Source organism: Bradyrhizobium sp. WYCCWR 12699 (assembly GCF_032144035.1).
Lineage (GTDB): Bacteria > Pseudomonadota > Alphaproteobacteria > Rhizobiales > Xanthobacteraceae > Bradyrhizobium.
Genome location: NZ_JAVTJN010000022.1, coordinates 1 through 43806, shown reverse-complemented (window position 1 = coordinate 43806; position 43806 = coordinate 1). Strand labels below are relative to the sequence as shown.

Genomic DNA, 43806 nt, shown 5'->3' with positions numbered 1-43806 from the left:
GCCGTCGCCTGCGGCCAGCGCTTCGCCGAGCCCGACGGCGTCGCCCTCGCCCGCAGCCAGCGCCTCACCGAGCCCGACGGCCCCGCCACCGGCGGCCGCCGCAACCCCCGCCCCGGTGCAGACCGCCGATCCGTTCGGCCTCGAGACCACGCTCGAGGCCAAGAAGGTCGTGATGGTCAAGGGCACCGCGAACTGGGACTCGGCCTTCGACACGCTGATCGACGCCTTCAAGGCGCTGAACACGCTCCTGGACAAGCAGGGCATCAAGCACGCCGGCAACGCGATGATCGTCTACACCTCGACCGACGATACCGGCTTCACCTTCCTGGCCGAGATCCCGGTCGAGCAGGATCCCAAGAATTTGCCCAAGGACATGAGCGTCGGCAAATCGCCGGAGGGCAAGGTGCTGAAATTCGTCCACCGCGGCTCCTACGACAACATGGACAACACCTACGAGGCGATCACCAATCACCTCGACGACAAGAGGCTGGAAGCCAAGGACACCTTCATCGAGGAATACCTGACCGATCCCCTGAAGACCGCTGAAGACAAGCTCGTGATCAACGTTTTCGTGCCGCTGAAATGAGAGACATGAAGAAGCCTGCCATCCTTGCTGCCTCCCTCGCCGCCGTTCTTGCCGTGACCCTGCCGGCAACGTCAGCGCTCGCCGACGATGTCGTCTCCGCCATTTCGGTGAGCGGCGAAGCCAGCGTGTCCGCGGCGCCGGATCTCGCGCAGATCGACGCCGGCGTCGCCAACGACGCCAAGACGGCGAAGGAAGCCTCCGACGCCAACAACGCCGCGATGGGCAAGGTGCTGCTGGCGCTGAAGGGCGCCGGCATCGCCGAGAAGGATTACCAGACCTCGCGCCTGTCGCTGCAGCCGCAATACGGCCAGAACAAATCCACCGGCGCATCCCCGGTGGTCGGCTTCCGCGCCAGCAATCGCGTCACAGTGAAGATCCGCGACGTGACCAAGGTCGCCGGCATCATCGACACGCTGGTTGCCGCCGGCGCCAACGACATCGGCAACATCTCCTTCGAGGTGACGCAGGCCTCGAAACTGCTCGACGACGCGCGCGAGCAGGCGGTGGCGGACGCCCACCGCAAGGCCGAGATCTACGCCAAGGCAACCGGAGCGACGCTGGGCGCACCGCTCAGCGTGTCCGAGGGCGGCGCGCCTGTGCCGCTGTTCAAGGGCCGCATGGCCGCAGCTCCCCTGGCCGCAGGCGCCGCCGTCGCGCCGGGCGAGGAGACGCTGTCTGTGACGGTGAATGTGAGCTGGGCGATCAAGGCGAAAGAGCAATAGCTCTCGTCATCTAATAAGTGACACATCGCCGCGACATCAACGGTGTCGTCCCCGCGAGCGCGGGGACCCATAACCACAGGGAGTGGTTATGACGCGACGCAGGTAACTCCGAAACTTCGCCACACATCCCCTGTGGTTATGGGTCCCGGATCTGCGCTTCGCTAGTCCGGGACCACAGCAATGTTTGGAGACAGCGGAGCTAAATCTCCACCACCTGCCTAATCAATCATTCGCGCTGATATCAGTAAAAAGGAACCCCGTCGGCGTCTTGGTAAAGACGAAGATGAGCTCGCCGCAGAAGACGAAGTAACTGTCGTTCTTGTAGTCATCGCGATCGTAGACGGCCTTGCCGCGCTGGATACACGCGCGATTTTTCGCCGTGAACGAGGTCCGATAGGTCTTGGCGCCAAATTGCGCGGCGTCGCGAATGGCGTTGTCGTTCATGAACGGCAATCGTGTCATAGCGGCGACGGCGGCGGAATCGTTTGCTTTCAGCGCTGCGCGAAACTTCTCGATGAAGCCATCGAATTCCTTCTGCAAGGCAGGAGAAGCGACGGCGTTCTTCGCCTGGACGACGGCAGGAGCAAGGCTCACGATAGCGGCTGCAAGCACAATTCTCAGCAAAAATCCCACAGGCCGGCTCCATCCATCAATCAAGGTCTTCCGACCGAATCCATGGTGTTTGGTTGCGTCATGGGCTTTCTGGTTCAATGGCGCAGAGCCGCATGAGCTTGTCGCTATGCGAGCAAAGCGGACATTGCTTTCGTCGCATCCCGCCGCCGGGCTTATGGGTACACGACCTAGATCTCCACCACCTGCCCCGGCTTCATCGCCACGAACCGCTCCTGCGGAATCTTCGCGGCATCCAGCGCTTCCACCAGCGCCTTCGCCGGCGCGTCGATCGCTTCATCCGTCAGCTGGAACGTGCCGTGATGGTGCCCGAGCGCGGCCTCGGCGCCGCAATCGGCCAGCGCCTTCACGGCGTCTTCCGGATTCATGTGCTGGTCGCGCATGAACCAGCGCGGCTCGTAGGCGCCGATGGGAAGGATGGCGAGGCGCAGCCTGCCGTGCTTCTCGGCGACGCGGCGGAAATGCCGGCCATCGCCGTAACCGGAATCGCAGACCACATAGATCTTCCCGGCCGGCGTCTCCAGGACAAAGCTCGCCCACAGCGCCTTGTTGCGATCGAACATGCCGCGCGCGCTCCAGTGCCGCGTCGGCACCAGATGCACGGCGATGCCGCCGCCGAGTTCGACGCGGTCGTGCCAGTCGAAGGCTTCCACCTTGATCGTGGAATCCCAGCTGCGCATCGTCACGTCGTTGCCGAGCGGGGTGACCACGCGCGGGGCAAAATTCTTGGTGAGCCGTGACAGCGTCGCGATGTCGAGATGGTCGTAATGGCCATGCGAGACCAGCACGACGTCGATCTTCGGCAGCTTCTCGAACGCGATGCCGGGATCGTTGTGCCGCTTCGGTCCGGCGAAGCTGACCGGCGAGACCCGCTCCGACCAGACCGGGTCAATGAGGATGTTGAGGCCGCCGGTCTGGACCAGCCAGCTGGCATGGCCGACGAAGGAGAGCCGCAACCGATCGCCGTCGACCCGCGCCGGCGGCGTGTCGGCATGGGGGCTGGGCGCCCAGTCGGGCCATTCGGCGCGATTCCGCTTGCCGCCGAGCTGCCAGCGCAGCACCTCGCGCAGCGACTTTGGCGGTGCGCCGTCCGGATCGAAGAAGGTCAGGCCGTCGAAATGATCGGAGACCGGGCCGTCATAGGTTTTCATGTAGGACATCCAGAGCGAGGGCACGCCGACCACCGCGCCGGCCCCGGCAAGCAGTCCGAACAGGCGGCGGCGGGTGATCGGCATGGGAACTTCAAGGGTGGTAACGGAGGCGGGTCATCGCCTCTATATGGGCGGACCCCCGCGAAAAGGAACCGGCCGCCAAAATTGCTCTCTTTTCAGGACCTTGGCCTGGCCGCGGCGCCCCGGCACCCTAACTTTCCTTGACTTTTGAGCGGGAGCGGCGTTTAACCCCGCCACTTTCTTGGAAAGGCTTTCTTTTCGACCCGCCGACCGGCCCTCGGGGCCGGAGGTCAACGCCCGACAGCGCTGTGCGCCCTCGGGCGCAAAGGTGTTTGGAAGATCGTTTGGCCAAGGAAGTGGTCATCCCCCGCGAAGGCGGGGGACAGCAACAGGACAACTTCATTGTTCGACAATCTGTCGGAACGGCTTGGCGGAATTCTCGATCGTCTGACGGGGCGCGGTGCGCTGACCGAAAAGGACGTCGACGCCGCGATGCGCGAGGTGCGCCGCGCGCTGCTGGAGGCCGACGTTGCGCTCGAGGTGGTCCGCAGCTTCACCGAGCGCGTCCGCGAGCAGGCGATCGGCGCCACCGTCGTCAAGTCGGTGACCCCCGGCCAGATGGTGGTCAAGATCGTCCATGACGAGCTGATCAACACGCTCGGCGCCGAAAGCCAGACCATCGACGTCAATTCCGTGCCGCCGGTGCCGATCATGATGGTCGGCCTGCAGGGCTCGGGCAAGACGACCACCACCGCAAAGCTCGCCCGCCGCCTGGTCCAGCGCGACAAGCGCAAGGTGCTGATGGCTTCGCTCGACGTCTATCGTCCGGCGGCGATGGAGCAGCTGGCCGTGCTCGGCCGCGATCTCGACATTCCGACCCTGCCGATCGTGGCGGGACAGCAGCCGCCGCAAATCGCCAAGCGCGCGCTGGAGGCCGGCAAGCTCGGCGGCTACGACATCGTGCTGCTCGACACCGCCGGCCGCACCACGCTCGACGAAGATATGATGGCGGAAGCGGCGGCGATCAAAGCCGCCGCCAATCCGCATGAAGTGCTGCTGGTCGCGGACAGCCTCACCGGCCAGGACGCCGTGAACCTCGCACGCGCCTTCGATCAGCGCGTCGGCCTCACCGGCATCGTGCTGACGCGCGTGGACGGCGACGGCCGCGGCGGTGCCGCGCTGTCGATGCGTGCCGTCACCGGCAAGCCGATCAAGCTGATCGGCACCGGCGAAAAGACCGACGCGCTGGAAGATTTCCACCCCGACCGTATCGCCGGCCGCATCCTCGGCATGGGCGACGTGGTCTCTCTGGTCGAACGCGCCGCCGCCAATATCGACGCCGAGAAGGCCGCGCGCACCGCCGAGCGGATGCGCAAGGGCCAGTTCGACCTCAACGACATGCGCGAGCAGCTGTTGCAGATGGCGAACATGGGCGGCATCAGCGGCCTGATGGGCATGATGCCCGGCATCGCCAAGATGAAGAACCAGATCGCGGCCGCCGGCATCGACGACAAGATTCTGAAGCGCCAGGTGGCGGTGATCGATTCCATGACGCGCGACGAGCGCCGTCATCCCGACCTGCTCAAGGCCAGCCGCAAGAAGCGCATCGCCGCCGGCTCCGGCCAAAGCGTCGAGCAGGTCAACAAGCTGCTCAAGATGCACCGGAACATGGCCGACGTGATGAAGGCCATGGGCTCGGGCAAGCGCGGCCCGCTCGCCGGCATCGCGCAGGCGATGGGCTTTGGCGGCGGCATGAAGATGCCCTCGCCCGAAGAGATGAAGGCGATGCAGGAAAAGATGCAGAGCGGCGGCGGCCAGGGTCTGCCCAGCCTGCCGAAGGATCTGCCGCCCGGTCTTCGCTCGGGCCTGCCGAATTTGCCGGGGCTAACGGGCCTCAGCGGCAAGCCGACGCTGCCGGGCCTCGGCGGTTTCCCCGGCAAGAAGAAATGAGTAATTCGTCGCGATGAGATCGCTTCGGTCTCACGGGACGCGGAATACCAATCAACCGAACAAACCGTATTTTGAAGGAGAACTAGATGTCCGTCGTTATCCGCCTCGCCCGCGCAGGCACCAAGAAGCGTCCCGTCTATCACGTCGTCGTCGCCGATTCGCGCTTTCCGCGCGACGGCCGCTTCATCGAGCGTCTCGGCTATTTCAACCCGCTGCTGCCGAAGGACAACGAGACCCGCCTGAAGCTCGACATGGACAAGGTGAAGGCCTGGCTCGCCAAGGGCGCGCAGCCGTCGGACCGCGTGTCCCGCTTCCTCGATGCCGCCGGCGTCAAGAAGCGCGAAGCGCGCAACAACCCCGAGAAGGCCGTGCCGCGCAAGGAGCGCAAGGCGCAGGCCGAAGCCGCCGCCAAGGGCTAAGGCTAGACCATGTCGGCGCTGGTCTGCGTCGCGCGGATCGGCGCCGCGCATGGTGTGCGCGGTGCGGTCAAGCTTTGGACTTTTACGGAAGATCCGTTTGCCGTCCGCCGCTACGGGCCCCTGCTGTCCAAGGATGGCAGGCGCCAGTTCGAAGTCGCGCAGGCGCGCGAGGCCAAAGATCATCTGGTCGCGACGTTCAAGGGCGTCACGACCCGCGATGAGGCCGAGCGCCTCAACGGCATCGAGCTCTACGTCGCGCGCGAAAAACTGCCCGCGACGGACGAGGACGAATATTACCACACTGATCTGATCGGGCTCGCCGCCGTCACCACGGGCGGCGATGCGCTCGGCCGCGTGCTCGCGATCCATAATTTCGGCGCCGGCGACATCATCGAAATCGCGCCGCCGAAGGGACCGACGATGCTGCTGCCGTTCTCGAATGCGGTGGTGCCGGAGGTCGACCTCAAAGCCGGCCGCGTGGTGATCGCGCTGCCGCAGGAGATCGAGGGCGATCGGGACGACGACAACGATCCCGCCCCGAGTCGTCCCGGCGAACGCGGGGACCCATAACCACAGGCCGTGGTTTTTTGGCTAAGCTGATAGCTCCGATCATCGCAAAATGACGTGCGGTGGTCATGGGTCCCGGGCTGGCGCTTCGCTCGCCCCGGGACGACGAGAACCGAGATCCGATGACCCATCCCTCTCCCTGGCGCGCGACTGTGCTGACGCTGTTTCCGGAGATGTTTCCGGGACCGCTCGGCGTGAGCCTTGCCGGGCGGGCGCTGGCCGCGGGACTCTGGCAGATCGAGGCGCGGGACATCAGGGCCTCCGCCACTGACCGCCACCGCAGCGTCGACGACACCCCCGCCGGCGGCGGACCGGGCATGGTGCTGCGGGCGGATGTGCTGGCGGCCGCGATCGACGCCGCCGAGATCGCACCGGCACGGCCGCGCCTGCTGATGAGCCCGCGCGGTCGGCCATTGACCCAGGCCAGGGTGACGGAGCTTGCCCGGGGCCCCGGTCCCCTGATCGTCTGCGGGCGCTTCGAGGGGATCGACCAGCGGGTGATCGACAAGCGGGGCCTGGAGGAGGTCTCGATCGGCGATTACGTGCTCTCGGGAGGCGAAATCGCAGCCTTAGCCCTGATCGACGCCTGCGTACGGCTGCTGCCGGGGGTGATGGGCAAGGAGGCCTCGGGAACCGAGGAAAGCTTCTCCGATGGCCTGCTGGAATACCCCCAATACACCCGCCCGCAGCTGTTCGAGGGGGTCCCGATCCCTGAGATCCTGAGCTCCGGGGACCACGCCAAGGTGGCGGCCTGGCGGCGGGCGCAATCCGAAGCCCTCACCGAGGCCCGGCGGCCCGATTTATGGGCCAAGATCCCGCCCAAGCCGGCGATTCGGGCTCGTCGCCAAAAAACGCCAAAAAACAAGACAGACGGGTGACAAACGCTCCGGCTTGCCTTATAGCAGCGGCCAAATCCGCAATGGCTGGATAGACGAATTTTGCGCAGCCCCCCGTTTCCAGGGCTGGGCGCGCCGATGGAGATTTACCCATGAACCTGATCAAGCAGCTCGAGCAAGAGCAATTCGACAAGCTGTCCGTCGGCAAGGACATTCCGGAATTCGGTCCCGGCGACACCGTGATCGTCAACGTGAAGGTCGTCGAAGGCGACCGCACCCGCGTGCAGGCCTATGAAGGCGTCTGCATCGGCCGTTCCGGCGGTGGCCTCAACGAGAGCTTCACCGTGCGCAAGATCTCCTACGGCGAAGGCGTCGAGCGCGTGTTCCCGGTGATGTCGCCGATGATCGACTCGATCAAGGTGGTGCGCCGCGGCAAGGTGCGTCGCGCCAAGCTCTATTACCTCCGCAACCTGCGCGGCAAGTCGGCCCGCATCGTCGAGAAGACCGAGCACGCCAAGGCTGCCGTCAACGAGTAAGCCTCGCTTCTCCAGGCACGTTTTCGAAAGCGCGGGGCTCGGCTCCGCGCTTTTTTGTTGCGTCAGCCGTGCGCTTCAAACCACTCGCGATTCCAGTTCGGCCTGCTATATATTCCTGGAATGTTTCCAGATCCGACCAGCCTCGCCCCCGTCCAGCGCATCGTCATCGACGATCGCTCGCGGCTGCCTGGCCGGTTCTTCGGCCGCTTCGCGACCTCGGCAACGTCAGAGCTTAGTCCAGCCTAACAGGCTGCGCTGACGATTTTGTTGCCCGCGCGATGCGCGCTTACCCGCTTCACACATTCTTCGGAGCTGACGCTCATGTCCAAGCCCACCACATTGTACGACAAGATCTGGAACGACCATCTGGTGCACGAAGCCGACGACGGCACCTGCCTGCTCTACATCGACCGCCACCTGGTGCACGAAGTGACCTCGCCCCAGGCGTTCGAAGGCCTGCGCGCGACGGGGCGCAAGGTTCACGCGCCGGAGAAGACGCTGGCCGTCGTCGACCACAACGTGCCGACCACCGATCGCACCAAGCCGAATCCCGATCCGGAGAGCATCGAGCAGATCAAGGCGCTGGCCGAGAACGCCAAGGAATTCGGCATCGAATATTACAACGAGTTCGACAAGCGTCAGGGCGTCGTCCACGTCATCGGCCCCGAGCAGGGCTTTACGCTGCCCGGCACCACCATCGTCTGCGGTGACAGCCACACCTCGACGCATGGCGCCTTCGGCGCGCTCGCGCACGGCATCGGCACCTCCGAGGTCGAGCACGTTCTGGCGACGCAGACGCTGATCCAGAAGAAGGCGAAGAACATGCGCGTCACCGTCGACGGCAAATTGCCTGACGGCGTGACGGGCAAGGACATCATCCTGGCCATCATCGGCGAGATCGGCACCGCCGGCGGCACCGGCTATGTGCTGGAATACGCGGGCGACGCGATCAGTGCGTTGTCGATGGAAGGCCGCATGACGGTCTGCAACATGTCGATCGAAGGCGGCGCCCGCGCCGGCCTCGTCGCGCCCGACCAGAAGGCGTTCGACTTCCTGCGGGGCCGTCCGAAGGCCCCGAAGGGCGCGGACTGGGATGCGGCCATGCGCTACTGGGAGAAGCTGCGCTCCGACGACGGTGCGCATTTCGACAACGAATTGCGCCTCGACGCGGCCAAGCTGCCGCCGATCGTGACCTGGGGCACGAGCCCCGAGGACGTGATCTCGGTGACCGGATTCGTGCCCGATCCTGATCAGATTGCGGACGAGGCCAAGCGCATCTCCAAGCATCGCGCGCTGAAATACATGGGCCTCACCGCGGGAACGAAGATCACCGACATCAAGGTCGACCGCATCTTCATCGGCTCCTGCACCAACGGTCGCATCGAGGATCTGCGCGCCGCCGCCAAGATCGCGGAGGGCAAGACCGTCTCGGCCAACGTCAATGCCATGGTCGTGCCGGGCTCGGGCCTCGTGAAGGAGCAGGCCGAGGCTGAAGGTCTCGACAAGATCTTCATCAAGGCCGGCTTCGAATGGCGCGAGCCGGGCTGCTCGATGTGCCTTGCGATGAACCCGGACAAGCTGGCGCCGGAAGAGCGCTGCGCCTCGACCTCGAACCGCAATTTCGAGGGACGCCAGGGTTTCAAGGGCCGCACCCATCTGGTGTCGCCGGCGATGGCGGCGGCGGCGGCGATCGCCGGTCACTTCGTCGACGTCAGGGACTGGCGCTAAGCCAATCCCAGCAATTGTAGCGATCGCGGCAAACCGCCGTTAAACGATGGCCTGACACTGTCGTCCTCGCGAGGTTTTCGCGAGGACGCGCGCCATGGCCAACAAGCCTGAATATGTCGACCTGATCAGCGAAGCCACGCGCCAGCACCGCCGGCGCGCGACGCCCTTGCGCATCGTCGCCAAGCCGGAGGTCGAGGAAACATCGAAGCTCAGCCGCTGGCCGCCCGCGATGTTCAGGCAGTGGAAGCTCGAGAATTTGATGCGGTGGAAGGCTTCGTCGTGGAAGCTGAAGGATTGGCTGTAGGCCGTCCAACCCCGACGTCATTCCGGGGCGCCCGACGGGCGACCCCGGAATCTCGAGCTGACGTCACCTCGCTCACATCACCAATAGTAGCGGTACGGATGGTGCCAGCGATGCCAGCGGCAGACGCGGCGGGGGCCGTAATAGGTCCAGATGATCCGGCAGCGGCGCGGATGGTGGTAGTAGGGATAATAGCCGCCGACATAATAGCGCCGGTGGAAGTGGCGGTGACCATAGTGCGGCCGATAGATTCCGTAGCGATGAAATCCGCCATAGCGGTGAACGCCGCCATAGCGATAGCCGCCGCCGTGGAAGGCCGGCGCGGCGCGGATGCCGCCGATATGAGCGCCGTGGAATCCACCGCCGCGGAAGCCGCCGATATGTCCGCCGCCACCGCGGAATCCACCGCCGCCGTGAAAATGTCCGCCCCCGCCATGTCCGCCGCCGCCATGGCGAACCTGCGTGACGAGATCGTCGCCCGCCGTCTTGGTCGCGGGTGACGTCGCCGGATTGATCAAGTTCAGCGCTTCAGCCCGACGCGCGGTCCCGGCCGTCAGCATCAGCGTCGCCGCAGCCGCAATCCCGAGCAGGCGCATCGGGCTTGCCTTGAGACCCATTATCCTCAGCATGGAAATCCTCCCTGAATCTAGACAGCGGAGTTGCGATGCTCGTTCCGGGCCCGCGTCATCCCTGTTCAATTGCAGTCGCTCCCGGGATTAAATTGCGGACAGCGATGTGAACGCGCCATGAATGAACGAAGCTGGCTGCGCGCTGCGGCGCTGTGCCGCGATGGGAGGAAGTCGTGAGATGACGGTCTACGCGATTGCACAATTGAAGATGACGGACCGCGCGGCCTATGACCGCTACCAGGCGCGGTTCTTCGACGTGTTCAGGAAGTACAATGGCCGGCTGCTCGCCGCCGACGAGCGCCCGCGCGTGCTCGAAGGAACCTGGCCGCACGACAAGCTCGTCATGATGTCGTTTCCCGACGAAGCGGCCTTCCTCGCCTTCTCGAACTCGCCCGACTACGAGGAGATCTCACGCGACCGCAAGGCGGGCGCAGAGGCCACCGTGCTGCTCGTCAAGGGTTTCGCGCCCGCCGGCTAGCGCGTCACCAGAACGGGCCGTAGCCGAACACGAAGGGTGCAGGCACGCCGTAGGGATAGGGACGGTAGTGCGCGGGCCGCGCGTAGTAGCGGGGATCACGACGCACGAGGGGCGGCACAACGTATTGCGGTCGCGCCGGACGCCGCACATCGAAAACCGCGATCCCGGCCGAGGCCTCCGGGATCGCCACCCGATGCGCCGCTGACGCGTAAGGCAGGCCGGTGGCAAGCGCGACGGCAACGGCCCATGCAAACCATCTCGCCATGATCACCCCACCGGGCTCCAACGCCGCGCGCCGCCCTAACCCGGGCGCCAGTAGCAGCTCACGCGCGGCACGATCACCGTGCCGCTCGGCCGGAATTCCTGCACATAGGTCGCGTTGCATTCGCGGACCGCATTGGGACCGGGATTGTAGCGCGGATAGACGCCGTCAGGGCTGTAATAGGGCGTGACGCGCAGGCGCGCCGGGTGGCGTTTGCGCGGCGGCGGGATCTCGTCCGGTGAGGCGGCCTGGGCCAGGCTGACGCCGGGGGCCGCCGTCTGCGCCTCCGCGCCAACGCAAAATTGCGAAAACAACCCCATGCACAGTAGCGTCAGCGCTGTTTTTGCTCGCATTTTTTCGCCCACCTGAAACGTCTCGTCGAGCGGCCACGCTCCCCGTTTTGGCGCCGCCCGTCAACCTTGCCGCATCTATAAAGCGGGATGCATCGCCAAGGAACCCGCGCTAAGAGGGACACATGTGGACGGAATTGAAAGCGCCCTCGCTGGCCGAGATGGAAGCGACGGCGCATGAGATCTTCGAAGGCCTGCCGGCGGAATTCCGCAAGCTCTGCGAGGGCGTGATCATCCGCGTCGACGACTTCCCGACCGAGGAGGTCCTGGACGAGATGGAGTGCGAGAGCGAGTTCGACCTGCTCGGCCTGTTCCAGGGCGTCGGCCTGCCGCAGCAGAGCCTGGGCGACGTGGCGCGGCTGCCCAACATGGTCTGGCTCTACCGCCGGCCGATCCTGGATTACTGGGCCGAGCACGACGAAAGCCTCGGCCACATCGTCCGCCACGTCCTGATCCACGAGATCGGCCACCATTTCGGTCTTTCGGACGACGACATGGAAGCGATCGAGGCTCAGGCGGAGCAGGACGCGGACTGACCAAGGCGCGGCGCAGAGAGAAGCATCGTCAGTCGATAATCGGACCACCCCGCGAGAGACAGCGACACCTGCTGATAGTGCAGGTAGCCCATGGTCGGATGATTGAACGCACGCTCGCCGCCTTCGCGAGCCAAGACCCCCTGCATGTCCCAGCAGCGCTCGAAATCGGGACTTTCTCGTCTCAGTTGCTCCACCAGCCAGCGAATCTCGGGATCATCCGAGTAGGCTGTCACCGCGGCACGGAACTCTGCAACGACGCGGCGCGCTCGGGAAGTCCAGTCGAGGATCAGGGTTCGAGCCTCAGGCCTCAGAAAGATGTAGCGCAGGAGATTCTTTTCGCCGTCTGCATCGAGCCATCCTGCAAACAGGAGGGACGCTTGTGCATTCCAGCGACGCGCACGCCATGTGCGATCGAGGACATAGGCCGGTCCATCGATCGCATCGACACAGGCCAGGATTTCTTCAGGCGGATCATCCCTTGTGCTGGGACGTTCGGGATCGCGCTTGCCCGCAACCTCGAACAGGTAGCTGCGCTCGGCGCGTGACAGACGCAATCCGTGCGCGAGGCGCGAAAGTGCCGCCGCGGAGACGGACACGTCACGCCCCTGCTCGATCCACGTGTACCAAGTGACGCTCAATCCGCAGAGCTGCGCGACCTCTTCTCGCCGAAGTCCGGGCGTGCGCCGTCGCGATCCACCGGCGAGGCCGAATTCTGCGGGTGACTGGCGCTCCCGGAGCGCCCGCAAGAACGCGCTGAGCGAGAGAGCGGGGGCGGCTGGATCCTGTCCTTTCATAGTGGTAATTATACTAGCATAATATAGGTTCTCAAACTGGTATTAGCCGCGTGCTAGCTTTCCGTCGTTATTTCGTCGCTGCGCAGAGGACGCACGGGCATGGGCAAGCAATTCACGCGGATCGAGCCGGAGCACAGGACTTTCATCGAGGGGCAGAAGATCTTCTTCGTTGCCAGCGCCCCGCCCAAGGGACGGATCAATGTGTCCCCCAAGGGCCTGTCCTCATTCCGGGTGCTCGGAGACAATGATGTCGCCTATCTCGACGTCACTGGCAGCGGCAGCGAGACCCGCGCGCACCTGATGGCTTCTGACGACAAGCGGCTGACCATCATGTTTTGCGCCTTCGATGGCGCCCCGATGATCCTGCGCCTTTATGGCCAAGGCCGGTCGCTCATGCGAGGCACGCCTGATTACGCCGACCTTGCCCCTCGGTTCGAGGACGTCGCCGGGGCACGTCAGATCATACGCCTCTCGATCGACCTCGTGCAGACGTCGTGCGGCATGGGCGTGCCACTGTTCGACTACAAGCAAGAGCGTGGCAGCCTCGTGCGCTACTGGACCAAGCAGGGCCTCGACAATTTGCGAAAGTACTGGGGCCTGAAGAACATGAAGAGCATCGACGGTCTGCCGACCGGCTTTGCGCCTGACCGGATGGCCCCTCAGGGCTGACAGACCAAGGTTGCCGATTCCGGCCTAGGATTTGTGTGCCAACCGGGCTAAACAGCCCTCCCCTGACGACAAACCGGGAAGCCCAAGATGGACAAGTTCACCACGCTGGAAGGCGTCGCGGCGCCGCTGAAGATCATCAATGTCGACACCGACATGATCATTCCGAAGCAGTACCTGAAGACCATCAAGCGCACCGGCCTTGGCAAGGGGCTGTTTTCCGAGCAGCGCTACAAGGACGACGGCAGCGAGAACCCGGATTTCGTGCTGAACCAACCCGCCTATCGCAACGCGAAGGTGCTGGTCGCCGGCGACAATTTCGGCTGCGGCTCGAGCCGCGAGCACGCCCCCTGGGCGCTGCTCGACTTCGGCATCCGCTGCGTGATCTCGACCTCGTTCGGCGACATTTTCTACAACAACTGCTTCAAGAACGGCATCCTGCCGATCCGCGTCTCCCAGGAAGACCTCGACAAGCTGTTCGACGACGCCGAGCGCGGCGCCAACGCGACGCTGACGATAGACCTGCCGAACCAGGAGATCCGCGGCCCCGACGGCGGCAAGGTCAAGTTCGAGATCGACCCGTTCCGCAAGCATTGCCTGATCAACGGCCTCGACGACATCGGCCTGACGATGGAGAAGAAGGCCTCGATCGACTCTTACGAGGACAAGCTCAAGCGCGAACGCGCCTGGGCCTGAGACCGCTCTTTGCTTCGAGCCCCGGTGCCGTCAGCGCCGGGGCTTTTTCTTTGCCTTGGTTATCCCGTATAGCTTCGCCGCATGCTCCCCGAGATCGTCACCTTCTGGCATGGCCCGATGGACGCGCTGCGCCAGACCTGTCTGCGCTCGCAGTTGGCGGCCGGCCACAAGGTCACCGTCTACAGCTTCGACACCATTCCCGGCCTTCCCGCCGGCGTCGCCAACGCGGATGCCGAGGCGATCCTGCCGCATGCGTTCTCCGAACGGCTGCGGCCGCCGCAGCCGGACGGCAGCTGGCGCGACTGGACCATTCTGCAATTCAGCGACTTCTTCCGCATGAAGCTGATGGCGAAGGGCCTCGGCCTCTGGCTCGATGCCGACGTGCTGCTCTTGAAGCCCGTCGAGATCGATCCGGCAAAACCCTATTTCGCCTGGGAGCGACCGCGCCAGCTCGGCAATTCCGTGATCTATCTGCCGCCCGCGCACGGCATCGTCGCCGCCTTCGAAGAGCTGATGGAGCAGGAGGAGCTGACGCCGAACTGGCTGTCGATCCGCCATCGCGTCACCTTCATGATGCGTCGCCTGCGCGGCGGCTCGAACCGCCTCTCGGACATTCGTGTCGCGATCTACGGACCCGCAGCCCTGACCGCGCTGGCGCGCCGCACCGGCGAATTGCAATACGCGCTGCCGAAGCAGTCGTTCTATGCCGTGCATGCCGAGCCGAAATTGTTCTTCGATCCCTCGAGCTATCTCGGCCTCGTCACCAGCCCCGAGATCATCGGCCTGCACATCTCGCCGAAGGGCCGCGGCGGCGAAAAGCCGATTCCGGGCAGCCTATATGCCTGGGCGACGGAGCGGTTTGGCTAGGGATATGATCCACCGATGAGCAATCGGATTTTCCTTCACGGCGTACCGAATACCCCCGCAATTTGGCAGCCGCTGATCGACCAGCTAGGGCAACCTGTGACCACGCCCTGCTTGCCCAATTTCTGCGGGCCCGCGCCCGATGGCTTCGACTGCACCAAGGATGCCTATGCGCAGTGGCTCGTTGGATTCCTGGAAAGCCGATACAACAGCGAGGGTCCGATCGACTTGGTCGGCCACGATTGGGGAGCACTGCTTACGCTGCGGGCAGCATCGCTGCGTCCCGACTTGATCCGCTCATGGACGATCTGCGGTGCGGCGATCGATCCTGCCTATCGCGGCCACCTGCTCGCTCGACTTTGGAATACGCCCGTGGTCGGCGAAGTCATCATGGCGATGCCCTCACGTTCGACGATGGAACGTGGCTTCCGCCGCGGCGGAGTACCGGCCGAGCTGGCGCAGCATGAGGCATCGGCTTGGAGCCCGCTCATGCGTCGGGCGATCCTTGCGCTGTATCGCTCCGCGAACGGTCTACGCTTCGCAGGCGACTGGGTCGATCGCCTGCGCAACCTCCCGAAACGGGGCTTGGTGGTATGGGGCGGCCGTGACCCATACGTTTCCGTCTCCGTCGCAGAACGCTTTGCCGAGAAGCAAAGGTGCAAGGTTCACATCGAAGCGGATGCAGGCCATTGGCAGATCGTCGAGAAGGCTGAGACCATTGCCGGGGTTCTCCTGACGCACTGGCGCTCATGACTGCACCGCTCCACGGAGATCGCAGAGAGATTGGCCCTCCCTCGGGGTTCATACCAGTTTGATCCAGCGCAACGCGCCCCTGCATCATTGTGCTTAATTCGCTCCAGTTCCGCTGTCCGAAGGGAGCTTTCCATGAGCACCGCAAGCAGGCCATATCCGATCGTCCAGGACCTCATCGAGTCCTTTGCGAGCTGGCTGAAGCACCGCCGCGAGATGAACGAGATGCGGCAGCTCGACCGCGCCGATTTCGACCGGATCGCGAGCGATTTGCGGATCGCGCCCGACGATCTGGAAGAGCTGGTCCGTCACGGCAGGCATTCCGCCGACGAGCTGCCGATGATGCTGCAGCAGCTCGGCATCAGCGCCGAAGGGCTCGGCCGCGCGCAGCCGCTGCTGCTCCGCGACATGGAGCGGGTCTGCACGCTGTGCAATCACAAGGGACAATGCGACCGCGATCTCGCCGACGGCACCGCCGCGGAGAATTATCGCGGCTATTGCGCCAATGCCTCGACGCTGGAATCGCTCGACCGCGCCGACGTCGCACCGCGCTGAGGCGGCGCAACGGATTTTCCGACCGGAGACGTCTGTCTCCATTTGCGTAGCGGAACGCGCGCGGACGCATCAGGCCGCCTGATCAAGCCCGATCGGCCATCGCAGCGGCCTCGGCCGCAGCGCGCTGCATGCTGGTCGACATCTCATTCGTCACCGTGCTCTGCTCCTCGATCGCCGCGGCGGTCGACGTCACGTATTCGCTGACATTGTTGATCGCCTGCTTGATCGCACTCAGGGCACTGACGACATCACCCGAGATCTGGTTGAGGCTGCCGATTTCCTGGGCGATCTTGTCGGTCGCCTGCTTGGCCTGGTTGGCGAGGCCCTTCACTTCGGAGGCGACCACTGCAAAGCCGCGGCCGGCTTCACCGGCACGCGCCGATTCGATCGTCGCGTTGAGCGCGAGCAGGTTGATCTGGCCGGTGATGTTGTTGATCATCTCGACGATCCCGCTCATTGCCTGCGCGGCGTCGGTGAGGCGCTGGGCCTGCGCGTCGGCCGAAGAGACACGGTCCACCGCGCCCACCGCAGTTTCGCGCGACTTGGTCATGGCTTCGGAAATTTCCCGCACCGAGGCGTTGAGCTCTTCCGAACCGGCTGCGACCGATTCCATCATGGCGCGGACGCGCTCGTTGCCCATGCGGACCAGCACCTGCTTGGTGGTGTCGGTGGCGTATTTCACGACCTTGAACGGCTTGCCGTTGAGGTCGAGGATCGGATTGTAGGAGGCCTGGATGTAGACCTCCTTGCCGCCCTTGCCGATGCGCTTGTATTCGGCCGCCTGGTATTCGCCGCGATTCAGCGCGGCCCAGAACTCGCGATAGGGCCCGCTCTCGCGCTCATTGGGCTCGACGAACATGCTGTGATGCTGGCCCTTGATCTCGGCCAGGGAATAGCCGACTGCGCCCAGGAAATTGGCATTCGCCGTGATGATCGTGCCGTCCATGTTGAACTCGATCACGGCCTGGGCCTTGTCGATCGCCGCGATCTGACCGGCGAGATCGGCGTTCTGCAGCTTCTGCGCCGTGACGTCGGTTGCGAACTTGACGACGCCGAAGGGCTTGCCCGTGTCGTCCATCACCGGGTTATAGCTCGCCAGGATCCACACCTCGCGGCCGCCTTTGCCGATGCGCTTGAACTCGCCGGCCTGGTACTCACCGCGGTTGAGCTTCTCCCAGAACTCGCGATAGGCCGCGCTATCGCGGTCTGCCTGCGGCATGAACAGGCTGTGGTGCTTGCCCTCGATCTCGGCCAGCGAATAGCCGAGAGCCTTGCAGAAATTCTCGTTGGCGGTGACGACGGTGCCGTCGAGCTTGAACTCGATCACGGCCTGGGCCCGATCGATGGAGGCGAGCTTGGACGCATCGGCCATGCTGCGCAGCTTCTTCGCCGTGATCTCGGTTGCGATCTTGACCACCTTGACCGGCCTGCCGGCACCATCGAGCACCGGGTTGTACGACGCCTCGATCCAGATCTCATGGCCACCATTGGCGAGGCGCTTGAATTCGCCCGCCTGGAATTCGCCACGCCGCAGCGCCGCCCAGAACGCCTGATAATCCGCGCCCTCACGTTGGTCGACCGGCACGAACATGGAATGGTGCTTGCCCTGGATCTGATCGAGACCATAACCGAACGCGGTCAGGAAGTTCTTGTTCGCCGTGACGATCGTACCGTCCATGGCGAACTCGATCATGGCCTGCGAGCGACCGACCGCATCAATCTGCGCCTGCGCATCGCCGTGGGACTTGCGACCAAACATTCTTTTGCTCCGAAATTGTCGTTGCGTCCGCAACGCATGCGCGAACCGGACTTCAGCACGCATTGTCTCGCCGCGGAGCGCGCTCGGTTGGAGCGTCGCTCGACGGGCAAGCCGTGCGAATGAAGCAGGTATCTGAATCGAATTATCAGAGTATTTGTCCGATCGCAGACACAATGGCCGCATTTTGCCAGGCCGATTAACCTGACTGCGACACACGACCACCTCGGCCGCGTCGCTGGTGCTGAACTGCGAAGCTCACGCTAAATTCGTTATCGGTATTCGGCAAAACGTCGATCGCCAGACATCGAATGCGCAGCTCGAAAGCCCGCACATGGCTGGTCTGCGAGCGAAACGAAGCGATCTTCGTCGCACGAAAATCTCCGGCAATTTGTCGCAGGAGCAAGCAAGTGGCCGCATTTCGCTTGGCAACGGATCATTCCGCTCGCTAGCTATTCCCTGCAATCTCCAATTGGTAGCGCTCGGATTCCGATTGGGTAGTTTGAGCGTTCGGGGAACTGATTTGGGCGCCGTCTCATACCTTGACCGCTATCCCTTGCTTCGATCGCGTGACAGCGAGTTCGCGCGCGATCGCCTGTTCTCGGCGTATGGTGCCGATCGGTTTGGCAAGCAGGGGCATGAATTCGGCATCCAGGCCAATTTTGCCCGCCTGAATTCCATCGGCCTCGCGTTCTGCGCCTATGACGGCGCGGCATCCTTGTCATTTCCTGAATCGGAGATCCTCCGCCAGTTCTTCTCCATCCAGGGAGCTGCGGGCTTCAAGACCAAGGGGAATAGCCGGCCTCTCGAGGCCTGGAGTCCGATCATCTCCGGAGACGCCAGGCTCGATCTCGACTTCGCACCGGGCTACCGCCAATTGGTGCTGAGGATCGATGTCCCGGCTATCTCGCGCCTGTTGAACAGCCTGCTCGGCGACGATTGCGGCATGACCTTGCGTTTCGCCTCGGGCGACGCCGACCCGGCGGTCATGACGCAGATGCGCCATGACGTTTTCAGATTTGCCGAGGAGCTGGAAAGGTTCGGGCAGGATTACTCGCCCATCGCCATCGCCGAACTCGAGCGGGCGCTGATGGTCCGGATTCTCCTGGCGCATCGACACAATTTCTCCGATCGGCTGCAGCGCTCCGCGCCGAGAACCAACCGGTCCGTGGTCGACATCGTGGAGTCCTATATCGAGGCCCATTGGGACGAACCTCTCGATCTCCAGGTGATCGCCGAGGTCGCCAATGTGAGCTTGCGGACGGTGTTCCGGGAGTTCGCCGAGTCCGGACGGGGATCACCAGGCCAGTTCGCGCGACGCGTCCGGCTTCATCGCGCGGCAGAGCTGTTGCGACGGCCTGATGCGCAGACCAGCGTGCTGGCCGTGGCGTTCAAATGCGGCTTTCGAAATCTCGGACGCTTCGCATCCGAATATCGTCAGGCCATCGGCGAGCTGCCATCCGAGACGCTGAAGAATTCACGACGACGGCAATAGGGACGCAGGCAGGCGACAGCGGCGCCTCGCTGCGCGTGAGCGGCGCCTGGTCGCGAATGGCGCGGCGACGCGATAGGCCTTCAACCCTTCCCCATCGCCGCGATCGCGTCCGCGATGGCGATCGTGCGGCGGGCCATGTCGGCGTGCAGGCGTTCCACCATTGCACCATCGAGGCGGATCGCGCCGCGCGAGACATTCTCCGGCAGCTCGAATGCCGCGATGATTTTTCGCGCGCGCGCGACTTCCTCCTCCGGGGGCGTGAAGATCGCGTTGCAGGCGTCGATCTGCGAGGGGTGGATCAGCGTCTTGCCGTCGAAGCCGAGATCGCGGCCCTGTGCGCATTCGGTGGCGAAGCCGTCGGGGTTGGCGATATCGCTGTAGGGGCCGTCGAGGATTTCGAGGCCATGAGCGCGGCTCGCCAGGATGCAATGGGTGATCATCGGGATCATCGCGGCGCGGCCGGGCAGCATCCTGATCCGCGTCTCGCGCGAGATGTCGTTGGGGCCGAACACGAAGCCTTCGAGCCGCCGCGACTTATCGCGCCCGGCCTCGGCGAGCTCCTCCGCATGCAGCACGGCGCGCGCCGTCTCGATCATGGCCCAGACCTTCACCGTCGGCGCCGCGCCGAGCTCGGTGAGACGCAGGCCGATGGTGTCGAGATCTTCGATGCTTGAAACTTTCGGAATCAGGATGCCGTCAGGCGAGGCCTTGGCGGCCATCGCGACGTCATCAGCCCACCAGGGCGTGTCGAGGCCGTTGGTCCGGATCAGAATCTCGCGCTTGCCAAAGCCCTTGGCTGCGATCGCGGCGGCGATGCCGTCGCGCGCCGCCGCTTTGGCATCGGGGGCGACGGAATCCTCGAGATCCAGGATGAGGCCGTCGGCGGCCAGATTGCGCGCCTTTTCCAGCGCGCGGGGATTGGAGCCTGGCATGAACAGATGGCTGCGGCGCGGGCGGGTCATGCGGGCGTTCCTTCCGGTTGTCTTGGCGGTTTCCTAGCGGCGTCCTGGCGGAGCGGATAGCACTTGGCCTGCCTCTTCGAAAGGCTTGTTCACCCCAGCGGTATATGATTAGGCATAGGCCATGATGACATTCCCGAAGCATTTGCTGGAAGGCTACCAGGCCTTCGCCACCCAGCGGCTGCCGACCGAGCAGACCCGCTATCGCGAACTGTCGGTGAAGGGACAGTTCCCGGAAGTGATGGTGATCGGCTGCTGCGACAGCCGCGTCTCGCCCGAGGTGATCTTCGACGTCGGCCCGGGCGAATTGTTCGTGGTCCGCAACATCGCCAATCTGGTGCCGGTGTATCAGCCCGACGGCAACGCGCACGGCGTCTCGGCGGCGCTGGAATATGCGGTGACGGTGCTGAAGGTGAAGCACATCGTCATCCTCGGCCACGCTCAATGCGGCGGCATCCGCGCCTTCGTCGACAAGATCGAGCCGCTGACGCCCGGCGACTTCATCGGCAGATGGATGCAGATGTTCATCAAGCCGGGCGAAGTGGTCGAGCAGCGCGACCACGAGACCATGGCGCAGTTCGTCGAGCGCATCGAGAAGGCCGCGGTGTTCCGTAGCCTGGAAAACCTGATGACGTTCCCGTTCGTGCGCAAGGCCGTGGAGAGCGGCCAGATGCAGACCCACGGCGCCTATTTCGGCGTCGCGGAGGGATCGCTGTTCGTGCTGGACAAGACGAGCAAGGAATTCAGGAACGCGCGGGCCGTGGCGTAGGCCACCACTCTCGTAGGGCGGATTAACGAAGCGTAATCCGCCGCTGTTCGTATCCGCAGTGACAGAAGAGGTGGATTACGCCAAGCGGACTGCGCTTCGCGCAGCCGCGGGCTAATCCGCCCTACGGCAGCGTCAGGCCGCCTTCTTCTTCGCGCTGATCAGCTTGCGGTTGATCAGGACTTCGGCGATCTGGATCGCGTTGAGGGCTGCGCCCTTGCGCAGATTGTCCGACACGCACCACAGCGCGAGGCCGTTCTCCACCGTCGCGTCCTCGCGGATGCGGCTGATATAGGTCGCGTCTTCGCCGGCCGCCTCATACGGCGTGGCGTAGCCGCCGGGCTCCTGCTTGTCGATGACGAGACAGCCGGGCGCCTTGCGCAGGATATCGCGGGCTTCGTCGGCGCTGATCGGATTCTCGAACTCGATGTTGACGGCCTCGGAATGGCCGACGAACACCGGCACGCGCACGCAGGTCGCGGAGAGCTTGATCCTGGGATCAAGGATCTTCTTGGTCTCCGCCATCATCTTCCACTCTTCCTTGGTGTAGCCGTCCTCCATGAAGACGTCGATCTGGGGGATGACGTTGAAGGCGATGCGTGCAGGAAACTTCTTATTGACGATCTCGCTGTTGGTGTAGACGGCCTTGGTCTGCGAGAACAATTCGTCCATCGCATCCTTGCCGGCGCCCGACACCGATTGATAGGTCGAGACCACGACGCGCTTGATGACCGCCTTGTCGTGCAACGGCTTCAGCGCGACCACGAGCTGCGCGGTCGAGCAGTTCGGGTTGGCGATGATGTTCTTCTTCTTGAAGCCTTCGGTCGCGGCCGCATTCACCTCGGGCACGATCAGCGGCACGTCCGGGTCCATGCGCCAGGCCGAGGAATTGTCGATCACCACCGCGCCGGCGGCGCCGATCTTCGGCGACCATTCCTTCGACACCGAGCCGCCCGCCGACATCAGGCAGATGTCGACATCGGAGAAATCAAAGTGCTCGAGCGCTTTGACCTTCAGGGTGCGGTCGCCATAGGAGACCTCGACGCCCATGCTGCGGCGAGAGGCGAGGGCCACGACCTCGTCCGCGGGGAATTTGCGCTCATCCAGGATGTTGAGCATTTCCCGTCCGACATTGCCGGTCGCGCCGACGACTGCGACTTTGTAACCCATCGTTCACTCTCCGATGAAAAAGCCCGTTCCTGAAGCTCGCGCTTAAACAGGAAGAGCAGCGCTTCTATGCGAGAACCGGCCTCAAGACAACGTGGGACCATGCCGGAAGGCCGTGGATGCAGTCGCCTGAGGCCAGCACGGCCGCAATCTCGACCCGGACCAGTCTCCATCTGGCATTGGCAGCCTTCGCCGACGAGGTGGTCGGCACGCTGGCGCGGCTGTTCGCCTATGTGGGGACGCTGGCGCTGTTTGCCATCCTCGGCCTCGCGGCGCTCGGCCAGCTGCCCGATTTGCGCGGCGATGAGCCAGCGCCGGGGAAGGGCTGGAGCGTGGCCGACCGCTCGCACCCGGCCTTCGCTCTCAGCCGGCTTGATTCGTCAGAGAAAACAGCCTCTTACACCATCCTTCGGCATCCCGCAGGCGGTCGCAGGGACGTCATGCGCTGGACCGGCGAAGCCGACAAGGTGCTGGCCGAGCTCGAGATTTACCGGGAGGGCGGCGAATTCGACTTGGGCCGTCCGGCAACCATGGACCTCGCCGTCCAGATGGGTCTGAACGCGGCGACCCCGCTCGAGCAGGCCGGCCTGATCGACACCAAATTCGGCCCCGTGGCGCTGTTCCGGCCGATGGGCACGGCGGGGACGCCGGCCTGCCTCGGCTACCTCAAGCGCAGCGAGGAGCCCGCCTTGCAGATCTCCGGCTTCTCCTGCCAGGGCGACACCCTGCCCGCCCAGCGTGCGGCCGTTGCCTGCACGCTGAACCGGCTGACGCTGCTCACCTCCGGCAACGAGCCGAAATTGGCGGACCTGTTCGCCCGCGCCGAGCTGAAACGCCGGGCTTGCGACCTCCAGGGCTCGCCGGACTGGCTGCTCGGCGCCGCGAACGCGCAATTGCGCGGGGCGCTCTAGCCGCACCAAGCTCAAGTGGCTGGTATTGATGCAACTTTCGCCGGCGCGCGCGATTATTTTCGAGCTGGTGTGACCCAATAGACCTAGTTGCGCTCACCCCGGCCGGGCTAGTATGGGGTGACATCGACTGGCGGTGCGCCGCCTGAAGGGGACGTGATGAGCTCGAAATTCTCTGCCAAATTGGCGACCTTGTTTGCTGCGGGCGCCGTGATTGCCATGTCCTCTGTTCTGGCGACGCCGGCTTCGGCCGACAACAAGACCAAGCGCTATGACGAGCGCGGCCGGCACTATTACGGCCCGGCGGGCCCCAACGCCGTCTATCAGCAGGGCCGCACCCGCATCTATGTCAGCAAGCGCTCATGGCTCGACGGCGGCACCGAGGTCAATCCGGGCGACCGCAAGTTCAGCGACTACGCCTTCCCGCCGGCCGTGGGCTATCCGTCCTTCGCCCGCGAGAACCTCAACCGCCCGATCGACCGCCAGCCGCTCTCGCCGCCGCAGGATGTCGGCGGCTATCCGCAGAATTTCCCGCTGTACTGAGCGGACGTCACGACCGAATCAAAAGGCCGGGCTCGCGCCCGGCTTTTTTTGTTTGGAGAGCTGCCTGCGCCTCACGCATTCGCCGCAGGATCATAACGCCGACAGAACTCCTCGATCGCCTCGGAGCGGAAATCGGCGAGACGCTCGAAGATGAGCTCGTCCGGCCAGTCCCACCAGGCAATGCGGCGCAAGCTTTCGGCGACCGCATCGTCGAAGCGCTTGCGGATGGCGCGTGCCGGCACGCCGCCGACGATCGTGTAGGGCGCGACATCACGGCTGACGACTGCGCCTGCCGCGATCACCGCGCCGTCGCCGACGTTCACGCCCGGCAGCAGGATGGCGGCGTGGCCGATCCAGACATCGTTGCCGACGATGACGCGATCGCCGCGACGATCCGCGAAGAAGTCGCGGTCGCGGCTCGCCGACGCCTCGTAATATTCGGGGACATAAGTGAAGCGGTGCTGCGAGGGGCGGCCCATCGGATGATTGGGCGCGCCGATCCGCACCGAATTGGCGATCGCCGTGAACTTGCCGATCACGGCATCGGCGACGTCGCAATTCTCGCCAAGATAGGAATAGTCGCCGAGCGAGGCGTATTCGATGCGGGTGTTGGCGAGAATTTCGCAGCGGCGCCCGATCTGCGCTTCGCGCCGGCGCACCGTGTCATGGATGACGGTTTCCGCGATCTTGGGGCGGAGTGAATCCATGAGGCGGTCTCCAATGAGGCCGTAGCCCGGATGGAGCGAAGCGCAATCCGGGAAGGTCTGTCTACGGGGGTGAGAACCCGGATTTCGCTTCGCTCCATCCGAGCCACGATTCTTCCCGCCTTACCCGTGCAGCTTCTGCAATTCCTTCAAAATCGCTTCACCCATCTGCGTGGTCGACGCAGCGGTCGTCCCCTCCGACTTGATGTCGGCGGTGCGCAGGCCGCTCGCCAGCACCGCGGCGATCGCGGCGTCGACCTTATCGGCGAGATCGCCCATGTCGAAGGAGTAGCGCAGCGCCATGCCGAAGGACGAGATCATCGCGATGGGATTGGCGAGGCCTTGGCCGGCGATGTCGGGCGCCGAGCCGTGCACGGGCTCGTACAGCGCCCGTCGCTTCTTGGTCTTGACGTCGACCTCGCCGAGCGAGGCCGAGGGCAGCATGCCGAGCGAGCCGGTCAGCATCGCCGCGATGTCCGACAGCATGTCGCCGAACAGATTGTCGGTGACGATGACGTCGAACTGCTTCGGCCATTTCACCAGCATCATGCCGCCGGAATCGGCGAGCTGATGCTCGAGCGTGACGTCGGGATATTCGCGCTTATGAACCTGAGTCATGACCTCGTTCCAGAGCACGCCGGACTTCATGACGTTGCGCTTCTCCATCGACGTCACCTTGTTCTTGCGCTTCCTGGCAAGCTCGAAGGCGACGCGGCCGATGCGCTCGATCTCATAGGTGTCGTAGACCTGGGTATCGATGGCGCGCTTCTGGCCATTGCCGAGATCGGTGATGGTCTTGGGCTCGCCGAAATAGACGCCGCCGGTGAGTTCGCGCACGATCATGATGTCGAGGCCCTCGACCGCCTCGCGCTTCAGGCTCGAAGCCTCGGCCAGCGCCGGGTAGCACACGGCGGGACGGAGGTTGGCGAACAGCGCGAGATCCTTGCGCAGGCGCAGCAGGCCGGCTTCCGGGCGCACCTCGTAGGGAACGGCATCCCATTTCGGGCCGCCGACCGCGCCGAAGATGATGGCGTCGGCGGCCAGCGCCTTGGCCATGTCGCCCTCGGAGATCGACACCTTGTGCGCGTCATAGGCGGAGCCGCCGACGAGGCCGGTATCGGTCTCGAACTTGGCGATCCCGGCCGAATTGAGCCAGTCGATCAGCCGCTTCACCTCGCCCATCACCTCGGGGCCGATACCGTCGCCGGGAAGCAGCAGCAGTTTGTGGGTCGCCATGGTCGTTCCTCTCAGGTCGAATTCGGCCGGAGTGCTAGAGCGGCGTTGCGCGCTTGGCAAGACACCATTGCCGGGGTGCGGCTGTGCAAGGCGGACGGGGCCTGCCACACTGCAAGGGCCGGAGATTCCCTTGCACGCCCCTGACCGCCCGCCCTACCCGCATCCCGCGCGGCTGATCCTGACGCTGTCGCTGGCCGCCACCGTCGGGCTCGGCATCGGCCGCTTTGCCTATGCGCTGGTGCTGCCCGACATGCGGGAGACCCTCGGCTGGTCCTACTCGGCGGCCGGATTCATGAACACCATCAACGCCGTCGGCTATCTCGTCGGCGCGCTCTTGGCGTCCCGCCTGATCCAGCGCGTCGGTTGGGCGGCCGCCATCCGAGGCGGAACCCTCGCCTGCGTCGCCGCGCTCGCGACTTGCGCGCTATCGGGGAATTTCGTCGCACTGAGCCTGGCGCGCCTCGTGCTCGGTCTCGGCGCTGCGGCCGGCTTCGTCGCCGGCGGGGCGCTCGCCGCCACCATCGCGCAGTCGCAGCCCACGCGGGCCAATTTCCTGCTCAGCCTGTTCTATGCCGGGCCCGGCATCGGCATTCTCGCCTCGGGGCTGATCGCCCCGTTCACGCTGCAATATTTCGGGCCGGGCTCGTGGTGGATCGTCTGGTGGGCGCTGACGCTGCTCTCGGTCGCGATGACGATCCCGCTGTTCCTGATCCGCATCGAGAGCGATGTCCGCTTCTCGGAAGGCGGTCACGGCTCGTTCGCGATTTGGCCGGTGCTGATTTATCTGGCCGCCTACTTCCTGTTCGGCGCCGGCTACATCGCCTACATGACCTTCATGATCGCCTATGTGCGCGACGGCGGCGGCGGGGCCGCGGCGCAGGCGGGATTCTGGGGACTCATTGGCCTCTCCGCCTTCGTCACGCCCTGGGCCTGGCGCGGCGTGCTGGCGCTCGATCGCGGCGGGCTCGCCACCGCCATCATCCTCGGAACCAACGCGGCGGGCGCGGCCCTGCCGATGCTCGGGCATTCACCGGCATGGCTTGCGGTCTCGGCCGTGGTGTTCGGCGTCGCCTTCTTCGCCGTGGTCGGCTCGACCACCGCCTTCGTGCGCTTCAACTATCCGCCGCAGGTGTGGCCGACCGCGATCGCCGCGATGACGATCTCGTTCGGCGTCGGCCAGACGCTGGGGCCGATCGTGGTCGGCGCGATCACGGACGCGCTGGGGAGCTTGAGCTACGCGCTCAACGTCTCGGCGGCATTGCTGGCGCTGGGTGCGGTGGCGGCGCTGTGTCAGCGGAAAGTGGGGCCGAAGAACTCGGTGCCGTAGCCCGATCAGCTCCCGCTGAACGAATTATACCCCTGGTCTTCCCAATAGCCGCCCTTGTAGTCGTTGGTGACTTCCATCGAGACCACGTATTTCGGGTTCTTGAAGCCGAGCTTCGTGGGCACGCGGATCTTCATGGGGAAGCCGTAGGCGCGCGGCAAAATCTCGCCCGCATATTTGAATGTCATCTGGGTCTGCGGATGCAGCGCGCTGCGCATATCCAAGGGCGAATTGTAGCCCTCCTTGTCGGCGCATTGGAACCAGACATATTTCGCGCGCGTGTCCGCGCCGATCAGTTTCAGGAAATCGCGCAGGGGCGTGCCGGTCCAGCTGCCGATCGCGCTCCAGCCTTCGACGCAGATGTGACGGGTGATCTGAGTCACTTGCGGCAGCTTGTGGAGCTCGTCCAGCGTCCAGGGCTTCTTGTTGTCGACGAGGCCACGGACCTCGAGCTTCCAGTCTGCGGCCGAGACATCAGGCGCGTCGTCGAGATCGTAATAGGCGTTGAACGGAAACGGCTTGGTGATCGCGCTCTCGGGGAAGGTCGGCGCCAGCGCGTCGGGATTGAAGATGAAAGCCTGCACCGCGTCGTTGAATTTCGAAACACTCTTCAGCATCTCCTCGGCCGAGGAGGAATCGACGACGTCGCAGCCGGTGAGCAATGTCAGGGCGCCGAGACTGGCGCCGCCGGCGATGAAGCGGCGGCGGGTGACGTCGGGCATGGTCTTGATGGAGTCCTTGATCAGCAGCCGCTTGTCGACGCCGGGGATCAGGAATGAACGCTTGGCCATGGCTGTGTTCTCCGCTCGGCTTTAGCGACCGATGATCATCGCGCGCAGGCTCTTCGGCACCAGCAGCGCGAGCAGGACGTGAACGACGAGGAAGGCGCAGATCGCCGCCATGCAGAAGAAATGGATGTAGCGCGCGGTCGGGTAGTCGCCGAACAGCGCAACGAGGTAATAGAGCTGCACCGGCTTCCACATGCCGAGGCCCGTGAGCACGATCAGCACGCCGACCAATATGATGCCGGCATAGAGCAGGCGCTGCACGTAATTATAGACGGTGAGATCGTCATGGCCGAGCTTGAAGGTCAGGGCAGCCCTGACGTCGTGGAGCACGCCTGACGGGGTGATTGGAAACAGCTTCTTGGCGAAGCGGCCGGTGGCAAAGCCGGTGACGAGATAGGCGAGGCCATTGAGCATCAACAGCCACATCGCGGCAAAATGCCAGAGCAGGCCGCCGCCGAGCCAGCCGCCCAGCGTGTAGCCGCGCGGAAAGGTGAAGCCGAACAGCGGCGAGGCGTTGTAGATCTGCCAGCCCGACAGGATCATCAGGATCATGGCAAGGGCGTTGATCCAGTGCATGACCCGCACCCAGGCCGGTTGGATCACTTTGGCCTTGATGGCCCTGACCTGCTCATCGGTGACTGTGAGGCTCGCCATGATGGTTCCGTCCTGGAGGATCGTGTGTCGGGAATTATACGCCGGGTCGTTCGTTTTCGTTACGCCCTGCCAGCCATGGAATCGATGCCGTCAGGCTATTGTGGTCACAAAAAAGCGAGCCGGGTATCCCCGGCTCGCGGTTTGAAGCCATTCCTGTTCGGGGATGAAACAGGATCGCGCGGTGTTACGAGGCCGGCATCAGCACGGTGTCGACCACATGGATCACGCCGTTGGACTGGTTGACGTTGGAGATCGTGACCATCGAGGTGCCGCCCTTGGCATCGACGATCCAGACCTTGCCGTCCATCTTCTTGACCGTCAGCTCCTCGCCCTCGGCGGTCTTCAGCTTCTTGCCCTCGGTGAGGTCGGACGCCTCGAGCTTGCCGGGCACGACATGGTAGGTGAGGATCTTGGTCAGCGTGGCCTTGTTCTCGGGCTTGACCAGGTTGTCGACGGTGCCGGCCGGCAGCTTGCCGAAGGCGGCGTTGGTGGGCGCGAACACCGTGAACGGGCCCTTGCCCTCCAGCGTCGGCACGAGGCCAGCCGCCTTCACCGCCGCGACCAGCGTGGTGTGGTCCTTCGAGTTGACCGCGTTCTGCACGATGTTCTTCGAGGGGAACATCGCGGCGCCGCCGACCATGACGGTCTTTTCTTCGGCACTCGCCGGCGCGACGATGGTCGCGGTGATGGCCAGGGCGCTGAAGGCGGCGGCAGCGAGATAGGCAATGCGCTTCGACATGGAGAGTCTCCCGATTGGATTGTGACCGGCGATGGCCGGTGTTGGGTTGGGGCAACAACGGCGACTGCGACAATTTGGGGTGGTGCAGCAGTGCCGTCGTTGGACCGAACTACGGGAGGGTTTGGCGTGCGGTTTCGGAGAAAAATTCTTTGTGATGCGTGAAACTATGGGCGGGGATGTTCGTGTGTTGCGAGCTCGCGCCACACACGCCGCTGTCGTCCCGGACAAGCGAAGCGCCGATCCGGGACCCATTGCCACAGGGAGTGGTTTGGCGGAGACTCGGAGTGACCAGCCGCGCCCTCAATTTCCGCCTGTGGTTATGGATCCCCGCGTTCGCGGGGATGACACCGAATGTGTGGCACGCCGCGCCCCGCTTCAATCCCGATTGTTCGGCGTCTGGATGAATCCGCGATTATGCGTCGGGCTGATCAGCACCTCGTTGATGCAGACGCGGGCCGGCATGCTCGCGATGAACGCGATGGTGCGGCCGAGATCTTCCGGTTGCAGCATCTTCGCCTGCTCCGCTTCGCTCGGCACCACCGGGCGCAGCTTCAGGATCGGCGTCGCGACCTCGCCAGGCATCAGGCAGCAGGCGCGCAGGCCGTTGACGCACTCGTCCATGTTGAAGGAATGGGTCAGCGCCAGCACCGCATGCTTGGTGGTGGTGTAGGCCGGGCCCGGCATCTTCGAGACGTGGCGGCCGGCCCAGGACGAGACGTTGATGATGGCGCCGTCCTGCTGCTTGCGCATCGTCGGCAGCACCGCGCGCATGCAATAGAGCACGCCGTTAAGGTTGACCTGGACCAGCTGGTCCCAGCCCTCCAGCTCCATGTCCTTCCAGCTGCGCTTGGGAATATTGATGCCGGCATTGTTGACCAGCAGATCGATGCGGCCGTGCCTGGCGACGATCTGATCGGCAGCCTTCTGGGCCTCGGTCGCCTTGGAGACATCAAGCGCGAGCGCCTCGGCGGCGCCGCCCGCCTTGATGATCTTCGCCACCACGGTATCCAGGGCCGACTGGCGCCGGCCCGAGACCACCACCATCCAGCCGTCGGCCGCCAATGCCTCCGCGCCGGCCTCCCCGATCCCGCTGCCGCCGCCCGTGACCCAGGCCACGCGTTTCCCAATTTTGGTCATGCAAACTGTCTCCGTTGCTTCATCGGGGCGGTTTTTGCTAATCCAGCCCTCGGTTTGACCGGCCTTGTCAGCCTTGCGGTCGAGGAATTCTTGCATGAACCCAGCAGCCAACGCCAATCTGTTTTCCCGCCTGTTCGATGGCCTGGACGATCCCAGCCGCCTCGCGATCGAGACGCAGGACGGGGTTCGCATCAGCTATGGCGATCTGATCGCGCGGGCCGGGCAGATGGCGAACGTGCTGGTCGCACGCGGCGTGAAGCCCGGCGACCGCGTCGCGGTGCAGGTGGAAAAATCCGTGGCCAATATCGTGCTGTACCTAGCCACGGTGCGGGCCGGCGCGGTCTATCTGCCGCTCAACACCGCCTACACGCTGAACGAGCTCGATTATTTCATCGGCGATGCCGAGCCGTCGCTGGTGGTCTGCGATCCCGCCAAGGCCGAAGCCCTCGCCCCGATCGCCGCCAAGGTGAAGGCCAAGGTCGAGACGCTCGGGCCTGACGGCAAGGGCTCGCTGACGGATGCCGCCGAGAAGGCGAGCCGTGAGTTTACGACGGTGCCGCGCGCAAACGACGATCTGGCCGCGATCCTCTACACCTCGGGCACCACCGGCCGTTCCAAGGGCGCGATGCTCAGCCACGACAATCTCGCGTCGAACTCGCTCTCGCTGGTCGGCTATTGGCGCTTCACCGACAAGGACGTGCTGATCCACGCGCTGCCGATCTATCACACGCACGGCCTGTTCGTGGCGACCAACGTGACGCTGTTTTCGCGGGCGTCGATGATCTTCCTGCCAAAACTCGATCCGGACCTGATCATCAAGCTGATGGCGCGCGCCACGGTGCTGATGGGCGTGCCGACGTTCTACACGCGGCTGCTGCAGAACCCGGCGCTGTCGCAGGAGACGACAAAGCACATGCGGCTGTTCATCTCGGGCTCGGCGCCGCTGCTGGCCGAGACGCATCGCGAATGGTCGGCGCGCACGGGCCACGCGGTGCTCGAGCGCTACGGCATGACCGAGACCAACATGAACACGTCGAACCCCTATGACGGCGAGCGCGTGCCCGGCGCGGTCGGCTTCCCGCTTCCCGGCGTCTCGGTGCGCGTGACCGAGCCCGAGACGGGCAAGGAATTGCCGCGCGACGAAATCGGCATGATCGAGGTGAAGGGCCCGAACGTCTTCAAGGGATACTGGCGCATGCCGGAGAAGACCAAGGCTGAATTCCGGCCCGACGGCTTCTTCATCACCGGCGATCTCGGCAAGATCGACGCCAAGGGCTATGTCCACATCCTCGGCCGCGGCAAGGATCTCGTGATCTCCGGCGGCTTCAACGTCTACCCCAAGGAAATCGAGAGCGAGATCGACGCCATGCCGGGCGTGATCGAGTCCGCCGTGATCGGCGTGCCGCACGCCGATTTCGGCGAGGGCGTCACGGCGGTGCTGGTGCGCCAGCCCGGCGCGAGCATCGACGAAGCGGCCGTGCTCAAGGGCCTCGACGGACGCCTCGCGAAATTCAAGATGCCCAAGCGCGTCTTCGTCGTCGACGAGCTGCCGCGCAACACGATGGGCAAGGTGCAGAAGAACGTGCTGCGCGAGACGTACAAGGATATTTACGCGAAGAAGTGAGGGGGCACGCTCTCTCGCCGTCATTGCGAGGGGCTCTTGCGACGAAGCAATCTAGGCTTTCGCAGTGCAGAGATTTCTGGATTGCTTCGTTTCGCTCGCAACGACGGAGTATGCGGCGGCTACAGCCCGCCCGCCAAGCTCAGTACGAACCGGCTGCCCACGATAAACAGATAGCACCCGAACGCCACTTCCAGCGTGCGCTTGGACATCGCATGCGCGGCTCTCACGCCGAGCGGCGCGGTGACGAGGCTCATCGGCATCACCAGTACGGCGCCGATCAGCGAGACATAGCCGAGCGCGAATGGCACTTGCAGTGCGGCGACCGCCGGATAGTTCGCCGCCGCCGGCCAGCCGGCGTAGACGTAGCCGAGCGCGCCGGGGATCGAGATCAGCACGGCGAGCGCCGACGAGGTCGCCACCGCTTGATGAATCGGACGGCCGTAGAACGTCATCAGCAAGTTCGAGAACAGGCCGCCGCCGATGCCCATCAGCGTCGAGAGAATGCCGACGCAGAAGCCGTAGGCGCGCATCAAGGGACCCTTCGGCAGATCCTCGCCGAACCGCCAGCCCTCGCGCGCGAAGATGAGACGCGCTGCCGCCGAATAGGCGACACAGACGAACACGATCTTGAACAGCCGCTCCGGCGCGTAGCGCGCGATCACGCTGCCGGCGATGACCCCGACCACGATCGGCAGCCACCACGCGCGCAGGATCGTCATGTCGACGGCGCCGCGCTTGTAATGCGCCTGGAACGAACGGATCGAGGTCGGAATGATCACGGCGAGCGAGGTGCCGATGCAGAGCGGCATGCGCACTTCGAGGGGCACGCCGGCGATGCGGAAGCATTCGTAAAACACCGGCACCAGAATCGCGCCGCCGCCGATGCCGAACACGCCGGCCAGAAACCCTGAGAGCGCGCCGGTTGCGATCAACAGCAGCGCGAGCTCGACGATGTCCTTGATATCCAGACCTGCAATCACCCCTGACCTGCCCCCGGCGACTGGTCGCAGCGGCTCGCTTCCGAGAGCTGCGTACGGAGCATTAGGCGATCTGATTCCCGCGGTCGACAGGCCGGGCTTCCCGGCTGGGGTGGAATGCAGGACGTGCATATCCAAAACCGGATCGAACCGGCCGCGTCGAGGACGCAGAATGGCGCGCACCCATGGGGTGGATGCTGCCGCCGGGCCCCCTCGGCCGGTTTGGACGGCATGGTCCGTTTAGATGCGTTCCAACAGCAATTTCAACGAACCTCGCAGTCCTCGCAATAAATGAATTTTGATTCTTTACTTCATTGGCGGACAGGCATGCTGGTATACCAAGACCCTGATTGGGCTTGCATCATCAAGGCTCTAGGGCTGAACGACGGTTCGATTTATGGCGATTTGGTGATTGCGCGGGCCAAATCGACTCCGTAAATAGAGCCGACCTTCCCGATCCCCGCGCGCCCCATGCTGGGCCGCAAGACAACATCAAAGCCCATGACCGCACGGATCGAACGACCGCTCTCGCCACACATGCAAGTCTACCGCTGGACGCTGACGATGGCGCTGTCCATCGTCCATCGCGCCACCGGCATCGCCCTTTACGTCGGCACCCTGCTGCTGGCCTGGTGGCTGATCGCAGCGGCCTCCGGCCCGGCCGCCTATTCCCATGTCCAGGCCTTCACCGGCAGCATCATCGGCCGTCTGATCGTGTTCGGCTACACCTGGGCGCTGATGCACCACATGCTGAGCGGCATCCGGCATTTCGTCTGGGACCTCGGCTACGGCTTCAAGGCCAATGAGCGGGAAGCGCTGACCTGGGGCGCACTGATCGGCGGCATCGCGCTGACCGTGCTGGTCTGGATCATCGCCTATGCGATCGGAGGCGGCCGATGAGCTCAGCCGACACGCCCAAGCGCAGCATGCGCACGCCGCTCGGCCGCGTCCGCAATCTCGGCGCGGCACATTCCGGCACCTCCGATTTCTGGCGCCAGCGCATCACGGCCGTCGCCATGACACTGCTGATGATTCCGGTGATCGTGATCGTCATGATGCTGCTCGGCCGCAATCAGGCCGGCGCCGCGCAGATCCTCGGCTCGCTGCCGATCGCGGTGATCCTGCTGCTCTTCATCTTTGCCAGCGCCTGGCACATGAAGATCGGCATGCAGGTCGTGATCGAGGACTACGTCCATAACGAGAAGCTGAAGCTCGTCTCGATCATGCTCAACAATTTCTTCTCGGTCGCCGTCGCGCTCGCCTCGACCTACGCGATCCTGAAACTGTCCTCCGGAGTGTAACCCATGGCCAATACAACGAATGGCTCGGGCAACGGCGCTCCCGCCACCAACGGCAAAGCCTATCCGATCGAAGACCACACCTACGACGTCGTCGTGGTCGGTGCCGGCGGCGCGGGCCTGCGCGCTGTGGTCGGCTGCAGCGAGGCGGGCCTGCGCACGGCCTGCATCACCAAGGTGTTCCCGACCCGCTCGCACACGGTCGCTGCGCAAGGCGGCATCTCCGCTTCGCTCGGCAACATGCACAAGGACGACTGGCGCTGGCACATGTACGACACCGTGAAGGGGTCGGACTGGCTCGGCGACCAGGACGCGATCGAATACATGGTGCGCAACGCGCCCGACGCGGTCTACGAGCTCGAGCATTGGGGCGTGCCGTTCTCGCGCACCGAGGACGGCAAGATCTATCAGCGCCCGTTCGGCGGCATGACCATGGATTTCGGCAAGGGCCAGGCGCAGCGCACCTGCGCCGCCGCCGACCGCACCGGCCACGCCATGCTGCACACGATGTACGGCCAGTCGCTGCGCCACGCGGCCGAGTTCTTCATCGAGTTCTTCGCCATCGACCTGATCATGGACGACCAGGGCACCTGCCGCGGCGTCATCGCACTCAAGCTCGACGACGGCACGCTGCACCGCTTCCGCGCCCAGACCGTGATTCTCGCGACCGGCGGCTACGGCCGCGCCTATGCTTCCTGCACCTCGGCGCATACCTGCACCGGTGACGGCGGCGGCATGGTGCTGCGCGCTGGCCTGCCGATGCAGGACATGGAGTTCGTTCAGTTCCACCCGACCGGCATCTACGGTTCGGGCTGCCTCGTCACCGAAGGCGCGCGCGGCGAAGGCGGCTATCTCGTCAACTCCGAAGGCGAGCGCTTCATGGAGCGCTACGCGCCGTCGGCCAAGGACCTCGCCTCGCGCGACGTCGTCTCGCGCGCGATGACCATCGAGATCCGCGAAGGACGCGGCGTCGGCAAGAAGAAGGACCACATCTTCCTGCATCTCGACCATCTCGATCCCGCGGTGCTCGCCGAGCGGCTGCCCGGCATCTCCGAATCCGCAAAGATCTTCGCCAATGTCGACGTGACGCGCGAGCCGATCCCGATCGTGCCGACCGTGCACTACAACATGGGCGGCATCCCCACGAACTATCATGGCGAGGTGCTGACCAAGAAGGACGGCGACGACAATGCCGTCATCCCCGGCCTGATGGCGATCGGCGAAGCCGCCTGCGTGTCCGTGCACGGCGCCAACCGCCTCGGTTCCAACTCGCTGATCGACCTCGTCGTGTTCGGCCGCGCCGCCGCGCTCCGCCTCGCCGAGAAGCTGACGCCGAACGCCAAGCAGCCGGAGCTGCCGGCGAACTCGGCCGAGCTCGCGCTCGGCCGGCTCGACCATTACCGCTACGCCTCCGGCGGCACGCCGACCGCAAAACTGCGCGAAGGCATGCAGCACGTGATGCAGAGCAATTGCGCGGTGTTCCGCACCGGCGAAGTGCTGAGCGAAGGCCAGAACCTGATCGCGAAGGTCCACAGCGGCATCACCGACATCGCCGTGTCGGATCGTTCGCTGGTGTGGAATTCCGATCTCGTCGAGACGCTGGAATTCGACAATTTGATCTCGCAGGCGGTGGTGACGATGAATTCGGCCGCCAACCGCACCGAGAGCCGCGGCGCCCATGCCCGCGAGGACTTCTCCGAACGCGACGACAAGAACTGGATGAAGCACACGCTGGCCTGGCTGGACGATGCCGGCAAGGTCAAGATCGAGTACCGCCCGGTTCACGACTACACCATGACCAACGACGTGCAGTACATCCCGCCGAAGGCGCGCGTGTATTGAGCGAACAGCGAAGGCCTTATCGAAATGGTTGAATTCGCACTTCCGAAGAACTCCAAGATTTCAGGCGGCAAGACCTGGCCGAAGCCCGCGGGCGCGACAGAGGTTCGCGAGTTCCGGGTCTATCGCTGGAATCCGGACGACGGCAAGAATCCGAGCGTCGACACCTATTACGTCGACACCAATGATTGCGGCCCGATGGTGCTGGACGGCCTGATCTGGATCAAGAACCACATCGACCCGTCGCTGACCTTCCGCCGCTCCTGCCGCGAAGGCGTCTGCGGCTCCTGCGCCATGAACATCGACGGCCAGAACACGCTGGCCTGCACCCGCTCGATGCACGACGTCAAGGACGGCGCGGTGAAGGTCAATCCGCTGCCGCACCAGCCCGTCGTGAAGGACCTCGTTCCCGATCTCACCAATTTCTACGCGCAATACGCATCCGTCGAGCCGTGGCTGAAGACGACCTCGCCGACCCCGCAGAAGGAATGGCGCCAGACCCATGAGGACCGCGAGAAGCTCGACGGCCTCTACGAGTGCATCCTGTGCGCCTGCTGCTCGACCTCGTGCCCGAGCTATTGGTGGAACAGCGAACGTTATCTCGGCCCCGCCGCGTTGCTCCAGGCCAACCGCTGGGTGTCCGATTCCCGCGACGAGGCGACCGGCGAGCGGCTCGACAATCTCGAGGATCCGTTCCGGCTCTATCGCTGCCACACCATCATGAACTGCGCCAAGGCCTGTCCGAAGGGCCTCAACCCGGCCGAAGCCATCGCCGAGCTCAAGCTCAAGATGGTCGAGCGCCAGATCTAAAGACGTATTTCGTGCTTTCCGTCCCGGCCGAACGAGCCGGGACGTTCCGGGATCGCGGCCAATTCGAGGAGAATTTTCTCCGGCCCGCCGCACGCGCAAGTTTTCGTCTCACAACCTGCGGTTCCCGCACAAGCTGCTTCCTTCCTCACGCGAGATTCAGTTAAGCTCGCGTCAGGGACGGAGCGACTGTGCAGAGGGCGCAACGCAACTCGCTAAGGCTGTTGCAGTGGATGATGGCGGCATCCCTGGCGCTGCCGGTTGCGCTGTTCGCGATCGCCGCCACGATTTCCTACACCTCGACCAGGGAGATCGCCGACCGGGAGATCGAGCGCACGCTCGACGTCGCGCATGAGCACGCGCTCAAGGTGTTCGAGACCATCGACCGCAGCCTTGCCGAGCTCAACGAGGTGGTCCGCGGCCTTTCCGACGACACCATCCGTGCGCGCGAGCCGGCGCTGCACCGGCGGCTGAAGCGGCTGAGCGATTCGCTCCCGCAGCTCAAATCGGCCTGGATCTTCGATGCGGACGGAAAGGCGCTGGTCAACAGCCTCGCCTCGCCGCCGCCGGAGCTGAGCTTTGCCGACCGCGACTATTTCTACGCCCATATCGACCAGAGCATCGGCACGTTCATCGGCACCGCCCTGACGCCACGACCGCCCTATCAGGGCGCCCGCTTTTTCGGCGTGAGCCGCCGCCGCGACTCCGACGACGGCCGCTTCATCGGGGTGATCCAGGCCTCGGTCCTGCCGGAATATTTCGAGAGCTTCTACGCTCGCATCGGATCGGATCCCGGCAGCTTCTTCGCGATGGGCCGCACCGACGGCGCCATGCTCACGCATTTCCCGCGGCTTGACCGCGACATCAGGCTCGATCCGACCGGACCGGTCGGCCGGGAAATCGCGGCGCGCCCGGAGCGTGGCCTCATCACCGTCGCCTGGCCGTCGGACGGGATCGAGCGCCGCATCGGCTACCGGCGCGTCGCGGAATACCCGATCTATGTCAGCGCCGGGCTCGAGACCTCGGCGATCCGCGCGCGCTGGTTCGCCACGATCGGCCAGCATCTGGTATTCGGCATTCCCGCCACCGCACTGCTGTTTCTGCTGCTGGCGCTGGCGTTGCGACGCACCCAGCACCTTCAGGCCGAAGCGGCCAAGCGGCGCGAGGCCGAGGAAGCGCTCAAGCACAGCCAGCGCCTCGAGGCGCTCGGACAGCTCACCGGCGGCGTCGCGCACGACTTCAACAATCTGCTGACGGTGATCCGCGCCTCGGTCGACCTGCTGAACCGGCCGCAGCTGACGGAGGAGCGGCGCCAGCGCTACATCACCGCCATCGCGGACGCCGTGGCCCGGGCGGCCAAGCTGACCTCGCAGCTGCTCGCCTTTGCGCGGCGCCAGACCCTGAAGCCCGAAGTGTTCGACGTCGGCGAACGGATGCAGTCGCTGCACGACATGCTCGCGCCCCTGCTGGGGCCGGCCATCGAGATCGCCATGCGGCTGCCCACCGAGCCCTGCCTGGTCCGTGCCGATGCCGGCCAGTTCGAGACGGCGCTGATCAACATGGCGACCAACGCGCGCGACGCCATGCAGGGCAAGGGCAGGATCACTTTCAAGGTCGAGACCGCGACGGCCGTTCCGGACGCGCTGGCCGGCGCCTCGGCTAGCCAGAGCTTGGGAAATCAGCCCTTGGGCGGCCAGAGTCTGGGAAACCAGAGCCCGCCAAGCCATGGCTTCGTCAGCGTGACCGTCAGCGACACCGGCATCGGCATTCCTGCCGCCCGGTTGGGACGCATCTTCGAGCCGTTCTTCACCACCAAGCAGGTCGGCCACGGCACCGGCCTTGGCCTGTCCCAGGTGTTCGGCTTCGCCCGGCAATCCGGCGGCGAGGTGACGGTCACGAGCGAAGTGGGACACGGCAGCACCTTCTCGCTTTATCTGCCGCGCGTGCCCCCGGAGCTGCTGCCGCAGCGGCAGGCGCCCAACACGGCGCCGGCGGTGGCCGGCAGCGGCATGTCGGTGCTGGTGGTCGAGGACAATATCGAGCTTGCCAATTTCGCCGCCGACGGCCTCACCGAGCTCGGCTACAGCATCACGCTGGTCGACAATGCGACGGATGCCCTCGCCGAGCTGGTGATGGACGCCGATCGCTTCGACGTCGTGTTCTCCGACGTGGTGATGCCGGGCATGACCGGGCTCGATCTGGCGCAGGCGATCCGCGACCGCGGCATCGACGTGCCGATCGTGCTGACCACGGGCTACAGCCAGGCCCTGTCACAAGAGGGCGTGGCCGGCTTCGATCTGGTGCAAAAGCCCTATTCGGTCGAGGAATTGTCGCGCGTTCTGCATCGGGCCGCCCGTATCCGGCGCGTCCGGGACGGCGCCGCGGAATAGGAACCCTGCGGAACCTAAGGGAACCGGTTGATTTCCCTCGCGTTGTCCGCACATGCCCAAGCCCGCCCCCAAGCGTCAAGAGAATTCCAAGTCGCCCATCGTCGGAATCAAGGGCGAGAACGGCGACGAGGTCGCCCCTCCGCCGCCGGAGCTGCTCGAGCCCGACCCGGAGCTCTCGCCCGAGGAGGCCGAGCAGGTTCGCAAGGATTATCTGCTGACGCGGTTCTGGATCAGCGCGCGCGGCTTCTGGGGACGCAGCGGCGACCGCCTCGCCTGGCCGTTCTCGATCGGCCTCGTTGTCCTGATCATCCTCACCGTCGGCTTCCAGTACGGCATCAATGTCTGGAACAGGGCGATCTTCGACGCGATCGAGAAGCGCGAGGCCGCGAGCGTCTTCCATCTCACCGCGGTGTTCTTTCCGCTCGCGATCGGCAGCATCGTGCTCGGCGTCGTGCAAGTGTTCGCGCGCATGGGCATCCAGCGGCGCTGGCGGGCCTGGCTGACGTCGAGCGTGCTGACGCGTTGGCTCAAGAACGGGCGCTACTACCAGCTCAATCTCGTCAGCGGCGACCACAAGAATCCCGAATACCGGATCGCTGAGGACCTGCGCATCGCGACCGATTCCCCGGTCGACTTCCTCGCCGGCGTCACCTCGGCGCTGTTGTCGGCCGCGACCTTCATCGTCGTGCTCTGGACCATCGGCGGCGCGCTCACCGTCACGCTTGGCGGCACGAGCATCACCATTCCCGGCTTCCTCGTCATCGCCGCGATGCTCTATGCGGGAATAGCTTCCGGCTCGATCCTGGTGATCGGCCGCCGCTTCGTGCAGGTGTCCGAGGACAAGAACCAGGCCGAAGCCGACTTCCGCTACACGCTGACGCGCGTGCGCGAGAACGGCGAGAGCATCGCGCTGCTCGGCGGCGAGGAGGAGGAGCGCGGCGGCATCGACCGCAACTTCACCAATGTGATCCGGCAATGGGCGCGGCTGGCGGGTCAGCACATGCGCACCACGCTGGTGTCGCAAGGCTCGAGCCTCGTTGCGCCCGTGGTCCCCCTCTTGCTCTGCGCGCCAAAATTCCTCGACGGCAGCATGACGCTGGGGCAGGTGATGCAGGCGGCCTCCGCCTTCACCATCGTGCAGAGCGCGTTCGGGTGGCTGGTCGACAATTATCCGCGGCTCGCCGACTGGAACGCCTGCGCACGACGTATCGCCTCGCTGATGATGTCGCTCGACGGCCTCGAGCGCGCCGAGCAGGGCGACGGTCTCGGCCGCATCAAGCGCGGCGAGACGCACAACGACGCCATGCTGGAGCTGCACGACCTCTCGGTCACGCTCGACGACGGCACCGCCGTGGTCGGCGAGACTGAAGTGGTGATCGAGCCGGGCGAGCGGCTGCTGGTCGCCGGCGAATCCGGCACCGGCAAGAGCACGCTGGTGCGCGCCATCGCCGGCCTCTGGCCCTGGGGCGGTGGCGGCGTGAATTTCCATCCCGACCGGCGGCTGTTCATGCTGCCGCAGCGGCCTTACGTGCCCTCGGGATCGCTGCGCCGCGCGGTCGCCTATCCCGGCGCGGCCGACCATTGGACCGTCGACGAGATCGGCGAGGCCCTGCACAAGGTCGGTCTCGATCATCTCAAGGAGAAGATCGAGGAGGAAGGCCCCTGGGACCAGACGCTGTCAGGCGGCGAGAAGCAGCGCCTCGCCTTCGCGCGGCTCCTGCTGCACAACCCCGACATCGTCGTGCTGGACGAGGCGACCTCGGCGCTCGACGAGAAGAGCCAGGACAAGATGATGAAGATGGTCACCGACGAGTTGCCGAAGGCGACCATCGTCAGCGTCGCGCATCGCGCGGAGCTCGAGGCCTTCCACAGCCGCAAGATCGTGCTGGAGCGCCGCAAGGGCGGCGCCAAGCTGGTCAGCGACATCGACCTGATCCCGCGCAAGGGCAAGCGCCGGCTGCTCGGGCGATTCCTGAGGCAGCGCAAGGCGCCGAAGAAGGCGGCGTGAGGCCGTAGCCCGGATGGAGCGAAGCGCAATCCGGGGCTCGTGCCGCAAGCGGAAAAGGTCCCGGATTTCGCTGCGCTTCATCCGGATTACGAACTTCTCGTGAAGATTGGAGTCCTCCGCAAAACCGGCTATGCATGCGCCGCTTGCAACGAGGATCTGCTGCTTGACGACCGACAAGACCCCTTCGTCCGCGCCGTTCGGCGCGTTTGCGCCGAACGCGGCGCAGGCCGCGATCATTCGCCTCGCGACGCAATCGGGGCTGAAGCGCGGCGCGTTCCGTCCGTGGATGTCGCGGCTGGTGAACCTGCTGCGGAGCGGCCCCGTAGACGTGCAATATCAGGGCGCCTCCTTCCGGCTCTATCACCAGGGCAGCGCGACCGAGCGCGGCGCATTGTTCAATCCCGATTACAATCTCGACGAGCTCGACTTCCTGCGCCAGCACACCCCTTCCGGCGGCACCTTCGTCGATGTCGGCGCCAATGTCGGCACGTTTGCGCTGGTGATGGCGCGACAGGTCGGCAGCACCGGCAAGGTGGTCGCGATCGAGCCGCATCCGCTGACGTTTGGGCGGCTGTCCTTCAATCACGCCGCATCGAAAGCTGCGCAGGTGCGCCTGGTGCAGGCCGCGGCCGGTGAGACCGACGGCGAGCTGATGATCGAGAGCGGCGGCGGCAATCTCGGCGCCACCCATGTCGTCACCGGCACGGCCGGCGCGGACGCGATCAAGGTGCCGTCGCTGCGCCTGACGCGCATCCTCGACGAGGCCGGCGTCACCCAGATCGATTCGCTCAAGATCGACGTCGAAGGTTTTGAGGACCGCGTGCTGATCGGCTTCTTCCGCGACGCGCCGCCCTCGCTGTGGCCGCGCGCGGTGGTCATCGAGCACCTCTCGCAAAACGAATGGCAGCAGGATTGTATCGCCGACATGGTCGCGCGCGGCTTTACGATCGTGCGCACGACACGAAGCAATACGTTCCTGTCACGGCTTGCAAGTACGAACTAGGGAGCTGGCGATGATCGACCATTTGGGCTTTTCCGTCTCCGACTACGAGCGCGCGAAAGCGTTCTACGCCAAGGCGCTGGCGCCGCTCGGCTACGGTCTGGTCATGGAGGTCACGGCGGAGCAGACCGGGCACGCAGCGGCCGCAGGCTTCGGCACTGAGGGCAAGCCGGATTTCTGGTTCGGCGGCGAAGGCGCCATGAACAAGCCGGTGCATATCGCCATTCGTGCCGACAACCGCGCTACCGTCGACGCGTTCTACAAGGCGGCGATCGCGGCCGGCGGACGCGATAACGGCCCGCCCGGCATCCGCCCGCATTATCACCCGAACTATTATGGCGCCTTCGTGCTCGACCCCGATGGCCACAACATCGAGGCGGTCTGCCACACCCCGGAATAGCCGGTTCCTGCCGGAACCTCAAATCCCGGCGGCCGTTATCGTTGCTTGCAGCAAGGAGTACGATATGGCCAACGACAATGCCCGCGACGTCGATCGCGCCTGGGAGCTGATGAAGAAGATCGGCTTCGCGATGCTGGTGACGCGCGACGGCGACAAGCTCCGTGCGCGGCCGATGAGCGCCCATCTCGATCGCGACGCGAACACGATCTACTTCCTGACCGACGCACGGCGCCACAAGGACGAGGAGATCGCCCGCAATCCCTCGATCAATTTGTCGTTCGCGGATTCCGGCAGCCAGAAATATGTCTCGCTGACCGGCACGGCCGTGGTCTCCAACGACCGTGCGAAGATCAAGGAGCTGTTCTCGACGCCAGCCAAGGCGTGGTGGGACAGCGCGGAGGATCCCAACATCCGCGTGCTCAAGATCGCACCCGACGATGCCGAGTTCTGGGATTCGCCGGGCACGGTGATCTCCTATGTGAAGATGGCGGCTGCGGCGGTGACGAACACGCGCCCGGACATCGGTGAGAACCGCAAGGTCTCGATGTGATGCCGATCGAGCCGCCCGAGATTCCACCCTCGACACCGGGCACGCCGACCGAGCCACCGCCGGGAATTCCGCCCGGCAATCCGCAGCCTGAAATCGCGCCGCCGGTGCGCGAGCCCGGTGAATCCCCGCGGCCCGATGAACTCCCGGGCAACGTGCCCGAAGAGATTCCATCGCGCGGGCCGAACGGGCCGCTCACCCCCAACCCCGCGACGGATGCGAATCCGCCGCGGGATGGCGCATGAGATGCCTCGTCACATGTGAGGCAATTGCAACCAGCGTCTGAATGCGCAATGAACGTCGCTGGCGTGACGTGATTTCCATGCAGAAATAAATCGGGCCGCGATCGCTTCGCCCGCCACAATCCGGCCTAACGCGTAGCTGTTCATCCCAACACTTCGTCAAAGAACCTTCCGGGGAAGTTCACCACCATGACCAATCTTCGTTTCGTGCTGCTTGCGACGACGGCTCTGACCGCGATGCAATTCGCAAGCTCCGCATCGCAAGCGCAAAGTGCGCCGCCGCTCGTGGTCGCGCAGGCCCAGCCGCAAGACACGGGCCCTGACGGAAAACCGAAGCAGCCGCCGAAGGGGCCGCCAGCAGCCGCGCCGCCTGCCCCGCCCGCGCGCCCCGCCGCCCGCAGCTGCACCTCCCCATCCGCCCGCTGCGCCGCCGCCGCCGGCCGCACCGCCTCGCCCGGCCGCGCCACCTCC

48 protein-coding genes and 1 pseudogene are annotated in these 43806 nt (G+C 64.8%); 33 read left to right on the top strand and 16 right to left on the bottom strand.

Features of this window, described 5'->3' with window-relative positions:
* Together RPS27_RS10070 and RPS27_RS10065 are read left to right on the top strand one after the other, a co-directional pair.
* The coding region (locus tag RPS27_RS10070) for a GyrI-like domain-containing protein (protein WP_313753982.1) at window positions 1-586 on the top strand (586 nt) is incomplete at its 5' end.
* A gap of 5 nt (window positions 587-591) precedes the next feature.
* Window positions 592-1308: an SIMPL domain-containing protein gene (locus tag RPS27_RS10065; RefSeq protein WP_212068940.1), complete on the top strand. Its 717-nt coding sequence runs from the start codon at window positions 592-594 to the stop codon at window positions 1306-1308.
* Between the two features lie 222 nt (window positions 1309-1530).
* Here RPS27_RS10065 and RPS27_RS10060 read toward each other — a convergent pair whose 3' ends face one another.
* A complete protein-coding gene (locus RPS27_RS10060; protein ID WP_313753981.1) occupies window positions 1531-1941 on the bottom strand; it encodes a hypothetical protein in 411 nt (136 codons plus the stop codon).
* A gap of 167 nt (window positions 1942-2108) precedes the next feature.
* Window positions 2109-3173 carry an MBL fold metallo-hydrolase gene (locus tag RPS27_RS10055; protein ID WP_212068939.1) on the bottom strand — a complete coding sequence of 355 codons (1065 nt, stop codon included), beginning with the start codon at window positions 3171-3173 and terminating at the stop codon, window positions 2109-2111.
* Window positions 3174-3512: 339 nt separating this feature from the next.
* Between RPS27_RS10055 and ffh the strand changes: the two genes are divergently transcribed.
* From ffh to RPS27_RS10020, 7 genes are all read left to right on the top strand, one after another.
* Window positions 3513-5060, top strand: coding sequence for a signal recognition particle protein (ffh, locus tag RPS27_RS10050; RefSeq protein ID WP_014490648.1), 1548 nt, complete (start codon window positions 3513-3515; stop codon window positions 5058-5060).
* A gap of 86 nt (window positions 5061-5146) precedes the next feature.
* Window positions 5147-5479 (top strand): 30S ribosomal protein S16, encoded by a 333-nt coding sequence (gene rpsP / locus RPS27_RS10045; RefSeq protein ID WP_014438992.1) that lies wholly within the window; start codon window positions 5147-5149, stop codon window positions 5477-5479.
* Window positions 5480-5488: 9 nt separating this feature from the next.
* Window positions 5489-6049, top strand: a complete 561-nt coding sequence (gene rimM / locus RPS27_RS10040) for a ribosome maturation factor RimM (protein WP_212068938.1) — start codon at window positions 5489-5491, stop codon at window positions 6047-6049.
* Window positions 6050-6168: 119 nt separating this feature from the next.
* Complete coding sequence (gene trmD / locus RPS27_RS10035; protein WP_212068937.1) at window positions 6169-6924, top strand: tRNA (guanosine(37)-N1)-methyltransferase TrmD; 756 nt, start codon at window positions 6169-6171, stop codon at window positions 6922-6924.
* A 110-nt stretch (window positions 6925-7034) separates the two neighbouring features.
* A complete protein-coding gene (gene rplS / locus RPS27_RS10030) occupies window positions 7035-7418 on the top strand; it encodes a 50S ribosomal protein L19 (RefSeq protein WP_212068936.1) in 384 nt (127 codons plus the stop codon).
* A 321-nt stretch (window positions 7419-7739) separates the two neighbouring features.
* Window positions 7740-9146 carry a 3-isopropylmalate dehydratase large subunit gene (gene leuC, locus RPS27_RS10025; protein ID WP_194405410.1) on the top strand — a complete coding sequence of 469 codons (1407 nt, stop codon included), beginning with the start codon at window positions 7740-7742 and terminating at the stop codon, window positions 9144-9146.
* A gap of 94 nt (window positions 9147-9240) precedes the next feature.
* A complete protein-coding gene (locus RPS27_RS10020; RefSeq protein WP_194405409.1) occupies window positions 9241-9450 on the top strand; it encodes a hypothetical protein in 210 nt (69 codons plus the stop codon).
* A gap of 77 nt (window positions 9451-9527) precedes the next feature.
* Here RPS27_RS10020 and RPS27_RS10015 read toward each other — a convergent pair whose 3' ends face one another.
* Complete coding sequence (locus tag RPS27_RS10015) at window positions 9528-10076, bottom strand: hypothetical protein (protein ID WP_212068935.1); 549 nt, start codon at window positions 10074-10076, stop codon at window positions 9528-9530.
* Between the two features lie 178 nt (window positions 10077-10254).
* On the opposite strand from RPS27_RS10015, the gene RPS27_RS10010 reads away from it, so the two are divergent.
* Window positions 10255-10554, top strand: a complete 300-nt coding sequence (locus tag RPS27_RS10010; RefSeq protein ID WP_211415099.1) for a DUF1330 domain-containing protein — start codon at window positions 10255-10257, stop codon at window positions 10552-10554.
* Between the two features lie 4 nt (window positions 10555-10558).
* Here the strand turns inward: RPS27_RS10010 and RPS27_RS10005 are convergent, their stop codons facing one another.
* On the bottom strand, window positions 10559-10819 hold the full coding sequence (locus tag RPS27_RS10005; RefSeq protein ID WP_212068934.1) for a hypothetical protein: 261 nt from the start codon (window positions 10817-10819) through the stop codon (window positions 10559-10561).
* A gap of 35 nt (window positions 10820-10854) precedes the next feature.
* Window positions 10855-11136 carry a hypothetical protein gene (locus RPS27_RS10000; protein ID WP_212068983.1) on the bottom strand — a complete coding sequence of 94 codons (282 nt, stop codon included), beginning with the start codon at window positions 11134-11136 and terminating at the stop codon, window positions 10855-10857.
* Window positions 11137-11291: 155 nt separating this feature from the next.
* On the opposite strand from RPS27_RS10000, the gene RPS27_RS09995 reads away from it, so the two are divergent.
* Window positions 11292-11702, top strand: coding sequence for a metallopeptidase family protein (locus RPS27_RS09995; RefSeq protein ID WP_194405406.1), 411 nt, complete (start codon window positions 11292-11294; stop codon window positions 11700-11702).
* Here RPS27_RS09995 and RPS27_RS09990 read toward each other — a convergent pair.
* The gene (locus tag RPS27_RS09990) at window positions 11678-12496 is read right to left on the bottom strand and encodes a helix-turn-helix transcriptional regulator (RefSeq protein WP_212068933.1); all 819 of its coding nucleotides are present in this window, start codon (window positions 12494-12496) and stop codon (window positions 11678-11680) included. The two genes, RPS27_RS09995 and RPS27_RS09990, sit on opposite strands and share 25 nt — an antisense overlap.
* 99 nt (window positions 12497-12595) lie before the next feature.
* Here RPS27_RS09990 and RPS27_RS09985 point away from each other — a divergent pair, with 99 nt between their 5' ends.
* From RPS27_RS09985 to RPS27_RS09965, 5 genes are all read left to right on the top strand, one after another.
* Complete coding sequence (locus RPS27_RS09985; RefSeq protein WP_212068932.1) at window positions 12596-13165, top strand: pyridoxamine 5'-phosphate oxidase family protein; 570 nt, start codon at window positions 12596-12598, stop codon at window positions 13163-13165.
* An 87-nt stretch (window positions 13166-13252) separates the two neighbouring features.
* A complete protein-coding gene (gene leuD / locus RPS27_RS09980; RefSeq protein WP_027573022.1) occupies window positions 13253-13858 on the top strand; it encodes a 3-isopropylmalate dehydratase small subunit in 606 nt (201 codons plus the stop codon).
* An 81-nt stretch (window positions 13859-13939) separates the two neighbouring features.
* The gene (locus RPS27_RS09975) at window positions 13940-14725 is read left to right on the top strand and encodes a hypothetical protein (RefSeq protein ID WP_194405402.1); all 786 of its coding nucleotides are present in this window, start codon (window positions 13940-13942) and stop codon (window positions 14723-14725) included.
* Window positions 14726-14740: 15 nt separating this feature from the next.
* Window positions 14741-15475: an alpha/beta fold hydrolase gene (locus RPS27_RS09970; RefSeq protein ID WP_212068931.1), complete on the top strand. Its 735-nt coding sequence runs from the start codon at window positions 14741-14743 to the stop codon at window positions 15473-15475.
* A 132-nt stretch (window positions 15476-15607) separates the two neighbouring features.
* Window positions 15608-16027, top strand: a complete 420-nt coding sequence (locus RPS27_RS09965; protein ID WP_212068930.1) for a hypothetical protein — start codon at window positions 15608-15610, stop codon at window positions 16025-16027.
* Between the two features lie 82 nt (window positions 16028-16109).
* On the opposite strand, the gene RPS27_RS09960 is transcribed toward RPS27_RS09965, so the two are convergent.
* On the bottom strand, window positions 16110-17786 hold the full coding sequence (locus RPS27_RS09960) for a PAS domain-containing methyl-accepting chemotaxis protein (RefSeq protein ID WP_212068929.1): 1677 nt from the start codon (window positions 17784-17786) through the stop codon (window positions 16110-16112).
* A 238-nt stretch (window positions 17787-18024) separates the two neighbouring features.
* On the opposite strand from RPS27_RS09960, the gene RPS27_RS09955 reads away from it, so the two are divergent.
* Window positions 18025-19278, top strand: a complete 1254-nt coding sequence (locus tag RPS27_RS09955; RefSeq protein ID WP_313753980.1) for an AraC family transcriptional regulator — start codon at window positions 18025-18027, stop codon at window positions 19276-19278.
* Window positions 19279-19358: 80 nt separating this feature from the next.
* Here the strand turns inward: RPS27_RS09955 and RPS27_RS09950 are convergent, their stop codons facing one another.
* Window positions 19359-20240 carry an HpcH/HpaI aldolase/citrate lyase family protein gene (locus RPS27_RS09950; protein ID WP_212068928.1) on the bottom strand — a complete coding sequence of 294 codons (882 nt, stop codon included), beginning with the start codon at window positions 20238-20240 and terminating at the stop codon, window positions 19359-19361.
* Window positions 20241-20361: 121 nt separating this feature from the next.
* On the opposite strand from RPS27_RS09950, the gene RPS27_RS09945 reads away from it, so the two are divergent.
* Window positions 20362-21006 carry a carbonic anhydrase gene (locus RPS27_RS09945; protein WP_194405397.1) on the top strand — a complete coding sequence of 215 codons (645 nt, stop codon included), beginning with the start codon at window positions 20362-20364 and terminating at the stop codon, window positions 21004-21006.
* Window positions 21007-21138: 132 nt separating this feature from the next.
* On the opposite strand, the gene RPS27_RS09940 is transcribed toward RPS27_RS09945, so the two are convergent.
* A complete protein-coding gene (locus RPS27_RS09940; RefSeq protein WP_211415108.1) occupies window positions 21139-22173 on the bottom strand; it encodes an aspartate-semialdehyde dehydrogenase in 1035 nt (344 codons plus the stop codon).
* A 116-nt stretch (window positions 22174-22289) separates the two neighbouring features.
* Here RPS27_RS09940 and RPS27_RS09935 point away from each other — a divergent pair, with 116 nt between their 5' ends.
* Together RPS27_RS09935 and RPS27_RS09930 are read left to right on the top strand one after the other, a co-directional pair.
* Window positions 22290-23081, top strand: coding sequence for a hypothetical protein (locus RPS27_RS09935; protein ID WP_211415109.1), 792 nt, complete (start codon window positions 22290-22292; stop codon window positions 23079-23081).
* Window positions 23082-23237: 156 nt separating this feature from the next.
* On the top strand, window positions 23238-23621 hold the full coding sequence (locus RPS27_RS09930; protein WP_211415110.1) for a hypothetical protein: 384 nt from the start codon (window positions 23238-23240) through the stop codon (window positions 23619-23621).
* Between the two features lie 71 nt (window positions 23622-23692).
* Here the strand turns inward: RPS27_RS09930 and RPS27_RS09925 are convergent, their stop codons facing one another.
* Both RPS27_RS09925 and leuB read right to left on the bottom strand, forming a co-directional pair.
* Window positions 23693-24328, bottom strand: a complete 636-nt coding sequence (locus tag RPS27_RS09925) for a DapH/DapD/GlmU-related protein (protein WP_212068927.1) — start codon at window positions 24326-24328, stop codon at window positions 23693-23695.
* Between the two features lie 120 nt (window positions 24329-24448).
* Window positions 24449-25561: a 3-isopropylmalate dehydrogenase gene (leuB, locus tag RPS27_RS09920; RefSeq protein WP_194405392.1), complete on the bottom strand. Its 1113-nt coding sequence runs from the start codon at window positions 25559-25561 to the stop codon at window positions 24449-24451.
* 130 nt (window positions 25562-25691) lie between these two features.
* On the opposite strand from leuB, the gene RPS27_RS09915 reads away from it, so the two are divergent.
* Window positions 25692-26888 carry a YbfB/YjiJ family MFS transporter gene (locus RPS27_RS09915; protein ID WP_212068925.1) on the top strand — a complete coding sequence of 399 codons (1197 nt, stop codon included), beginning with the start codon at window positions 25692-25694 and terminating at the stop codon, window positions 26886-26888.
* Between the two features lie 5 nt (window positions 26889-26893).
* Here the strand turns inward: RPS27_RS09915 and RPS27_RS09910 are convergent, their stop codons facing one another.
* The 4 genes from RPS27_RS09910 to RPS27_RS09895 form a co-directional block, all read right to left on the bottom strand.
* Window positions 26894-27676: a molybdopterin-binding protein gene (locus RPS27_RS09910; protein WP_212068924.1), complete on the bottom strand. Its 783-nt coding sequence runs from the start codon at window positions 27674-27676 to the stop codon at window positions 26894-26896.
* A gap of 21 nt (window positions 27677-27697) precedes the next feature.
* Window positions 27698-28327, bottom strand: coding sequence for a cytochrome b/b6 domain-containing protein (locus RPS27_RS09905; RefSeq protein WP_212068923.1), 630 nt, complete (start codon window positions 28325-28327; stop codon window positions 27698-27700).
* A gap of 184 nt (window positions 28328-28511) precedes the next feature.
* On the bottom strand, window positions 28512-29066 hold the full coding sequence (locus RPS27_RS09900) for a fasciclin domain-containing protein (protein WP_063198540.1): 555 nt from the start codon (window positions 29064-29066) through the stop codon (window positions 28512-28514).
* Between the two features lie 375 nt (window positions 29067-29441).
* Window positions 29442-30203 carry an SDR family oxidoreductase gene (locus RPS27_RS09895; protein WP_212068922.1) on the bottom strand — a complete coding sequence of 254 codons (762 nt, stop codon included), beginning with the start codon at window positions 30201-30203 and terminating at the stop codon, window positions 29442-29444.
* Between the two features lie 94 nt (window positions 30204-30297).
* Between RPS27_RS09895 and RPS27_RS09890 the strand changes: the two genes are divergently transcribed.
* The gene (locus RPS27_RS09890; RefSeq protein WP_212068921.1) at window positions 30298-31827 is read left to right on the top strand and encodes a malonyl-CoA synthase; all 1530 of its coding nucleotides are present in this window, start codon (window positions 30298-30300) and stop codon (window positions 31825-31827) included.
* Between the two features lie 119 nt (window positions 31828-31946).
* Here RPS27_RS09890 and RPS27_RS09885 read toward each other — a convergent pair whose 3' ends face one another.
* Entirely contained in the window at window positions 31947-32807 is an 861-nt protein-coding gene (locus RPS27_RS09885; RefSeq protein WP_212068920.1) for a sulfite exporter TauE/SafE family protein, read from the bottom strand.
* Window positions 32808-33305: 498 nt separating this feature from the next.
* On the opposite strand from RPS27_RS09885, the gene sdhC reads away from it, so the two are divergent.
* From sdhC to RPS27_RS09830, 11 genes and pseudogenes are all read left to right on the top strand, one after another.
* Window positions 33306-33704: a succinate dehydrogenase, cytochrome b556 subunit gene (sdhC, locus tag RPS27_RS09880; protein WP_194405384.1), complete on the top strand. Its 399-nt coding sequence runs from the start codon at window positions 33306-33308 to the stop codon at window positions 33702-33704.
* Window positions 33701-34105, top strand: coding sequence for a succinate dehydrogenase, hydrophobic membrane anchor protein (sdhD, locus tag RPS27_RS09875; protein ID WP_194405383.1), 405 nt, complete (start codon window positions 33701-33703; stop codon window positions 34103-34105). Before sdhC ends, sdhD begins: the two co-directional genes overlap by 4 nt.
* 3 nt (window positions 34106-34108) lie before the next feature.
* Complete coding sequence (gene sdhA, locus RPS27_RS09870) at window positions 34109-35944, top strand: succinate dehydrogenase flavoprotein subunit (RefSeq protein WP_211415118.1); 1836 nt, start codon at window positions 34109-34111, stop codon at window positions 35942-35944.
* A gap of 24 nt (window positions 35945-35968) precedes the next feature.
* Complete coding sequence (locus RPS27_RS09865) at window positions 35969-36751, top strand: succinate dehydrogenase iron-sulfur subunit (RefSeq protein WP_194405381.1); 783 nt, start codon at window positions 35969-35971, stop codon at window positions 36749-36751.
* A 188-nt stretch (window positions 36752-36939) separates the two neighbouring features.
* Complete coding sequence (locus RPS27_RS09860) at window positions 36940-39138, top strand: hybrid sensor histidine kinase/response regulator (RefSeq protein ID WP_212068919.1); 2199 nt, start codon at window positions 36940-36942, stop codon at window positions 39136-39138.
* A 52-nt stretch (window positions 39139-39190) separates the two neighbouring features.
* A complete protein-coding gene (locus RPS27_RS09855; RefSeq protein ID WP_212068918.1) occupies window positions 39191-41146 on the top strand; it encodes an ABC transporter ATP-binding protein/permease in 1956 nt (651 codons plus the stop codon).
* A 163-nt stretch (window positions 41147-41309) separates the two neighbouring features.
* Complete coding sequence (locus RPS27_RS09850) at window positions 41310-42149, top strand: FkbM family methyltransferase (protein ID WP_212068917.1); 840 nt, start codon at window positions 41310-41312, stop codon at window positions 42147-42149.
* A gap of 10 nt (window positions 42150-42159) precedes the next feature.
* Window positions 42160-42546, top strand: coding sequence for a VOC family protein (locus tag RPS27_RS09845; RefSeq protein WP_211415122.1), 387 nt, complete (start codon window positions 42160-42162; stop codon window positions 42544-42546).
* A 64-nt stretch (window positions 42547-42610) separates the two neighbouring features.
* Window positions 42611-43096, top strand: coding sequence for a pyridoxamine 5'-phosphate oxidase family protein (locus RPS27_RS09840; protein ID WP_211415123.1), 486 nt, complete (start codon window positions 42611-42613; stop codon window positions 43094-43096).
* Window positions 43096-43338: a hypothetical protein gene (locus tag RPS27_RS09835; protein ID WP_194405375.1), complete on the top strand. Its 243-nt coding sequence runs from the start codon at window positions 43096-43098 to the stop codon at window positions 43336-43338. Before RPS27_RS09840 ends, RPS27_RS09835 begins: the two co-directional genes overlap by 1 nt.
* A 186-nt stretch (window positions 43339-43524) precedes the next feature.
* Window positions 43525-43806, top strand: a pseudogene (locus tag RPS27_RS09830) (OmpA family protein); the annotation flags it as partial.

What these genes read in the sequence shown, in the direction of transcription:
- RPS27_RS10065 (WP_212068940.1), top strand. Translation starts at nt 592, where the DNA reads ATGAAGAAGCCTGCCATCCTTGCTGCCTCCCTCGCCGCCGTTCTTGCC.
- RPS27_RS10055 (WP_212068939.1), bottom strand. Translation starts at nt 3,173, where the DNA reads ATGCCGATCACCCGCCGCCGCCTGTTCGGACTGCTTGCCGGGGCCGGC.
- rpsP (WP_014438992.1), top strand. Translation starts at nt 5,147, where the DNA reads ATGTCCGTCGTTATCCGCCTCGCCCGCGCAGGCACCAAGAAGCGTCCC.
- rimM (WP_212068938.1), top strand. Translation starts at nt 5,489, where the DNA reads ATGTCGGCGCTGGTCTGCGTCGCGCGGATCGGCGCCGCGCATGGTGTG.
- trmD (WP_212068937.1), top strand. Translation starts at nt 6,169, where the DNA reads ATGACCCATCCCTCTCCCTGGCGCGCGACTGTGCTGACGCTGTTTCCG.
- rplS (WP_212068936.1), top strand. Translation starts at nt 7,035, where the DNA reads ATGAACCTGATCAAGCAGCTCGAGCAAGAGCAATTCGACAAGCTGTCC.
- leuC (WP_194405410.1), top strand. Translation starts at nt 7,740, where the DNA reads ATGTCCAAGCCCACCACATTGTACGACAAGATCTGGAACGACCATCTG.
- RPS27_RS10020 (WP_194405409.1), top strand. Translation starts at nt 9,241, where the DNA reads ATGGCCAACAAGCCTGAATATGTCGACCTGATCAGCGAAGCCACGCGC.
- RPS27_RS10015 (WP_212068935.1), bottom strand. Translation starts at nt 10,076, where the DNA reads ATGCTGAGGATAATGGGTCTCAAGGCAAGCCCGATGCGCCTGCTCGGG.
- RPS27_RS10010 (WP_211415099.1), top strand. Translation starts at nt 10,255, where the DNA reads ATGACGGTCTACGCGATTGCACAATTGAAGATGACGGACCGCGCGGCC.
- RPS27_RS10005 (WP_212068934.1), bottom strand. Translation starts at nt 10,819, where the DNA reads ATGGCGAGATGGTTTGCATGGGCCGTTGCCGTCGCGCTTGCCACCGGC.
- RPS27_RS10000 (WP_212068983.1), bottom strand. Translation starts at nt 11,136, where the DNA reads ATGGGGTTGTTTTCGCAATTTTGCGTTGGCGCGGAGGCGCAGACGGCG.
- RPS27_RS09995 (WP_194405406.1), top strand. Translation starts at nt 11,292, where the DNA reads ATGTGGACGGAATTGAAAGCGCCCTCGCTGGCCGAGATGGAAGCGACG.
- RPS27_RS09990 (WP_212068933.1), bottom strand. Translation starts at nt 12,496, where the DNA reads ATGAAAGGACAGGATCCAGCCGCCCCCGCTCTCTCGCTCAGCGCGTTC.
- RPS27_RS09985 (WP_212068932.1), top strand. Translation starts at nt 12,596, where the DNA reads ATGGGCAAGCAATTCACGCGGATCGAGCCGGAGCACAGGACTTTCATC.
- leuD (WP_027573022.1), top strand. Translation starts at nt 13,253, where the DNA reads ATGGACAAGTTCACCACGCTGGAAGGCGTCGCGGCGCCGCTGAAGATC.
- RPS27_RS09975 (WP_194405402.1), top strand. Translation starts at nt 13,940, where the DNA reads ATGCTCCCCGAGATCGTCACCTTCTGGCATGGCCCGATGGACGCGCTG.
- RPS27_RS09970 (WP_212068931.1), top strand. Translation starts at nt 14,741, where the DNA reads ATGAGCAATCGGATTTTCCTTCACGGCGTACCGAATACCCCCGCAATT.
- RPS27_RS09965 (WP_212068930.1), top strand. Translation starts at nt 15,608, where the DNA reads ATGAGCACCGCAAGCAGGCCATATCCGATCGTCCAGGACCTCATCGAG.
- RPS27_RS09960 (WP_212068929.1), bottom strand. Translation starts at nt 17,786, where the DNA reads ATGTTTGGTCGCAAGTCCCACGGCGATGCGCAGGCGCAGATTGATGCG.
- RPS27_RS09950 (WP_212068928.1), bottom strand. Translation starts at nt 20,240, where the DNA reads ATGACCCGCCCGCGCCGCAGCCATCTGTTCATGCCAGGCTCCAATCCC.
- RPS27_RS09945 (WP_194405397.1), top strand. Translation starts at nt 20,362, where the DNA reads ATGATGACATTCCCGAAGCATTTGCTGGAAGGCTACCAGGCCTTCGCC.
- RPS27_RS09940 (WP_211415108.1), bottom strand. Translation starts at nt 22,173, where the DNA reads ATGGGTTACAAAGTCGCAGTCGTCGGCGCGACCGGCAATGTCGGACGG.
- RPS27_RS09935 (WP_211415109.1), top strand. Translation starts at nt 22,290, where the DNA reads ATGCAGTCGCCTGAGGCCAGCACGGCCGCAATCTCGACCCGGACCAGT.
- RPS27_RS09930 (WP_211415110.1), top strand. Translation starts at nt 23,238, where the DNA reads ATGAGCTCGAAATTCTCTGCCAAATTGGCGACCTTGTTTGCTGCGGGC.
- RPS27_RS09925 (WP_212068927.1), bottom strand. Translation starts at nt 24,328, where the DNA reads ATGGATTCACTCCGCCCCAAGATCGCGGAAACCGTCATCCATGACACG.
- leuB (WP_194405392.1), bottom strand. Translation starts at nt 25,561, where the DNA reads ATGGCGACCCACAAACTGCTGCTGCTTCCCGGCGACGGTATCGGCCCC.
- RPS27_RS09910 (WP_212068924.1), bottom strand. Translation starts at nt 27,676, where the DNA reads ATGGCCAAGCGTTCATTCCTGATCCCCGGCGTCGACAAGCGGCTGCTG.
- RPS27_RS09905 (WP_212068923.1), bottom strand. Translation starts at nt 28,327, where the DNA reads ATGGCGAGCCTCACAGTCACCGATGAGCAGGTCAGGGCCATCAAGGCC.
- RPS27_RS09900 (WP_063198540.1), bottom strand. Translation starts at nt 29,066, where the DNA reads ATGTCGAAGCGCATTGCCTATCTCGCTGCCGCCGCCTTCAGCGCCCTG.
- RPS27_RS09895 (WP_212068922.1), bottom strand. Translation starts at nt 30,203, where the DNA reads ATGACCAAAATTGGGAAACGCGTGGCCTGGGTCACGGGCGGCGGCAGC.
- RPS27_RS09890 (WP_212068921.1), top strand. Translation starts at nt 30,298, where the DNA reads ATGAACCCAGCAGCCAACGCCAATCTGTTTTCCCGCCTGTTCGATGGC.
- sdhC (WP_194405384.1), top strand. Translation starts at nt 33,306, where the DNA reads ATGACCGCACGGATCGAACGACCGCTCTCGCCACACATGCAAGTCTAC.
- sdhD (WP_194405383.1), top strand. Translation starts at nt 33,701, where the DNA reads ATGAGCTCAGCCGACACGCCCAAGCGCAGCATGCGCACGCCGCTCGGC.
- sdhA (WP_211415118.1), top strand. Translation starts at nt 34,109, where the DNA reads ATGGCCAATACAACGAATGGCTCGGGCAACGGCGCTCCCGCCACCAAC.
- RPS27_RS09865 (WP_194405381.1), top strand. Translation starts at nt 35,969, where the DNA reads ATGGTTGAATTCGCACTTCCGAAGAACTCCAAGATTTCAGGCGGCAAG.
- RPS27_RS09855 (WP_212068918.1), top strand. Translation starts at nt 39,191, where the DNA reads ATGCCCAAGCCCGCCCCCAAGCGTCAAGAGAATTCCAAGTCGCCCATC.
- RPS27_RS09845 (WP_211415122.1), top strand. Translation starts at nt 42,160, where the DNA reads ATGATCGACCATTTGGGCTTTTCCGTCTCCGACTACGAGCGCGCGAAA.
- RPS27_RS09840 (WP_211415123.1), top strand. Translation starts at nt 42,611, where the DNA reads ATGGCCAACGACAATGCCCGCGACGTCGATCGCGCCTGGGAGCTGATG.
- RPS27_RS09835 (WP_194405375.1), top strand. Translation starts at nt 43,096, where the DNA reads ATGCCGATCGAGCCGCCCGAGATTCCACCCTCGACACCGGGCACGCCG.